Annotated in this window: 45 protein-coding genes and 1 riboswitch (1 of these 46 only partly in view); of the genes, 27 read left to right on the top strand and 18 right to left on the bottom strand. The window is 73.9% G+C overall.

Annotated features, from left to right (window positions below; genetic code table 11):
• A protein-coding gene (locus ACZ7LK_RS23890; protein ID WP_392276063.1) for a glycoside hydrolase family 6 protein crosses the window boundary here: on the top strand, nucleotides 1–873 show its 3' portion. It extends 264 nt beyond the left edge of the window; the window shows 873 of its 1,137 coding nt (coding positions 265–1,137); the start codon falls outside the window, past its left edge; its stop codon occupies nucleotides 871–873.
• On the opposite strand, the gene ACZ7LK_RS23895 is transcribed toward ACZ7LK_RS23890, so the two are convergent.
• From ACZ7LK_RS23895 to ACZ7LK_RS23905, 3 genes are all read right to left on the bottom strand, one after another.
• Entirely contained in the window at nucleotides 852–2,285 is a 1,434-nt protein-coding gene (locus ACZ7LK_RS23895) for a uracil-xanthine permease family protein (RefSeq protein WP_471143160.1), read from the bottom strand. The genes ACZ7LK_RS23890 and ACZ7LK_RS23895 overlap by 22 nt on opposite strands.
• Before the next feature lie 314 nt (nucleotides 2,286–2,599).
• Complete coding sequence (gene murJ / locus ACZ7LK_RS23900; RefSeq protein WP_471143162.1) at nucleotides 2,600–4,282, bottom strand: murein biosynthesis integral membrane protein MurJ; 1,683 nt, start codon at nucleotides 4,280–4,282, stop codon at nucleotides 2,600–2,602.
• A 136-nt stretch (nucleotides 4,283–4,418) separates the two neighbouring features.
• Nucleotides 4,419–5,615, bottom strand: a complete 1,197-nt coding sequence (locus ACZ7LK_RS23905) for an MFS transporter (protein WP_471143260.1) — start codon at nucleotides 5,613–5,615, stop codon at nucleotides 4,419–4,421.
• 122 nt (nucleotides 5,616–5,737) lie between these two features.
• On the opposite strand from ACZ7LK_RS23905, the gene ACZ7LK_RS23910 reads away from it, so the two are divergent.
• The gene (locus ACZ7LK_RS23910) at nucleotides 5,738–6,913 is read left to right on the top strand and encodes an ROK family transcriptional regulator (RefSeq protein WP_471143165.1); all 1,176 of its coding nucleotides are present in this window, start codon (nucleotides 5,738–5,740) and stop codon (nucleotides 6,911–6,913) included.
• 274 nt (nucleotides 6,914–7,187) lie between these two features.
• Here ACZ7LK_RS23910 and ACZ7LK_RS23915 read toward each other — a convergent pair whose 3' ends face one another.
• Nucleotides 7,188–9,530, bottom strand: a complete 2,343-nt coding sequence (locus tag ACZ7LK_RS23915; RefSeq protein WP_471143167.1) for a chitinase C-terminal domain-containing protein — start codon at nucleotides 9,528–9,530, stop codon at nucleotides 7,188–7,190.
• Nucleotides 9,531–9,797: 267 nt separating this feature from the next.
• Nucleotides 9,798–9,928, top strand: a riboswitch (FMN riboswitch).
• Between the two features lie 208 nt (nucleotides 9,929–10,136).
• On the opposite strand from ACZ7LK_RS23915, the gene ribD reads away from it, so the two are divergent.
• The 10 genes from ribD to ACZ7LK_RS23965 all read left to right on the top strand — a co-directional run bounded on the left by ribD (nucleotide 10,137) and on the right by ACZ7LK_RS23965 (nucleotide 18,903).
• Nucleotides 10,137–11,198, top strand: coding sequence for a bifunctional diaminohydroxyphosphoribosylaminopyrimidine deaminase/5-amino-6-(5-phosphoribosylamino)uracil reductase RibD (ribD, locus tag ACZ7LK_RS23920; protein ID WP_469462400.1), 1,062 nt, complete (start codon nucleotides 10,137–10,139; stop codon nucleotides 11,196–11,198).
• Nucleotides 11,199–11,200: 2 nt separating this feature from the next.
• Nucleotides 11,201–11,809 (top strand): riboflavin synthase, encoded by a 609-nt coding sequence (locus ACZ7LK_RS23925; protein ID WP_392275999.1) that lies wholly within the window; start codon nucleotides 11,201–11,203, stop codon nucleotides 11,807–11,809.
• The gene (locus ACZ7LK_RS23930) at nucleotides 11,806–12,447 is read left to right on the top strand and encodes a nicotinamide mononucleotide transporter family protein (RefSeq protein WP_392276000.1); all 642 of its coding nucleotides are present in this window, start codon (nucleotides 11,806–11,808) and stop codon (nucleotides 12,445–12,447) included. The genes ACZ7LK_RS23925 and ACZ7LK_RS23930 overlap by 4 nt, the downstream gene beginning before the upstream one ends.
• Entirely contained in the window at nucleotides 12,444–13,721 is a 1,278-nt protein-coding gene (locus tag ACZ7LK_RS23935; RefSeq protein WP_471143170.1) for a bifunctional 3,4-dihydroxy-2-butanone-4-phosphate synthase/GTP cyclohydrolase II, read from the top strand. Before ACZ7LK_RS23930 ends, ACZ7LK_RS23935 begins: the two co-directional genes overlap by 4 nt.
• Nucleotides 13,722–13,761: 40 nt before the next feature.
• Nucleotides 13,762–14,247 (top strand): 6,7-dimethyl-8-ribityllumazine synthase, encoded by a 486-nt coding sequence (ribH, locus tag ACZ7LK_RS23940; RefSeq protein ID WP_392276002.1) that lies wholly within the window; start codon nucleotides 13,762–13,764, stop codon nucleotides 14,245–14,247.
• 35 nt (nucleotides 14,248–14,282) lie between these two features.
• Nucleotides 14,283–14,564: a phosphoribosyl-ATP diphosphatase gene (locus ACZ7LK_RS23945; protein WP_126884800.1), complete on the top strand. Its 282-nt coding sequence runs from the start codon at nucleotides 14,283–14,285 to the stop codon at nucleotides 14,562–14,564.
• A gap of 53 nt (nucleotides 14,565–14,617) precedes the next feature.
• Nucleotides 14,618–15,493 carry an ATP phosphoribosyltransferase gene (gene hisG, locus ACZ7LK_RS23950; protein WP_471143173.1) on the top strand — a complete coding sequence of 292 codons (876 nt, stop codon included), beginning with the start codon at nucleotides 14,618–14,620 and terminating at the stop codon, nucleotides 15,491–15,493.
• A gap of 145 nt (nucleotides 15,494–15,638) precedes the next feature.
• Nucleotides 15,639–16,091, top strand: coding sequence for a PH domain-containing protein (locus ACZ7LK_RS23955; protein ID WP_469462380.1), 453 nt, complete (start codon nucleotides 15,639–15,641; stop codon nucleotides 16,089–16,091).
• A gap of 233 nt (nucleotides 16,092–16,324) precedes the next feature.
• Nucleotides 16,325–17,665 (top strand): hemolysin family protein, encoded by a 1,341-nt coding sequence (locus ACZ7LK_RS23960; RefSeq protein WP_392276005.1) that lies wholly within the window; start codon nucleotides 16,325–16,327, stop codon nucleotides 17,663–17,665.
• Entirely contained in the window at nucleotides 17,662–18,903 is a 1,242-nt protein-coding gene (locus tag ACZ7LK_RS23965) for a hemolysin family protein (protein WP_392276006.1), read from the top strand. Before ACZ7LK_RS23960 ends, ACZ7LK_RS23965 begins: the two co-directional genes overlap by 4 nt.
• A 26-nt stretch (nucleotides 18,904–18,929) precedes the next feature.
• Here ACZ7LK_RS23965 and ACZ7LK_RS23970 read toward each other — a convergent pair whose 3' ends face one another.
• Entirely contained in the window at nucleotides 18,930–20,867 is a 1,938-nt protein-coding gene (locus ACZ7LK_RS23970) for an AAA family ATPase (protein ID WP_392276007.1), read from the bottom strand.
• 410 nt (nucleotides 20,868–21,277) lie between these two features.
• The gene (locus ACZ7LK_RS23975) at nucleotides 21,278–21,880 is read right to left on the bottom strand and encodes a uridine kinase family protein (RefSeq protein ID WP_392276008.1); all 603 of its coding nucleotides are present in this window, start codon (nucleotides 21,878–21,880) and stop codon (nucleotides 21,278–21,280) included.
• 174 nt (nucleotides 21,881–22,054) lie between these two features.
• Here ACZ7LK_RS23975 and ACZ7LK_RS23980 point away from each other — a divergent pair, with 174 nt between their 5' ends.
• From ACZ7LK_RS23980 to ACZ7LK_RS23990, 3 genes are all read left to right on the top strand, one after another.
• Nucleotides 22,055–23,446: a C39 family peptidase gene (locus ACZ7LK_RS23980; protein ID WP_471143180.1), complete on the top strand. Its 1,392-nt coding sequence runs from the start codon at nucleotides 22,055–22,057 to the stop codon at nucleotides 23,444–23,446.
• A gap of 115 nt (nucleotides 23,447–23,561) precedes the next feature.
• Nucleotides 23,562–23,708, top strand: coding sequence for an SCO1431 family membrane protein (locus tag ACZ7LK_RS23985; protein ID WP_392276010.1), 147 nt, complete (start codon nucleotides 23,562–23,564; stop codon nucleotides 23,706–23,708).
• A gap of 336 nt (nucleotides 23,709–24,044) precedes the next feature.
• Nucleotides 24,045–25,217: an acyl-CoA dehydrogenase gene (locus ACZ7LK_RS23990; protein ID WP_392276011.1), complete on the top strand. Its 1,173-nt coding sequence runs from the start codon at nucleotides 24,045–24,047 to the stop codon at nucleotides 25,215–25,217.
• 511 nt (nucleotides 25,218–25,728) lie between these two features.
• Here the strand turns inward: ACZ7LK_RS23990 and ACZ7LK_RS23995 are convergent.
• The gene (locus ACZ7LK_RS23995) at nucleotides 25,729–26,127 is read right to left on the bottom strand and encodes a hypothetical protein (protein WP_392276012.1); all 399 of its coding nucleotides are present in this window, start codon (nucleotides 26,125–26,127) and stop codon (nucleotides 25,729–25,731) included.
• Nucleotides 26,128–26,331: 204 nt separating this feature from the next.
• Between ACZ7LK_RS23995 and ACZ7LK_RS24000 the strand changes: the two genes are divergently transcribed.
• From ACZ7LK_RS24000 to fxsA, 4 genes are all read left to right on the top strand, one after another.
• Complete coding sequence (locus tag ACZ7LK_RS24000; protein ID WP_392276013.1) at nucleotides 26,332–26,772, top strand: Lrp/AsnC family transcriptional regulator; 441 nt, start codon at nucleotides 26,332–26,334, stop codon at nucleotides 26,770–26,772.
• A 22-nt stretch (nucleotides 26,773–26,794) separates the two neighbouring features.
• Nucleotides 26,795–28,420, top strand: a complete 1,626-nt coding sequence (locus ACZ7LK_RS24005) for an amidohydrolase (RefSeq protein ID WP_469462388.1) — start codon at nucleotides 26,795–26,797, stop codon at nucleotides 28,418–28,420.
• A gap of 660 nt (nucleotides 28,421–29,080) precedes the next feature.
• On the top strand, nucleotides 29,081–29,995 hold the full coding sequence (locus ACZ7LK_RS24010; RefSeq protein WP_471143185.1) for a polyprenol monophosphomannose synthase: 915 nt from the start codon (nucleotides 29,081–29,083) through the stop codon (nucleotides 29,993–29,995).
• Nucleotides 29,996–30,051: 56 nt separating this feature from the next.
• On the top strand, nucleotides 30,052–30,651 hold the full coding sequence (gene fxsA, locus ACZ7LK_RS24015; RefSeq protein WP_471143188.1) for an FxsA family membrane protein: 600 nt from the start codon (nucleotides 30,052–30,054) through the stop codon (nucleotides 30,649–30,651).
• A gap of 180 nt (nucleotides 30,652–30,831) precedes the next feature.
• Here the strand turns inward: fxsA and ACZ7LK_RS24020 are convergent, their stop codons facing one another.
• From ACZ7LK_RS24020 to yczE, 4 genes are all read right to left on the bottom strand, one after another.
• Entirely contained in the window at nucleotides 30,832–31,206 is a 375-nt protein-coding gene (locus tag ACZ7LK_RS24020) for an RNA polymerase-binding protein RbpA (RefSeq protein ID WP_026278069.1), read from the bottom strand.
• Between the two features lie 255 nt (nucleotides 31,207–31,461).
• On the bottom strand, nucleotides 31,462–32,820 hold the full coding sequence (locus ACZ7LK_RS24025; RefSeq protein ID WP_471143191.1) for an MFS transporter: 1,359 nt from the start codon (nucleotides 32,818–32,820) through the stop codon (nucleotides 31,462–31,464).
• A 47-nt stretch (nucleotides 32,821–32,867) separates the two neighbouring features.
• Nucleotides 32,868–33,635: a glycerophosphodiester phosphodiesterase family protein gene (locus tag ACZ7LK_RS24030; protein ID WP_471143194.1), complete on the bottom strand. Its 768-nt coding sequence runs from the start codon at nucleotides 33,633–33,635 to the stop codon at nucleotides 32,868–32,870.
• Nucleotides 33,632–34,312 carry a membrane protein YczE gene (gene yczE, locus ACZ7LK_RS24035; RefSeq protein ID WP_471143197.1) on the bottom strand — a complete coding sequence of 227 codons (681 nt, stop codon included), beginning with the start codon at nucleotides 34,310–34,312 and terminating at the stop codon, nucleotides 33,632–33,634. The genes ACZ7LK_RS24030 and yczE overlap by 4 nt, the downstream gene beginning before the upstream one ends.
• 104 nt (nucleotides 34,313–34,416) lie before the next feature.
• On the opposite strand from yczE, the gene ACZ7LK_RS24040 reads away from it, so the two are divergent.
• Nucleotides 34,417–35,919 (top strand): SCO1417 family PLP biosynthesis transcription factor, encoded by a 1,503-nt coding sequence (locus tag ACZ7LK_RS24040; RefSeq protein WP_392276020.1) that lies wholly within the window; start codon nucleotides 34,417–34,419, stop codon nucleotides 35,917–35,919.
• Between the two features lie 102 nt (nucleotides 35,920–36,021).
• Here the strand turns inward: ACZ7LK_RS24040 and ACZ7LK_RS24045 are convergent, their stop codons facing one another.
• Nucleotides 36,022–37,974, bottom strand: coding sequence for a hypothetical protein (locus ACZ7LK_RS24045; RefSeq protein WP_471143200.1), 1,953 nt, complete (start codon nucleotides 37,972–37,974; stop codon nucleotides 36,022–36,024).
• 43 nt (nucleotides 37,975–38,017) lie between these two features.
• On the bottom strand, nucleotides 38,018–38,212 hold the full coding sequence (locus ACZ7LK_RS24050) for a hypothetical protein (RefSeq protein ID WP_017949565.1): 195 nt from the start codon (nucleotides 38,210–38,212) through the stop codon (nucleotides 38,018–38,020).
• Nucleotides 38,213–38,550: 338 nt separating this feature from the next.
• Between ACZ7LK_RS24050 and ACZ7LK_RS24055 the strand changes: the two genes are divergently transcribed.
• The 3 genes from ACZ7LK_RS24055 (at nucleotide 38,551) to ACZ7LK_RS24065 (ending at nucleotide 44,484) form a co-directional block, all read left to right on the top strand.
• Nucleotides 38,551–38,943: an ankyrin repeat domain-containing protein gene (locus tag ACZ7LK_RS24055; RefSeq protein ID WP_392276022.1), complete on the top strand. Its 393-nt coding sequence runs from the start codon at nucleotides 38,551–38,553 to the stop codon at nucleotides 38,941–38,943.
• 249 nt (nucleotides 38,944–39,192) lie between these two features.
• On the top strand, nucleotides 39,193–40,611 hold the full coding sequence (locus ACZ7LK_RS24060; protein WP_392276023.1) for a HEAT repeat domain-containing protein: 1,419 nt from the start codon (nucleotides 39,193–39,195) through the stop codon (nucleotides 40,609–40,611).
• 243 nt (nucleotides 40,612–40,854) lie between these two features.
• Nucleotides 40,855–44,484, top strand: a complete 3,630-nt coding sequence (locus ACZ7LK_RS24065; protein ID WP_471143204.1) for a hydantoinase B/oxoprolinase family protein — start codon at nucleotides 40,855–40,857, stop codon at nucleotides 44,482–44,484.
• Nucleotides 44,485–44,557: 73 nt separating this feature from the next.
• On the opposite strand, the gene ACZ7LK_RS24070 is transcribed toward ACZ7LK_RS24065, so the two are convergent.
• The 4 genes from ACZ7LK_RS24070 to ACZ7LK_RS24085 are packed head-to-tail and all read right to left on the bottom strand — an operon-like array spanning nucleotide 44,558 to nucleotide 48,143.
• Nucleotides 44,558–45,442 carry a 5-oxoprolinase subunit C family protein gene (locus ACZ7LK_RS24070; protein ID WP_471143206.1) on the bottom strand — a complete coding sequence of 295 codons (885 nt, stop codon included), beginning with the start codon at nucleotides 45,440–45,442 and terminating at the stop codon, nucleotides 44,558–44,560.
• The gene (locus ACZ7LK_RS24075; protein ID WP_469464837.1) at nucleotides 45,439–46,065 is read right to left on the bottom strand and encodes a 5-oxoprolinase subunit B family protein; all 627 of its coding nucleotides are present in this window, start codon (nucleotides 46,063–46,065) and stop codon (nucleotides 45,439–45,441) included. Before ACZ7LK_RS24075 ends, ACZ7LK_RS24070 begins: the two co-directional genes overlap by 4 nt.
• Complete coding sequence (locus tag ACZ7LK_RS24080) at nucleotides 46,062–46,826, bottom strand: LamB/YcsF family protein (RefSeq protein ID WP_392276027.1); 765 nt, start codon at nucleotides 46,824–46,826, stop codon at nucleotides 46,062–46,064. Before ACZ7LK_RS24080 ends, ACZ7LK_RS24075 begins: the two co-directional genes overlap by 4 nt.
• Before the next feature lie 21 nt (nucleotides 46,827–46,847).
• A complete protein-coding gene (locus ACZ7LK_RS24085) occupies nucleotides 46,848–48,143 on the bottom strand; it encodes an MFS transporter (protein WP_471143262.1) in 1,296 nt (431 codons plus the stop codon).
• A gap of 238 nt (nucleotides 48,144–48,381) precedes the next feature.
• On the opposite strand from ACZ7LK_RS24085, the gene ACZ7LK_RS24090 reads away from it, so the two are divergent.
• From ACZ7LK_RS24090 to ACZ7LK_RS24105, 4 genes are all read left to right on the top strand, one after another.
• Complete coding sequence (locus ACZ7LK_RS24090; RefSeq protein ID WP_471143210.1) at nucleotides 48,382–49,101, top strand: GntR family transcriptional regulator; 720 nt, start codon at nucleotides 48,382–48,384, stop codon at nucleotides 49,099–49,101.
• A gap of 92 nt (nucleotides 49,102–49,193) precedes the next feature.
• On the top strand, nucleotides 49,194–50,720 hold the full coding sequence (locus ACZ7LK_RS24095; protein WP_392276029.1) for a hypothetical protein: 1,527 nt from the start codon (nucleotides 49,194–49,196) through the stop codon (nucleotides 50,718–50,720).
• A 223-nt stretch (nucleotides 50,721–50,943) separates the two neighbouring features.
• Nucleotides 50,944–51,855 carry a hypothetical protein gene (locus ACZ7LK_RS24100; RefSeq protein WP_392276030.1) on the top strand — a complete coding sequence of 304 codons (912 nt, stop codon included), beginning with the start codon at nucleotides 50,944–50,946 and terminating at the stop codon, nucleotides 51,853–51,855.
• Between the two features lie 53 nt (nucleotides 51,856–51,908).
• On the top strand, nucleotides 51,909–56,648 hold the full coding sequence (locus tag ACZ7LK_RS24105) for a hypothetical protein (protein ID WP_471143214.1): 4,740 nt from the start codon (nucleotides 51,909–51,911) through the stop codon (nucleotides 56,646–56,648).
• Between the two features lie 93 nt (nucleotides 56,649–56,741).
• Here ACZ7LK_RS24105 and ACZ7LK_RS24110 read toward each other — a convergent pair whose 3' ends face one another.
• A complete protein-coding gene (locus tag ACZ7LK_RS24110) occupies nucleotides 56,742–57,152 on the bottom strand; it encodes a hypothetical protein (protein WP_471143216.1) in 411 nt (136 codons plus the stop codon).
• Between the last annotated feature and the right edge of the window lie 210 nt (nucleotides 57,153–57,362).

Raw genomic sequence — 57,362 nt, forward strand, 5'->3', positions numbered from 1 at the left:
CCGCGGACCGTGTCGGCGGCCCTGTACCGCCATCCGGAGTCGCAGGTCCTGGACTGGGTGCGTGCCAACCCCGGCGACCCGCGCCGGCCGGTCATCGAGTCCCGGATCGCCGACCAGCCGGCCGCGGTCTGGTTCGCCGAGTACGACCCGGGCGCCATCACCGGCCGGGTCCGCGCGGTCACCTCCGGGGCGGCCGCCGCCGGGCGCGTGCCCGTCCTCGTGCCGTACGCGATACCCGACCGGGACTGCGGCGGCGCCTCGCAGGGCGGCGCGCCGGACCTGGACGCCTACGACGGCTGGATACGGAACTTCGCGGACGGGCTCGGCAGCGGGCCGGTCATCGTCGTCCTGGAGCCGGACTCGATCGCGCTCGCCGACTGCCTCTCGGACGGGCAGCGGGCCGCCCGCTACGCCTCGCTCGCCCGCGCGGGCAAGGCGCTGCGGGCCGCCAACCCGCAGGCCAAGGTGTACTTCGACGCGGGCCACTCCGGCTGGCACTCGGCCGCGAAGATGGCCGGCGCCCTCCGCGAGGCGGGCGCCGCGACCAGCAGCGACGGCATCTTCACCAACGTCTCGAACTTCCACGGCACCGCCGACGAGGCCGCCTACGCGCGCCGGGTGCTCACCGCGCTCGGCGGACCGTCCCACCTGGGTGCCGTCATCGACACCAGCCGCAACGGCAACGGCGCCCCCGCGCCCGGTGAGTGGTGCGACCCGGCCGGCCGGGCACTCGGCCGGACCCCGACGACCCGGACCGGTGAGGCCCGGATCGACGCCTACCTGTGGATCAAGCTGCCGGGGGAGTCGGACGGCTGCTCCGGTGCGGCGGGGGAGTTCTCCGCCGACTACGCCTACGACTTGGCGACCGGCTGATCGCCGCCGGTGCCGTCTTGGTCTCCGGTGCCGTCTCCGTCTTCGGTGCCGTACGCGGAGGTGCCGGCGTCCAGCAGCGGTTCCTGCTGCTTGAGGTGGGCCGGGGCGAAGGCGCGCAGCACGTGGTAGCCGGTGATGACGACGATCGTGCCGAGCGCGATGCCGCCCAGCTCGAAGTTGTCGGTGATCTTCAGGCTGACGCCGCCGACGCCGATGATGATGCCCGCGGCGGCGGGGACGAGGTTGAGCGGATTGCGCAGGTCCACCCGGGCGTTGGTCCAGATCTGCGCGCCCAGCAGGCCGATCATTCCGTAGAGGATCACGGTGATCCCGCCCAGGACGCCGCCGGGGATGGCCGCGACGACCGCGCCGAACTTGGGGCACAGGCCGAAGAGCAGCGCGAAGCCGGCGGCGGCCCAGTAGGCGGCCGTCGAGTAGACGCGGGTGGCGGCCATGACGCCGATGTTCTCGGAGTATGTGGTGTTCGGCGGGCCGCCCACGGCGGTGGACAGGACCGAGGCGGCGCCGTCCGCGGCGATGGCGGTCCCGAGCTGGTCGTCCAGCGGGTCGCCGGTCATCTCGCCGACCGCCTTGACGTGCCCGGCGTTCTCCGCCACCAGCGCGATGACGACCGGCAGCGCGACGAGGATCGCCGACCACTCGAAGGCGGGGGCGTGGAAGGACGGCAGTCCGACCCAGTCGGCCTTGGCGACGCCGGACAGGTCCAGCCGCCAGTGGTCGACGGCCTTGGGGCCGCCGAGCGGGGAGTGGATCCGGCCGAAGACCAGGTCGAACAGCCAGGACACGGCGTAACCGAAGACCAGCCCCAGGAAGATGGCCACCCGCGACCAGAAGCCGCGCAGACAGACGACGGCGAGACCGGTGAACAGCATCACCAGCAGCGCGGTCCACTGGTCCTGGGGCCAGTACGTCGAGGCCGTCACCGGCGCCAGGTTGAAGCCGATCAGCATGACGACGGCGCCCGTCACGATCGGCGGCATCGCCGCGTGGATGATCCGGGCGCCGAAGCGCCGTACCGCGAGGCCCGCCAGGAACAGCACGGCGCCGACCACGAGGACCGCCCCGGTGACGGTGGCGCTGTCGCCGCCCGACGCCCGGATGGTCGCCGCCACGCCCACGAAGGACAGGGAGCAGCCGAGGTAGCTGGGCACCCTGCCGCGGGTGGCGAGCAGGAAGATCACCGTGGCGACGCCGGACATCATGATCGCCAGGTTGGGGTCGAGCCCCATGAGCACGGGTGCCACGAACGAGGCACCGAACATGGCCACCACGTGCTGTGCGCCGAGCCCGACCGTACGGGGCCACGACAGCCGTTCGTCGGGACGGACCACGGCTCCGGGAGCGGGTGTCCGTCCGTCGCCGTGCAGGGTCCAGCGCACGCCGAGGTTCATGGGTGGTGACTCCACTTCTCCGGTTCGGGCGACCGCGCGACCGGATCCCGGCCGGGTGCGGCCGAAAAAGACCAGCCGCCATGGTAATCCCGGCCCTCCACCACCCCGCCCCCACCGCCCGGCCGGCCCGGAACGTCACTGCGGGCCCGGTCCGGGTCGGTGACGCTCGACGTGTGCACCGAGACCGCCGGGCCCGGATCTCCTACCGCCGCACGTCGCCGAGCGCGACCCCGCCGCACGTCGCCGGACGTGACACCCATGGTGGCAGCTGGTGCCGGCGTTCCTCCTCGCCCCCTTCCATCGTTTGCCCGGACTCAACGCATCCCGGGCAGACGACGGAGCTCGTCGACCTTCAGCAACCGGGCAAGAAGGAGATACGCCAGGGCTGTCGCGAGGGCCCCGGCGGCCAAGGCGACAGCGGTAGGCCACGTCCCTTCTCCCAGGCCGGCGCACGCACGCGCCGCGGCCCAGCCCAGCCCGGCAGCCGGGCACGCGGCGCACAGCAGCTTCACGTAGGTGCGGCGCAGACCTCCGTCGTCGATCCGGCCCCCCATCTTGTTGCGCAGCAGGCAGGCGGTAAGCGCGAGACCGGCCACATAGGAGAGGGTGTAGGCGCCGGCCATGCCGACCACCGACCAGCGGGCGGGCAGGGCCACATGGCAGGCCGTGGCCAGGGCGATGTTCACGCCTGCGATCCAGGCCGCCATGAAGAACGGGGTGCGGGTGTCCTCGAAGGCGTAGAAGCCGCGCAGCAGCAGGTACTGGGCGGAGAACGGGATGAGCCCGAGCCCGAACGCCTGCAGCATGTAGCCCAGTGGGCGGGCTGAGGCGGCATCGGCTGCTCCGTGGGCGAACAGCAGCGAAGAGATCTGGGGCCCCAGGGCGAGGAAGAGGAAGGCGGCGGGCACGATGACCACGCCGCTGATCCGCAGCGCCCGGGACAGGTCCGCGCGCAGGTCCGGGATGCGGCCCTCGGCGACGGCCCGGCTCATGCGCGGCAGCAGCGCCGTCACCAGGGACACGGTCACGATCGACTGCGGCAGCATCCAGATCGTCTGCGCGTAGGTGTAGGCGGAGTAGCCCGCGCCGGCCTGCGGCAGCTCCTGGTCGGCGGCATTGGCGTAGTTCGTGACCACCGTCAGGGAGACCTGATTGGCCAGGACGAACAGCAGCGTCCACTTCGCCGCGTGCACGCTCTTGCCCAAGCCGGTGCCCCGCCAGTCGAACCGCGGCCGGAACCGGAAACCGGCCGCCCGGGCGAACGGGATAAGAGCCAGGGCCTGGACGGCGATGCCCGCGGTCGTCCCGATCCCCAGCAGCCGCACCTGGGCGGCGGTGATGTCCTCCACCCGGTCGGGCACCGTCATCAGCCCCAGATAGGCGGCGAACATGCCGACCAGCACGACGTTGTTCAGCACCGGGGTCCACATCATCGCGCCGAACTTCTCACGCGCGTTCAGCACCTGCCCGTAGATGCTGAACAGCCCATAGAAGAAGATCTGCGGCAGCAGAAACCGCGCGAACGTCACCGTCAGCTCGAACGCCTCGTGATTGTCCGGGGTGTCCCGCATGTACAGGCCCACGATCCGCGGCGCCGCCCATACCGCCAGCGCCGTCCCCACGCCCAACACGCACACCACGAGCGTGACCAGCCGCTGCTCGTACGCCCGCCCGCCATCGGGCTCCGTGGCCCGGGCCCGCACCAGTTGCGGCACCAGCACAGCATTGAGCGCGCCGCCGATCAGCAGCGTGTACAGGCTCGTCGGCACGGTGTTCGCCGTGTTGTACGTACTGGCCAGCAGGCCCGTTCCCAGCGCCGCGGCCTGCAGCACCTGACGGATCAGCCCCGTCGCCCGCGACACCACCGTGCCGACAGCCATCAACAAGGACGAACGAGCCAGCCCGCCTTTGTCCTTGTTCCGCCGGGCGGCATGCCGCCCCCTTGTCCGCTGCTCCTGCGGCATGGTCTGCGCCGCGGAGTTCGCCCCCTCCACCATGCCGTCAACCTATGCCGCAAGATCCCACGCTCCCAATTCGCGCGCCTCACTGCTCCCGCGGTCCCGGCACAAGGAGCGGGGGTGCGGCAGGACTGAGCCGGAGGACCTTCAAGGCCGGGCCGGGCGGGCCCGCGCGTCAGTGGGGGGTTCGTGCGGTCTTCGCCGTGCTCGCCGGGTCGGACGTCCGGCCGGCGGTGCGCAGAACGCCCGCGCCCAGCACCAGCCCGAAGGTCAGCAGGGTGACCAGCCCGAACGACACGGTGAGGGACGTCGCGTCGGCCACTCCGCCGATCGCCGAGGGGGCGATGAGGCCCGAGGTGTACGTGATCGTGGCGACGCCCGCGATCGCCTGGCTCGGGTTCGGGCCGCTGCGCCCGGCTGCCGCGAAGGCCAGCGGGACGACGACGGCCACGCCCAGTCCGATGAGCCCGAACCCGGCCATGGCGACCGCCGGGTGCGGCGCGGACACCACCAGCAGGCCGCCCGCCGTCGCCGCGGCGCCCCCGGCCCGTACCGTGCGCACCGCCCCGAAGCGGTCCACGACCCGGTCGCCCACCAGCCGCGCCACCGCCATGGTCAGGGCGAACGCGGTGGTCGACGCGGCCGCGAGACCCGCCGACGCGTCCAGCTCGTCCCGGAGGTACACCGCCGACCAGTCCAGGCTCGCGCCCTCCGCGAACACCCCGCAGAAGCCGATCGCCCCGATCACCAGGGCCGACCTGGGCGGCAGCGCGAACCGGGGCGGCGGTTCCTCGTCCGGCGCGCTGCGCAGGTCCAGGACGCCCTGGCAGAAGACCAGGCCCAGGGCCGTGAGCACCAGCGCCGCGACGAGGTGGTGCACCCGGGCGTCCACGCCCAGGTGCGCGGCGAGCGTGCCGCAGGCGGAGCCGATCAGGGCGCCGGCGCTCCACATGCCGTGCAGGCCGGACATGATCGACTTGTCGAGGCGGTTCTCGACCTCGACGCCCAGCGCGTTCATGGCCACGTCGGACATGCCCGAGGTCGCCCCGTACACGAACAGCGTGCCGCACAGCGTGTACACGCCGGGCGCCAGGGCGGGCAGGACCAGCGAGAGGGTCCACAGCGCCAACAGGCCGCGCAGGGCCGCCCGGGCGCCGAAGCGGTGGCTGACCGCGCCCGCCAGCGGCATCGCGGCCGAGGCGCCCAGCGCGGGGAAGGCGAGCGCCAGGCCGAGCTGGCCGGCGCTGACGCCCGCGTGGTCCTGGATCCACGGGATGCGGGTGGCGAAACTGCCGGTCACGGCGCCGTGCACACAGAACACGGCGGCCACCGCGAACCGCGCCCGCCTCAGCCGTTCCTTGCCGAACACCATGTCGTGCGACGCCACGGGCCCTCCCCGTCCTGCTCCTTCTCCGGCCTCTCCGGCGGGACGTAAATTATCAGGAACCCTGCCTGATAGTAAGCTGGTACGACGAGGTCTGAGAGGATCACGGCATGCCCGCATCGCCCAGCACCGCCCGGGCCATCAACGACCGGCTCGCCCTGCGACTCCTCCAGGACCAGGGGCCGTTGACGGCCGGTCAGCTCAAGAACCTCACCGGGCTCTCCCGCCCCACCGTCGCCGATCTCGTCGAACGGCTCCAGGGCTCCGGGCTCATCGGGGTCGTCGGGGAATCGGGCGCCGAACGGCGGGGCCCCAACGCCCGGTTGTACGGGATCGTCGCCGACCGGGCGCACCTCGCCGCCCTCGACGTCCGCACCACCAGCGTCTCCGTGGTCGTCACGGACCTGCTGGGCGCCACGCTCGCCGAGGCGTCCCTGCCCATGACCGGCCACAGCGACGAGCCCGCCGTGCAGCGCGCGGTCGGCCTGCTGGAGCGAACGGTGGCCGAGGCGGGGGTGCGGCGGCTGCACAGCGTCGGCATCGGGGCGCCCGGCCTGATCGACCCGGCCACGGGCGAGCTGCGCGACTCGACCGGCCTGCCGGCCTGGCACCGCCGGCTCGTCGGCGCCCTCCAGGAACGGCTGCCCGCCACCGTCGTCGTCGAGAACGAGACCAACCTCGCGGCGGTGGCGGAGCAGCGCGAGGGTGCCGCCCCCGACCGGGACACCTTCGTCCTGCTGTGGCTCGGCCACGGCGTCGGCGCGGCCGTCGTGCTGGACGGCGCGCTGCGGCGCGGCGCCTCCGGAGGCGCGGGCGAGATCGGCTTCCTGCCCGTGCCGGGGACCGGGGGCCTGCCGTCGGCCACCGGCTGCGGCGGCGGCTTCCACGCGCTGGCCGGTTCGGCGGCGATCCGCTCACTGGCGGCCGAGCACGGTGTCGTGTCCGGCGACGACCGGGGCGAGGAGCCGGCCGGTGCCGTGGCCGTGCGGACCGCCCTGGCCGCCGGTGCGGACGACTTCCTCGACGCCCTCGCCGACCGGCTGGCCCTGGGCGCGGCCGCCGTCAGCGCCGTGCTCGACCCCGGCTGCGTCGTCCTGGGCGGTGAGACCGGCCACGCGGGCGGCCCCGCGCTGGCGGCCCGCGTCGAGGACCGGCTGGCCGCCCTGTCCCCGCTGCGCACGGAGGTACGGGCGAGCGCCCTGGGCGGCGCGGCGGTACTGCGGGGCGCGCTGCTGACGGTCCGGGACGCGGCCCAGGACGAGCTCTTCGCCCCCACGACCCCCTGACCTCCGGGCCGGCCGGCCCACCGCGTCCCGTCCGTCCCCGAGCGGCACGCGGGACCCTGAGCGGCACGCGGGACCCCGCGCCGCCGCCCCCGGCGTCGCACGTCACGCCGTAAGGCCCCGGCGCCACGGCGAAAGCCGCCCCCGGCGGCACGCGGTACGCCGAAAGGGCGGCTCCCCGGAGGCATGGCAAAGGGCGGCTCCCCGGAGCACGGCGAAGGGCCCCGGCGGCGGCAAGGGCCGTCTCTCCGCCGCCGGGGCCCGTCCCGTCACCGGGTCAGCAGGCGCCGAGGTCCTGCCAGACACCCCATTGGCCGGTGGTGCCGGGCTCCTCGCCCTTGGTCCACCACTTCGCCTTCCAGGTGCGGGACGCGTGGGACACCGTGGCGCCGGAGCCGTACTCGGCCGCCGAGCTCCACGCGGGCGCGGTGCACGCGCCGGGAGTGGGCGTGGGGGTCGGCGTCGGGTTCGTCGGGTCCGGCGAGGGACCGGTGCCGGAGCCCGGCTCCACCACCGTCGCCCCGCGCGCCAGGTCGCCGGCGAGCGCGTACGAGGTCCCGCCGATGTTCACGGTCCAGTTCCACGGGGTGGACACCGGCAGGTAGTAGTTGAAGGACAGCTCCACCGACGCGCCCGGCGCCAGCGTCTGCCAGGCCGGCAGCTTCAGCGAGACGCGGTGGAAGTCGCCCTTGAGCCCGCCGACGTTGTTGCCGGTGTGATCGCTGCTGATCACCTTGGTGCCGAAGCCGGACTGGTCGGAGGCGTTGCCCGGGGCGGCCGTGGAGTAGTCGAACTGGAACTCCGTGCCGCCCGGCAGCGTGGTCCTCGTCCCGTTGGTGATCTTCACCTTGGGGGTGAGGGGGTAGTTGGAGTCGCCGAGCTTGAACTCGCCGAACTCGACCCCGATGTTCACCGCCTTGGCGGGCAGCGTCTTGTCGGAGACCTTCGCGCCGTAGGGGGTGGCCGCCCTGAACTTGTCGTACATCAGCGAGGTCAGCGCGGACCCCGGCTCGTACTGCCCCTTGGCGGCGTTCCAGCCGTAGTCACCGGCCAGCTCCCAGACCATGGTGCCGCCGATGCCCTTGTCGACCACGTAGTCGGCCTTGCGGGCGACCGACTGCTCGTCCTCGGTCGACAGGAACACCTTCTTCTCCGCGTTCCACAGCCACGGCGCGACCAGCGTGGAGTCGTACTTGCGGGCGTAGGTGCCGGTCAGCCTGGTGTCCGCGCCGAAGCCGTACTTCGGCAGGTAGTCGCCGAGAACGCCCTTCTCCAGGTTCTTGGCGTGCCACATCGGGTTGGAGCCGGCCGGCGACTCCTTGCCGCTGTCGTCCTTGTCGTGCCACAGGTTGTCGATGCCCACCGCGCCGTCACCGCACTTGGTGAGGCCGGACCCGGCCGGACAGGTGGTCGTGGCCGCCCTGCCCCACAGGCCGTCGGTGCCGCCCTGGACGTTCTTGAAGCCGCGGGTGTAGTACGGCAGGCCGATGTTGATGCGGCCGGCCGGCATGGAGCCGCGGAAGTAGTGGTACGCCCAGTCGGTGTTGAGGTAGCCGATGCCCCCGTACTGCGCGCTGCCGTAGACGTTCGCCGCCGCCAGCTCCGCGTCCTTGCCGTCGTCGAAGAGCGAGGCGTTGGGGCCGACGTACTCGTTCCAGGCGCCGTGCAGGTCGTACGACATGATGTTGACGTAGTCCAGGTACTTCTGGACCTGGAAGGTCTCCATGCCGCGCAGCAGGTATCCGGAGGAGGGGGCCGCGACGGTCAGCATGTAGTGCTTGCCGTCGGCCGCGCCCGCCCGGTCCAGCTTCTCGCGCAGGGTCTTCATCAGGGCGGCGTAGCCCTTGACGAGACCGGCCCGGCGGGCGTTGGAGATCGCGTGGTCGAGCGGGTTGCCCGCGTCCTTCATGGAGGTGGGGTACTCGTAGTCGATGTCGACGCCGTTGAACCCGTACTTCTTGATGAAGGCGACCGCCGAGTCGGAGAAGGTGTCGATGCCCGCCTGGTTGACCGAGCCGTCGGCGTTGGTGGCCATCGAGTAGAAGCCGCCGGAGCCGACGCGCTTGCCGCCGTCGTCGAAGTAGCCGCCGGTCTCGGCCCAGCCGCCCACCGAGATCAGCGTCTTGACGTCCGGGTGCTGCTTCTTGAACTTGTTCAGCAGGTTGAAGTGGCCCTTGTAGGCGTACGCGGGATCCATCTCGGCGCCCGCGACCCCCGGCCAGGTCATACCGGTCGCGGCGTTGTCCGGGCCGTCGGCGCCGACGGACAGCTTGTTGCCCGAGTCGATGTGGCCGAAGGCGTAGTTGATGTGGGTGACCTTGTCCCACGGGATGTTCGGCGCGAGGTAGGCGGGCGTGCCGTCCTTGCCGGTGCGCCAGCCGGTGAAGTAGCCGATGACCCGCCGCTGGTGGTCGGCGCCCATCTTCTCGCGACCGTCGGTGTCGTACACCGAGCAGTAGGGGACGTCGACGCCGGACGTCCGGTGGAGACCGTCGGGGCGACAGGACTCGTGGTCGGTGGCGGCGTGGGAGACGCCACCGGAGAGCGAGCCGAGCAGCAGTCCGGCCGCGGCGGCGCCGGACGCCAGCAGAGTGGCTCGTCTGCGGGTGGGGGACAGCACGGTGGGTTTCCTCCCGTGGAGGCTGAGGGGCACACAACTGACAGGCGGATGGGTCGCGTTGGGCCCTGGCGTGCGCACACCCGGCGGGCCGTCTCCGTGGAGGTGACGCAGACATTAAGAGGACTAGACCAGCCGGTCAATAGGTCTGGACCAATAGGTCCGGACCGTTTGGCATCCCGGAGGGGTCCCGGCGGTCTGTGAGGCAGCCCACAGCCTTCGCCCGCATGGGTGACGAGCGGGCGTGGCACACTGGCCCTGTATCAGCAGCAGCGCACTCCGGGGTCGGTGTAATTCCGAACCGGCGGTTACAGTCCGCGACCCGGCCGCATCCAGTGGCCGGTTGACCAGGTGAAATTCCTGGACCGACGGTGAAAGTCCGGATGGGAGGCAGTGCGCGGCGGGTGACCCCCCCTGGGGCGACCGGCCGTACGTCCGCTGGTCGCCGGTGTCCGGCGACCGGTGTTCCGGCCACGCGTCCCCTGTGCGGTGGTGTCCTACCCGCTCCCTGTCGTCCTCGGCAGGCCCCGGAGTCCGCGCCCGAAGAGGCAGGAGGACCCGGTGGCCACCGCAGTGGACCAGCCCGCGGACACGGCCGACGTCGCCGCCATGCGCCGAGCCGTCGCGCTCGCCGCCCGGGGCCTCGGCTCCACCAGCCCCAACCCCGTCGTCGGATGCGTGATCCACGACGCCTCCGGCCACGAGGTCGGCGCCGGCTGGCACCAGCGCGCCGGCGGCCCGCACGCCGAGGTCCACGCCCTGCGCCAGGCCGGCGTCCTCGCCCGTGGCGGCACCGCGTACGTCACCCTCGAACCCTGCGACCACACCGGCCGCACCGGCCCCTGCTCCCAGGCCCTCGTCGAGGCCGGCATCGCCCGCGTGGTCTACGCGGTCGGCGACCCGGACCCGCGGGCCACCGGAGGCGCCGACACCCTGCGCGCGGCCGGCGTCGAGGTCGTCGGCGGCCTGCTGGAGGCCGAGGCCGAGGCCGGCAACGCCGCCTGGCTCACCTCCGTACGCCTCGGCCGCCCCTACGTCCTGTGGAAGTACGCCGCCACCCTCGACGGCCGCGTCGCCGCCCAGGACGGCACCAGCCGCTGGATCAGCTCGCCCGCGTCCCGCGCCGACGTCCACCGGCTGCGCGCCGAGGCCGACGCCGTGGTCGTCGGCTCCGGCACCGCCCGCGCCGACGACCCCCACCTGGCGGTACGCGGCGTCGAGGGCGCCGTCCAGCCGCTGCGGGTGGTCGTCGACACCGAGGCCACCGCCGTCCGGGCGGGCGCCCGCGTCCTGGACGACGCCGCCCCGACCCTGATCGCGGTCGCCCAGGACGCCGCCACGGACCGGCTCCCCGCCGCCGACGTCGTACGCCTCCCCAGGGACGGCCGCGGCCTGTCGGTACCCGCCCTGCTGGCGGCCCTCTACGAGCGGGGCGTCCGCTCCGTCCTCCTGGAGGGCGGCCCGACGCTCGCCGGCTCCTTCGTCGCCGCCGGAGCCGTCGACCGGGTCGTCGGCTACCTGGCCCCGGTCCTCCTCGGCGCCGGGCCCACCGCCCTCACCGGCGCCGGCATCACCACCCTCACCGAGGCCCTGCGGCTCGACGTCACCGAGACCGTGCCCCTCGGCCCCGACCTTCGTATCACCGCCACCGTCACACCCAAGGAGCGCTGAGCGTGTTCACCGGAATCGTCGAAGAGCTGGGCGAGGTCACCGCCGTCGAGAACCTCGGCGACTCCTCCCGCTTCCGCCTGCGCGGCCCCCTCGTCACCGGGGACGCCAAGCACGGCGACTCGATCGCCGTCAACGGCGTCTGCCTCACCGTCGTGGACACCGCCGACGGCGAGTTCACCGCCGACGTCATGGCCGAGACGCTGAACCGCTCCAGCCTCGGGGCCCTCACCCCCGGCTCCCGGGTCAACCTGGAGCGCCCCATGGCCGTCGGCGACCGGCTCGGCGGCCACATCGTGCAGGGTCACGTCGACGGCACCGGCACCATCCTGGAACGCACCCCCTCCGACAACTGGGAGATCGTCAAGGTCTCCCTCCCGGCCGCGCTCCGCCGGTACGTCGTCGAGAAGGGCTCCATCACCGTCGACGGCGTCAGCCTCACCGTCGTCGACGCCGGGGCCGACCACTTCACCATCAGCCTCATCCCGACGACCCTCGCCCTCACCACGCTGGGCATCAAGGAGCCGGGCGACCCGGTCAACCTCGAGGTCGACGTCATCGCCAAGTACGTCGAGCGGCTCGTCGGCACCACCTACGGGGGGAACACCCAGTGAACTGGCTCAACTCAGAGGCCTTCACCGCCTTCGGCCAGCACATCCTCTGGTCGGACATGATCGGCAACACCATCGGCCTGGTCGCCCTCGCGCTCGGCTGGCGGCGCTCCGTGCTGACCTGGCCCGCCCAGTTCCTGTCCGGCGCCATTCTCTTCGCCGCCTTCGCGGGCCACCTCACCGGCAGCGCCGGCAAGCAGGTCGTGGTCATGGTCGTCGCCGCCTGGGGCTGGTGGCAGTGGACCCGTGGCCGGCAGCGCGACCAGGACGGCTCCATCGCCGTGCGCTTCGCCACCTGGCGTGAACGCGGCCTCATGGCGGGCGGCGCCCTCCTCGGCACCCTCGCCGTCGGCGGCCTGTTCACCGCCTACCCGGCGCTGTCCTGGGACCCGTGGCCCGACGCGTACATCTTCGTCGGCACGCTGGTCGCCATGTACGCCCAGGCTCGCGGCATGGTCGAGTTCTGGTTCGCCTGGCTGCTGGTCGACCTCGTCGGCGTACCGCTGAACTTCGTCAACGGCTACGCCTTCTCCGGCTTCGTCTACGTCATCTACGGCGCGCTCGTCCTGTGGGGCCTGCGCGACTGGTGGCTGCGCTCCCGAGCGAGCGAGTCCGCCTCCCTGGAAGGAGCACCCGCATGAGCAGCCTCCCCCTCTGGGACGCCACGGACCTCGCCCTCGACCCCGTCGAGCAGGCCATCCGCGACATCGCCGCAGGCCGCCCCGTCGTGGTCGTCGACGACGAGGACCGCGAGAACGAGGGCGACCTCGTCATCGCCGCCGAGAAGGCCACCCCCGAGATCGTCGCCTTCATGATGAGCGAGTGCCGCGGCCTGATCTGCGCCCCCATGGAGGGCGACGAACTGGACCGCCTCCAGCTCCCGCAGATGGTCGGCGACAACACCGAGTCCATGAAGACGGCCTTCACCGTCTCCGTCGACGCCGCCCCCGTCCACGGCGTGACCACCGGCATCTCCGCCGCCGACCGCGCCACCACCCTCCAGCTCCTCGCGAGCGGCGTGGCCGCCCCGGCCGACTTCGTCCGGCCCGGCCACGTCTTCCCGCTGCGCGCCCAGCCCGGCGGCGTCCTCGTCCGCAACGGCCACACCGAGGCCGCCGTCGACCTGGCCCGGCTCGCCGGACTGCGCCCCGCCGGGGCGATCGTGGAGATCGCCGGCGAGGACGGCGTGATGCTCCGGCTGCCCGAACTGGTCCCCTTCGCCCGCAAGCACGGCCTGACGATCATCTCGATCGAGGACCTCATCGCCTACCGCCGCAGCAGCGAGCCCACCGTCCGCCGCGAGGCGGAGGTACTGCTGCCGACCGCGCACGGCGCGTACACCGCGTACGGCTACCGCTCCACCGTCGACGGCGTCGAGCACATCGCCCTCGTCCACGGCGACATCGGCGACGGCGAGGACGTCCTCGTCCGCCTCCACTCCGAATGCCTCACCGGCGACATCTTCCACTCGCTGCGCTGCGACTGCGGACCCCAGCTCCAGGCCTCCATGGACCGCGTCACCGAGGCCGGCCGCGGTGTCGTCGTCTACCTGCGCGGCCACGAGGGACGCGGCATCGGCCTGCTGTCCAAGCTGCGCGCCTACGAACTCCAGGAACGCGGCCACGACACCCTCGACGCCAACCTGGAGCTCGGCCTTCCCGCCGACGCCCGCGACTACGCCGCCGGCGCCCAGATGCTCGCCGACCTCGGCGTACGCAGCCTCCGGCTGATGACCAACAACCCCGACAAGGTCGACGCCCTCGTCCGCCACGGACTGACGGTCAACGGCCGCGAGCCCATGCCTGTCCAGGCCGGGGAGCACAACCTCCGCTACCTGCGCACCAAGCGCGACCGGATGGGCCACGACCTGCCGTGGCTCGACGCCTCCGGCGCGTCCCCCTGCAACAACCAGTAACCAGCACGGTCCAGCACCAGAGCACGAGGAGAGTACGTACGTGAGCGGCAAGGGCGCACCCGAACTGAGCGTGAAGAACTGCGGCGACCTCCGGGTCGCCGTGATCGCGGCGCAGTGGCACGAGAAGATCATGGACGGCCTCGTCGGCGGCGCCCTGCGCGCCCTGCACGAGCTCGGCATCGACGAGCCGACCCTGCTGCGGGTCCCCGGCAGCTTCGAACTGCCGGTCGTCGCCAAGGTCCTCGCCGGCCGCGGCTACGACGCGATCGTCGCGCTCGGCGTCGTCATCCGCGGCGGCACCCCCCACTTCGAGTACGTGTGCCAGGGCGTCACCCAGGGCCTGGTGCAGGTCTCCGTCGACACCGGCGTCCCCGTCGGTTTCGGCGTACTGACCTGCGACACCGAGGAGCAGGCCCTGGACCGGGCCGGCCTGGAGGGCTCGAACGAGGACAAGGGGCACGAGGCGGTCACCGCCGCCGTCTCCACCGCCACCACACTGCGCACGGTCAGCGAACCCTGGCGCTGAGTGGGCATGTCCCACCCCGTACTCTTAGGACCATCATGGCGAACAGAACCCGTAAAAGCTTCGAAGAGCTCTTCGCCGAGCTGGAGCTCAAGGCCAAGACCGGCGATCCCGCCACCTCCCGCACCGCCGAGCTGGTGGACAAGGGCGTCCATGCCATCGGCAAGAAGGTCGTCGAGGAGGCCGCCGAGGTCTGGATGGCCGCCGAGTACGAGGGCAAGGAAGCCGCCGCCGAGGAGATCTCGCAGCTGCTGTACCACGTCCAGGTGATGATGGTCGCCCGCGGGATCTCGCTCGACGACGTCTACGCCCACCTCTGAGCAAGCACCCCGCTCCCCAGAACTCCTTTTCACACAGTTAGGAAGCCCACCCCATGCTGCGCATCGCCGTCCCCAACAAGGGTTCACTCTCCGGACCTGCGTCGGCGATGCTCCATGAGGCCGGCTACCAGCAGCGCAAGGAGTCCAAGGAACTGGTGCTGGTGGACCCGGAGAACGAGGTCGAGTTCTTCTACCTCCGCCCCCGCGACATCGCCATCTACGTCAGCTCCGGCAAGCTCGACATCGGCATCACCGGCCGCGACCTCCTGCTGGACTCCGGCGCCGACGCCGAGGAGATCCTCCAGCTCGGCTTCGCCCGCTCCACCTTCCGGTACGCCACCAAGCCCGGCACCGCGAGCGGCCCCGCCGACTTCGGCGGCATGACGATCGCCACCTCCTACGAGGGCATCGTCGCCAAGCACCTCGCCGACCAGGGCATCGACGCCTCCGTGGTGCACCTCGACGGCGCGGTCGAGACCGCGATCGAGCTCGGTGTCGCCCAGATCATCGCCGACGTCGTGGAGACCGGCACCTCGCTGCGCAACGCGGGCCTGGAGGTCATCGGCGAGCCGATCCTCAGGTCCGAGGCCGTCGTCATCCTCCCCCGGACTCCGTCCGGGGGCGCCGCCGGCACCGGCGCCCCCGCCGACGACCCACGAGTGCAGCAGTTCCTGCGCCGCCTCCAGGGCGTCCTGGTGGCCCGGTCGTACGTGATGATGGACTACGACTGCCGCGCCGAGCACCTGGAGCAGGCCGTCGCCCTCACCCCCGGCCTGGAGTCCCCGACGGTCTCCCCGCTGCACAACGAGGGCTGGGTCGCCGTCCGCGCCATGGTCCCCGCCCGTGAGGCGCAGCGGATCATGGACGACCTGTACGCCCTGGGCGCCCGCGCCATCCTCACCACCGAGATCCACGCCTGCCGCCTCTGAGGCGCGGCCCGGCGAAACCGCCTCCGGCGCCCGGCCCCCGGGCCCGCGCCGGACGCGGTCTTTCCCGGGCCGGCCCAGGGGCCGCCCCGGAGCCACCCCCGCTGCGCCGCCCCCTCCGAGGCCCGACCCAGAACCGGTACGTCACATGTCCGACCCCCGCCTCCCCGTCCTCCCGGTCACCTTCCGGCCGACCCGCACCCGGGCCGTCCTGCTGACCGTGGGCACGGTGATGTTCGCGACCATCACGGCCGTCGCCCTGATGCTGGACAAGCTCGGCCCGGGGGAGCGCGCCAGCTTCGTCTTCACGGCGGCGCTCTTCTTCGGCGTGCTCGCCCTCCTCAGCCGCCCCAAGGTCGTCGCGGACGACGAGGGCGTCACCGTGGTCAACCTCACGCGGCGGCGCCGGCTCGCCTGGGCGGAGATCCTCCAGGTCAACCTGCGCGAGGGCGACCCCTGGGTGTTCCTGGACCTCAGCGACGGCACCAGCATGCCCGCGCTCGGCATCCAGCCGGGGATCGGCAAGCGGCAGGCCATCCGCGACGCCCAGGCCCTGCGCGCCCTCGCCGAGACCCGCGGCACCGGCACCGACGCCGCCTGAACGCGCCCCCGCCGCCCGCCGGTCGCCCGGATGGGCGCCGACCCTCTGCCCCACCGGGGCCCCGCGTGATTACTCTTGTGGCGGTGGCGCCGACCGCGCCACCGCCCCGCACACACGGCAGCACCACGCACCACACGGCCGGCGGGGCCCCAGCGACCCGAGGAGTGATTCCCTCCAGCAATGGACGGATCGTCCGGTAGTACCTGCGCCGCCCCCTCCGAGGAGTCGGCGGCATGACCATCCCCCTCCTGCTGCTCGCCGCGGCATTCCTTCTGATCCTCGCCAACGGCTTCTTCGTGGCGGCCGAGTTCGGCCTCGTCACCGTGGAACGGGCGGACGCCGAACGCGCCGCCGCCGAGGGCGACCGGCGGGCCCGCACGGTCGTGACGTCCCTGCGGGAGCTGTCCTTCCAGCTGTCCGGCACGCAGCTCGGCATCACCATCACCTCGCTCGTCGTCGGCATGCTCGCCGAACCGGCGCTCGCGCGGCTCCTCGACGGGCCGCTGACCGCCACGGGACTGCCCGCGGGGGCCGTCTCCGGCGCCGCGGTGGTGATCGGCATGCTGGGCGCGTCCGCCGTCCAGATGGTGATCGGCGAGCTGGTCCCGAAGAACTGGGCCGTCTCCCGGCCCCTGCACGTGGCACGCTTCGTCGCCGGCCCGCAGGCGCTGTTCTCGTCCGCCTTCCGGCCGGTCATCACCCTGCTCAACGCCGCCGCCAACCGCCTCGTGCGGCTGCTGGGCGTCGAGCCCACCGAGGAGCTCGCCTCCGCCCGTACCCCCGGCGAGCTGGTCTCGCTCGCCCGGCACTCGGCACGGGCCGGCGCCCTCGAACAGGACACGGCCGACCTCTTCGTACGCACCCTCTCGCTGGGCGGGCTCACCGCGCAGCACCTGATGACCCCGCGCGTGAAGGTCAACGCCCTGCGCACCGACGCCACGGCCGCGGACGTCGTCAACCTCACCCGGGCCACCGGCCTGTCGCGCTTCCCGGTCTACCGGGACCGCATCGACGAGATCGTCGGCATGGTCCACCTCAAGGACGCGCTCGCCGTGCCCGGACACGAGCGGCTGCGCACCCCGGTGGGCCGGGTCGCCGTCCCTCCGCTGCTGGTCCCCGAGACCCTGCCCGCCCAGGCACTGCTGGAGCGGCTGCGCAGTGAGCAGCCGATCGCCGTCGTCGTCGACGAGTACGGCGGCACCGCCGGCGTCGTCACCCTGGAGGACATCGTCGAGGAACTCGTCGGCGAGGTCCGCGACGAGCACGACGCCGAGGCCGACGACCTGCCCGAACTCGCCGCCGTCGCGGCCGAGGACGGCCATGCCGCGTGGGAGGCCGACGGCAGTTGCCGCGTCCACACCCTGAAGCGGATAGGCCTCGACGTCCCCGACGGGCCGTACGAGACCGTCGCCGGGCTCGTGGCCGACCTGCTCGGCCGCATCCCCGCCCCCGGCGACCGCGCCGAACTGCCCGGCTGGCGCCTCTCCGTGCGCCAGGTGGACCGGTACCGCGCCGAACGCGTGCGGCTGGTCCGCACGGCGGACGCCGGTGTCATGACGGAGGCGGTCCGATGAGCGTCCTCCAGCTCCTCTTCGCCGGCCTGCTCGTGCTCGCGAACGGCTTCTTCGTCGGTGCCGAGTTCGCCCTCGTCTCGGTACGCCGCAGCCAGATCGAGCCCCTCGGCCCCGGCTCCAAGCGGGCCCGGCAGGTCCTGTACGGCCTGGAGAACCTGCCGCGGATGATGGCCGCCGCGCAGTTCGGCATCACCGTCTGCTCGCTCACCCTGGGCGCGGTCGCCGAACCGACGGTGGCGCACCTGCTGGAGCCGGTCTTCCACGCGGTACGGCTGCCCGAGGGCCTGGTCCATCCACTGGGCTACGTCATCGCGCTCGCCGTGGTGGTCTTCCTGCACCTCGTCATCGGCGAGATGCTGCCGAAGAACCTGGCCATGGCGGCGCCCGAGAGGACCGCGCTGTGGCTCAGCCCCGGGCTGGTCGGCTTCGCCCGGCTGTGCCGTCCGGTGACGGCGGCGCTGGGCGCGTGCTCCCGGCTGGTGCTGAAGGCCTTCCGGGTGGAGCCCAAGGACGAGGTGGAGGCGGTCTTCACCCGTGCCCAGCTCGGCCGGCTCGTCGAGGACGCCGGCCAGGCCGGGCTGCTCGACCCGGCCGAACAGGAACGCCTGGAGGACGCCCTGGAACTGGGCAGCCGCCCGGTGTCCGACGTCCTCATCCCGCGTCCGTCCCTGGTGACGGTCACCCCGTCGGTCACACCCGCCGAGGTCGAGGAGCTCACCGTCCGCACCGGGTACTCCCGGTTCCCGGTGTGCGCGGAGGGCGGGGGAGGGGGCTTCATGGGGTTCGTGCACGTCAAGGACGTGCTGGACCTGGAGGACGCCGGCCGCGCCGTACCGCAGCACGTCTGGCGGCCGATGGCCACGCTGCGGGCGGAGCTGCCGCTCGACGACGCCCTCACCGTGATGCGCCGCGCGGCCACGCACCTGGCGCAGGTCGCCGACGCGTCGGGCCGCATCCTGGGCCTGGTCGCCCTGGAGGACGTCCTGGAAATGCTGGTCGGCGAGGTACGCGACCCGGCACACCGCTCGGCCGCGCCACCGGTCCCGATGGTCGCCCCCGCGCCCCCGGCCGGCTCCCCGGACGACGACCGCGACCGGGACCTGGACCGGGGGACGGGGCCGGGCACGGCAACGGGCGGGAACCAGGAGCCGGGTCCGGACCGGAACCAGGAGCCGCTCGCCGGAGCGCCGTCGGAGCAGCCCTCCGGCTCCGCCAGCAAGGGCGTCCTGACCGCCTGATCCGCCCGGGGCGCACCCCGCCCGGGTCAGTAGCCGCCCGGCGGGTCCTGGGGGCCGCGGTTCGAGGGACCGCGGCCCGACAGGACCTCGCCGTACGCCTGCATCAGGTCCGGCAGGCGCAGCGTGGCGAGGTCCTCGCGGGTGGGCGTCACGGTGTAGCCGGACAGCCGCAGGTCCCGGTAGGCGCACGACTTCTCGTACAGCGTGCGCAGGAACCGGCCGTTGCCCAGCTCGTCGATCCAGCCCTGCTCGACGACGTGGCCGCTGATGGAGCGCAGCTCGTCGAGGGCCTCCTCGTCCCAGACGTCGTCGTTCGCCGCGGCCAGCACCTGGCCGATGGCGGTCAGCTCGGCGGGCCGGTACGAGGGGAAGTCGACCCGGGTGGTGAAGCGGGACGACAGACCGGGGTTGGCGGCGAGCAGCCGGTCCATGCCCTCCGGGTAGCCGGCGAGGATGACCACCAGGTGGTCGCGGTTGTCCTCGGCGCGCTTGAGCAGCACCTGGAGCGCCTCGTCGCCGTAGGCGTCGCCCTTGCTGTAGCCGGAGTTCGACAGCGAGTACGCCTCGTCGACGAACAGCACCCCGCCCAGCGCCGAGTCGATCAGCTCGTTGGCCTTCACGGCGGTCTGCCCCAGGAACTCCCCGACCAGGTCGGACCGCTGGGCCTCCACGAGGTGGTCGCCGCCGAGCAGCCCGAGCGCGTAGAAGACCCGGCCGAGGATCCTGGCGACGGTGGTCTTCCCGGTGCCGGAGGGACCGGAGAAGACAAAGTGACGTTTCGGCGGCTGGACCGGAAGCCCCTGCTCGGCCCGCAGCCTCGCCATCTCGAGCTGCGCCGACAGCGCCTTCACCTGCCGCTTGACCGGCTCCATGCCCACCATGCGCTCCAGCTCGGCGAGCGCCTCCGCCAGCAGCGCCGGATCGGTGGGGCTCGCCGGGAACGCCGGGGTCCGCGGCCGGCCGGGACCGGGCGCCTGCTCCCGTACGCCGTGGGCGGGGGCGGGCGGCTGGGCAGGTGCCTGGCCCGGCGGCTGCCCCCCGCCCTGCGCCTGCCCCGGCGGCTGCTGCGGGTCGCCGCCCAGACGGAGCCCGTCGCCGGGCGGGGCGTCCGGGACGTCGGGGAGGTCCGCCGCGTCCTGCCCGAAGCCGGCCAGGGAGACGGCGGCCAGGTCGGCCACCGGGTCGTCGGTCCCGTCGAACCCGTCGTACTCGGCGATCGCGGCGAGCCGCGCGGCCGTGTCCATGAAGGCCGGGTCGATCCGGTGCACCGCCCGGTACAGGGGGAGGGCGGCGGCGCTGCGGCCGGTGCCCTCGCGCGCGCGGGCGAGCCAGTAGCGCAGCTCCTTGCGCTGCGGCTGCTCGCTGCGGCAGCGCATCAGGGCGGCGGCCAGCAGCGGCTCCGCCTGCCCGTACATCTCCAGGCGCACCCGGGCCATGCCGCCGAACAGCCCGGCCTCGATGCCGAGCAGCGGATCGCCCACCAGCGGTTCGGTGTGGCGCACGAGCTGGTCCCAGTCCTTGACCAGGTAGGCCCGGCAGGCGTGCAGGAAGCGCACCTGCGGGTCGGCGTCCACGGGCGGCAGCCCCGCCAGCGCCCGGTCCAGCTCCGGCACGTGGCGGCCGTCGAGCCAGTGGGAGGCGTGGGCGAGCAGCAGGTCGCGCGGGGACTCCAGCACGGGCTGGACCCACCAGCCCAGCCAGTACCAGGAGTTCAGCGTCCGGCGGTAGCGGGCCCGCTGCTCACCGAACCGGTCCCGGTTGCGGTACATCCGCAGCAGCGCGGTGGTCGTGTCGACGCGCAGCGCGTGCAGTCCGAGCCAGCCGTCGGCCATGCCGGGATCGATCCGGACCGCCGCCCGGAACTCCTCCTCCGCCTGCGGATACGCACCCATGGTGTAGGCGTCCACGCCACGCAGCCAGGCGAGGTCGGCCGGGGCGTGCGTGCCCTGCGTGCCGATGTCCATCGGGTCCCCCACAAACCGTGTCCCCGTACCTGTCCGCCGGGCGGCCGCCCGCCGGAAGCGTTCCCAATCGCCCTCTCATCAACGGGATTTGACCGCACCGAGGGGCATCGTACCTGCACGGGGAGTGTTCGTTTAAGAGCGCGAAGGGGCCCGCGAGCTTCCCGGGAATGGTGACCGACGGTGAGCGTCGGGTGCTCGAGCGGCGCCGGAATCGGCGGGGTGGGGGCAGAACGAAGCCCCCGATCACGGGGGAACAACCGGGGGCTTCGCGTCCGTGTCGGCTCCGAAAAGCCGCACATTGAGAACGTAAGACCTGTAAGCCCCGTCGGTCAAGCGAAGTTGGGGCACTCTGGAGGCTGATTTCCGACTGCTCAGTACGGTGGACCGGACGGGGGCCGGAGCCGGTTACGTCACGTGACGATGTGGTCCGGGCTCGCTGTCACAGACGGCCCCGGCAGCCACTCGTATCCCACGGTGCACTCGCGTACCAGGACGTCGGCGAAGGGCCGGGACGGGTCCGTCGCGAAATGCCGGGTCTCGGCCGCCGTCCATCCGTCCCAGAACGCCGATTGGGCCGGTCCGTCCCGGTGCCGGCCCCGCTCCCAGGACTCCACCGGGCCCCGTTCCATCCACAGCAGCCGGGCCAGAACGGGCCGCAGCGCCCGGCGTCCGGCGCCCACGCCCTCGACGAGGACGACCGGGGCCGGCGGGAGCGGCCGGGGCGGACCGAACCGCCGCAGATTCCAGTCGTACGGGTGAACGCGGGCGACCTCGCCACGGGTCAGCGGTTCGAGCACCTGCTCCCGGAGCCGGTCCGTCCAGGCGAACGGTTCCTCGTGGGTGGCGATGTCGTCCAGGTGGAGGACGGGAGCGCCGCCGAGCGCCGCCGCCAGCCGGCCGGCGAACGTGGACTTGCCCGAGCCGGCGTGTCCGTCGACCGCGACCAGCCGGACGGGGCCGCACGAAGGCGGCAGCGCGCGAAGCGCGGCGGCGTGGCGGTCGAGGGCGTCCATGCGGCCACCCTACAAAGCCACAGGTGGAGACCAATATTCGTGGGGCGACGCGTGCCGCGGCGCTGGCCGATCCGCCGCCGGAACCGGGATAGTGGGCGGACCCGCCGTACGCACCTGTCGTACGCGCCGCCCTGACGTACCCGTCGAACATCCCGACCGACCGGGGGTCTCGCCATGACCAGTTCCCCGCCGCCCGAAGCGCCGTCGGCCGCCCGCAGGACCGTGCTGGCGGCCGCGCTCGCCGTGGCCGGCACCGCCGCGGCCTCCTCGGCGCCCGTCTCCGCCCTGACCGCCGGCGGCACCACCGGGGCCGCGGCCGGCCCCCGGGCGTCGTCCGGCTTCGTCGACAACCGCTTCTGGACCTCGTACACGGACTGGCGCACCGGCATCCGCGCCGGGACCCGCGCCGTCCTCTCCCAGCGCCCCGCGCTGGTGATCGACACCCCCGCCGGCCGCACCGACTACACCGATCCGCACACCGGCACGAAGGGCACCTGGGAATACGCGACCTGGACCTCGCCCGAGCACATCCCCACCGCCCCCGCGACCGAGGTCATCGCCTCCTGGAACGCCGCCACCCCGGCCGGGACCTGGATCGCGGTCGAGCTGAAAGGCCGGTACCCGGACGGCTCCGAGACACCCTGGTACGTGATGGGCCGCTGGGCGGCCGGCGACGGCGACATCCGGCGCACCTCGGTGGACGGCCAGACGGACGGCAGGAGCAGCGTCTGGACCGACACCCTCGCCGTCGACGACACGGCGAGCGGGCTGCGCCTGGTCTCCTACCGGCTGCGGCTCACGCTCCACCGCCGGCCCGGCACCCGGCTCACCCCGGCCGTGTGGCGGGTGGGCGCCATGGCGTCCGACGTCCCGGACCGGTTCACGGTGCCCGCCTCCGAGCCGGGCGTGGCGCGCGAGCTGGTCGTCCCGCGCTACTCCCAGAACCTCCACATCGGGCAGTACCCGGAGTACGACAACGGCGGCGAGGCCTGGTGCAGCCCCACCTCCTCGCAGATGATCGTCGAGTACTGGGGCCGCCGGCCGACCGCGGAGGACCTGGCCTGGGTGGACCCCGCCTACGCCGACCCCCAGGTGTGCCACGCGGCCCGCTCCACCTTCGACCACCAGTACGACGGCTGCGGCAACTGGCCCTTCAACGCCGCCTACGCCGCCACCTACGACGGCCTGAGCGCCGTCGTCACGCGGCTGCGGTCGCTGACCGACCTGGAGACGCTGGTCCGGGCGGGTGTCCCGGCGATCACCTCGCAGTCCTTCCGGGCCGAGGAGCTGACGGGCGCCGGCTACGGCACGGCGGGCCACCTGATGACCGTGATCGGCTTCACCGAGGGCGGCGACGTGATCGCCAACGACCCCGCGTCCCCGAGCAACGAGGCCGTACGCCGGGTCTACCGGCGCCGCGAGTGGGAGAACATCTGGCTGCGGACCAAGCGCTACAACGCCACCGGAAAGGTGGTCTCCGGCACGGGCGGCGTCTGCTACCTGTACTGGCCCGCCCGTCCGACGACCGCGCAGCGCCGGGCCCTGGCGGCGGTCGGCGTCCGCTGAGCGGGGCCGGACAGCGGCGGACGGCCCCGGGACCGTGATGAACGTCTCTACCCCGGGGCCCGTCCGCGCTGGCACTGTGGAGGGCGTCCCCCAACGGTCGACAGAGCGGGAAACCATGACCACCAACGCCGCTGCCCTCGCCGCCCCCAGGGCCCGTACCGGCGGGCCGAAGGACGACGGCCCCGAGCTGCTGGAGCACATCCTGGGCTGGGTGCTCGTCGTCGTCCTCGCCATGCTGGTCACGCGGCTCGGCCTGATCTGACGGCCCCGGCGGTCCGGGCGGCGGGTCCGCTCCCGGACGGAGCGGATCAGCTCCCCGTTCGCGGTGCCGCCCGGGGCCGTGGAAGCCCATGCCGAGCAGCGGTTTTCACGCCGGCACCCCCAGGCCCTCGAGCTTCCGGACCGTCGCGTCCCCGTGGCATCCCGGCCCACCGGTGACGGGAGCCACTCGATCGGGCATACTCAACCCGCCACAGCCGCTGGTCAGCCGGTTCCGTGATCCGGGAAGGCAGCATCGGCGAAGCAGTGAGACCCGGCGGCGCCGCCCTACCCTTCGCGCGCGCCCGCCGCAGCGCCCGATAGGGAGGAGAGCGCCCCCATGTCCGACCGCGCCCCGCAGCCGGTGGAACGACAGCTGCCCACCGAGGAATCCAGGGACCTCGTCGCCCTGGTTCGTGACATCGTCCAGCGGGAGATCGCACCGCGCGCGGCGGAGGAAGAGGACGCCGGACGCTTCCCGCGCGAGGTCTTCACCCTGCTCTCCGAAGCCGGTCTGCTCGGCCTGCCGTACGACTCCGCCTTCGGCGGCGGCGACCAGCCGTACGAGGTCTACCTCCAGGTCCTCGAAGAGCTCGCCGCCGCCCGGCTCACCGTGGGCCTCGGGGTGAGCGTCCACTCCCTCGCCTGCCACGCCCTCGCGGGCTACGGCACCAAGGAGCAGCGGACCGAGCACCTGGCGGCCATGCTGGGCGGCGGGCTCCTCGGCGCCTACTGCCTGTCCGAGCCCTCCTCCGGCTCGGACGCCGCCTCGCTGCGCACCAAGGCCGTCCGCGAGGGCGACGACTGGGTCATCACCGGCACCAAGGCGTGGATCACCCACGGCGGCGTCGCCGACTTCTACACGGTCCTGGCCCGCACGGGCGTCGAAGGACCGCGCGGCATCACCGCCTTCCTGGTCCCCGGCGACGCGGACGGCCTCTCGGCCGCCGCGCCGGAGAAGAAGATGGGCATGAAGGGCTCACCCACCGCCCAGCTCCACTTCGACGGCGTGCGCGTCCCCGACGCGCGCCGCATCGGCGACGAGGGCCAGGGTTTCGCCATCGCCCTGTCGGCACTGGACTCGGGCCGGCTCGGCATCGCCGCGTGCGCCATCGGCGTCGCCCAGGCGGCGCTGGACGAAGCGCTCACCTACGCCACCGGCCGGAAGCAGTTCGGCCGCCCCATCGCCGACTTCCAGGGCCTGCGCTTCATGCTGGCCGACATGGCCACCCAGGTCGAGGCGGGACGCGCGCTGTACCTGTCCGCGGCCCGGCTGCGCGACGCCGGCCTGCCGTTCTCCCGGGAGGCGGCCATGGCCAAGCTCTTCTGCACGGACGCGGCGATGAAGGTCACCACCGACGCGGTGCAGGTACTGGGCGGCTACGGCTACACCGCCGACTTCCCCGTCGAGCGCTACATGCGTGAGGCCAAGGTGCTCCAGATCGTCGAGGGCACCAACCAGATCCAGCGGATGGTCATCGCCCGTCACGTCGTGGGCCCCGAGAGCCGCTGATCTCCCCGGGCAGCGCCCACACCGGGGCCGCCGTGAGCCGGGACCACTCCTGGTCGCGGCGGCCCGGCAGCGTCTTGCCGCTGCCGGCCCACTGACGGACCAGCGCCCGGTAGATGGGCGGGTCGGAGGACTGCGGAACCGATTCTTCCGTACCCGGGACCATGCGGCTCGCACCGTAGCCGCTCGTCGGGTACGTCGGGTACGTCGAGTGCAGCGAGGTCATGCCCGGCCAACGCCGGGCGGTCCCGCCTGGTCACCCCCCGGCGCATTCGGGCGCCAGTTCACCCCCGACCGCCGAGCCCGTACGGGGAGGTCGCCCCCATCGCGCACCGGTGCGCCGGACCCGGTTGACGCACCGTCACATCCCTGTGGGGTCAACAGCCATGAGAGCGGCGGACGGTGAGGTCCCGCGCCCCCGCCGTGCTCAGGGCGAGGACGCGGGACCGTCACCAAGTGATCCGGGTGGAGCCGGAGCGGCCGGCACGCGGGCCGGGCGCCGGGGCCGGACCCGTCAGGCCGCGCGCCCCATCCGCGGCATCCGGCGCTGCGTCGGGCGCGGCACCTTGATGGGCCGCGAACCGGGGCCGCCCACGTGCGAGAACGGCTGTGTGCGCCAGTCCAGCCCCTGCGGGAGGGTCAGCAGCAGGGCCGTGTCCTGCTCCTGGAGCTCCAGGGACTCGTCGGCCGGCCGCGCCTCCGACGCGGCCCGTCCCGTGCCCGTGCACACCGTCAGGACGAACGGGTTCCACGGCGTCGGGCACAGGGCGTGCTCCGGCAGCTCGTCCTCGTCCGCCAGCAGTGCGATGGGCTGCGAGCAGTCCGGGCAAATGACCCGGACCATTTCGAAAGTGTCGTACGCGTCGAGTTCGTCGTCCTCGTGGGATGCGACCGAATCAACAGGCTCCTGCATGGAGAATCTCCCCCTCGGGTGGGCCGACCAGGCTCTTGCGGCCTCGACCACAGCAACCAATTCCCTTCCACGCGCGCGAATAACCATCCGGTCACGAAGGACGCCTGCCACAAACCTGTGGCCTTCGTCACATGCCGCCCGCAGGTGCCCTTCCGGGGCGCCTCCGACTGTGCCGCGGGGCACCCGGGGCAATAGGTTGACCGCATGGAGGAGCTGGATCGTCAGATCGTCGAGTTGCTCGTCAAGGACGGGCGCATGAGCTACACCGATCTGGGCAAGGCCACGGGCCTGTCCACCTCGGCGGTGCATCAGCGCGTCCGACGCCTCGAGCAGCGCGGAGTCATCCGCGGTTACGCCGCCGTCGTCGACCCCGAGGCGGTGGGCCTGCCGCTGACCGCGTTCATCTCGGTCAAACCGTTCGACCCCAGCGCCCCCGACGACATCGCGGACCGGCTCGCCGACATCGCCGAGATCGAGGCCTGCCACAGCGTGGCCGGCGACGAGAACTACATCCTCAAGGTGCGGGTCTCCACCCCGCTCGAGCTGGAGCACCTGCTCACCAGGATCCGTTCGCAGTCCGGCGTCTCCACCCGTACCACCGTGGTCCTGTCCACTCCGTACGAGGCCCGGCCCCCGCGCGTCTGACCAGGTATCTAGGCTGGTCGTCATGACCGAGAGCGCACACCGCACCGTGCTCCTGCGCGGCGGAGACGTCCACAGCCCCGCCGACCCCTTCGCCACCGCGATGGTCGTCGAACGCGGCCATGTCGCCTGGGTGGGGTCCGAGGGCGCCGCCGACGCCTTCGCCTCCGGCGTGGACGAGGTGATCGACCTCGAAGGCGCCCTGGTGACCCCCGCCTTCACCGACGCGCACGTCCACACCACGGCTACCGGGCTCGCCCTCACCGGCCTCGACCTGTCGGGCGCCCGCACGCTCGCCGAGGCTCTGGAGCGCGTACGGGCGCACAGCGCCGCGCGCCCCACCGACCGGGTCCTCCTCGGCCACGGGTGGGACGCCGCCCGCTGGCCCGAACAGCGCCCCCCGTCCCGTACCGAACTCGACGAGGCCACCGGCGGGCGCCCGCTCTACCTGCCGCGCGTCGACGTCCACTCCGCGGTCGTCACCACCGCCCTGCTGGACCTCGTCCCCGGCGTGACCGACCTGCCCGGACACCACCCGGACCAGCCGCTCACCGGCGCCGCCCACCACGCCGTACGGGCCGCCGCGCACGCCGCCGTCACCCCCGCCCAGCGCGCCGGCGCCCAGCGTGCCGCACTGGCCCGCGCCGCCTCCCTGGGCATCGGCACCGTCCACGAGTGCGCGGGCCCGGAGATCTCCGACGAGGACGACTTCACCGCTCTGCTGGCGCTGGCGGCCGAGGAGCCCGGCCTCCGGGTCGTCGGCTACTGGGCCGAGGCGGTGACCGGCGAGAAGGACGCCCGCCGCGTCCGCGAACTGGGCGCGGTCGGAGCGGCCGGGGACCTCTTCGTCGACGGCTCCCTCGGCTCGCACACCGCCTGCCTGCACCAGCCGTACGCCGACGCCGGGCACACCGGCACCGCCCACCTGGACGCCGCCGCCGTCGCCGCCCATGTCACCGCCTGCACCGAGGCCGGGCTCCAGGCGGGCTTCCACGCCATCGGGGACGCCGCCGTCAGCGCCGTCGTCGACGGCGTACGGGCGGCCGCCGAGGCGGTCGGCCTGGCACGCGTGCGTGCCGCCCGCCACCGCGTCGAGCACGCCGAGATGCTCACCCCGGAGACCATCGCCGCCTTCGCCGAGCTCGGCCTCACCGCCTCGGTACAGCCCGCCTTCGACGCCGCCTGGGGCGGGGAGGACGGGATGTACGCGCGGCGGCTGGGCGCCGAGCGGGCGCGCACGCTCAACCCGTACGCCGCGATGCTGCGCGCCGGCGTCCCCCTGGCCTTCGGCTCCGACAGCCCCGTCACCCCGCTGGACCCCTGGGGCACCGTCCGGGCCGCCGCCTTCCACCGCACGCCGGAGCACCGCATCTCGGTGCGGGCCGGCTTCACCGCCCACACCCGGGGCGGCTGGCGGGCCACCGGCCGGGACGACGCCGGCGTCCTGGTGCCGGGCGCGCCCGCCGACTACGCGGTCTGGCGTGCCGACGAACTGGTCGTCCAGGCACCCGACGACCGGGTCGCCCGCTGGTCCACCGACCCCCGTTCCGGAACGCCCGGCCTGCCCGACCTGACCCCGGGCGTGGACCTCCCCGTCTGCCTGCGGACCGTCGTCGGCGGACGCACCGTCTTCCTGCGACCGAACGAGTGACGTGACGGGGCCGCACGGTCCGGCCGGCTTCCCGCAGGGTCCCCCGCGACCTGCGGATCTTCCCCTCTGACCTGCTGTTTCTGTCAATCACCCCAGGTGGAACGACTGTTGACAGCGAGCGGTCGGCGGCGGGTAGGTTCGGCCGCGTCCACCACAGGACGTCCGACCGGCCGACCTCCACGCAGTCCTCGAACGCCGCTGGGCCATGGGGTGGTGCGCCGCACCGGCACACCACCACTGGGAGCCAGGTCCAGCGCCCGCGTGCCGGGGGCGAAGGGAGGCACCCGCCGGCCGGAGGTCCCCCCTGCTCCCCGGAGCCCGGGGAGGTGCGACCCGGGTGGGGCCCGGACGTTCAGTAGACAACGGCTCTCGGTCGACCCGCAGCCAGCGGGCCCCAGGTCGGCCCGAAGGACGTCGGGCCCCCATCCGCGCCCCGCCCGGCGCCCTCCCCACGCCCTCCGGCGCCCTTCCGTGCCGGCTCCGCGCCGCCCGCGGCACCGCCCGCCGCACGGGCCGTCGCGGCCGGTCCGGCCGCTTTGCGCACCGCGCCGCGACGGGCCGCGCCCCGGGCTCGCTATGGTGGTGATCCGTGTACGGACGTAAGGGGCAGCAGTGAACGACGGTGGCCAGAGGCGGTACGGCCCGCTCGGCAGAGCCTTGGTGATCATCCCGACCTACAACGAGGCCGAGAACATCAAGCCGATCGTGTCCCGGGTGCGCGCCGCCGTGCCGGACGTCGACGTCCTGGTCGCCGACGACAACAGCCCGGACGGCACCGGCAAGCTGGCCGACGAACTGGCCGCCGAGGACGCGCACGTCCACGTCCTGCACCGCAAGGGCAAGGAAGGCCTCGGGGCCGCCTACCTGGCGGGCTTCCGCTGGGGCATCGAGCGCGACTACGGCGTCCTCGTCGAGATGGACGCCGACGGCTCCCACCAGCCCGAGGAACTGCCCCGGCTGCTGACGGCCCTCAAGGGCGCCGATCTCGTGCTGGGCTCGCGCTGGGTCCCCGGCGGCCGGGTCGTGAACTGGCCCAAGTCCCGCGAGTTCCTCTCCCGCGGCGGCAGCACCTATTCCCGCCTGCTCCTCGACGTGCCCATCCGGGACGTCACCGGCGGATTCCGGGCTTTCCGCAAGGAGACCCTGGAGGGCCTGGGGCTCGACGAGGTCGCCTCCCAGGGCTACTGCTTCCAGGTCGACCTTGCGCGCCGCGCGGTGGCCGCCGGGTACCACGTCGTCGAGGTGCCCATCACCTTCGTGGAGCGGGAGCTCGGCGACTCCAAGATGAGCCGGGACATCGTCGTCGAGGCGCTGTGGCGGGTCACCGCGTGGGGCGTCGGGTCCCGCGCCGACCGCCTGCTCGGCCGCAAGCCGTCCGGCCCCGCCGCGGCCCCCCGCCCGGCCGCGCCGGCCGGCGGTGCCACCGGCTCCCCGGCCGGTGGCCCGGCGGAGACGGCGGCCTCCGGGAGCGCCGGTTCCGCCGGTTCCGCCGGTTCCGCCGGGACCGACACGACCCGCGGGACCGACGGGGCTCAGGAGGCTCCTGGGGCCGACGGCGCCGCCGGCCGTGCCTGACGGTCACTGATCGTTCCTTTACGCCGTCCCGGCGGGCTCCCGGGCACACTGGGGGCATGACGACCGGCACCACGCCTCCTCCCGCCCGTACGCCGCGCTCACGCGCCCGCACCCTGGCCCCGCTCGGCCTCGCCGCCTGGCTGGTGCTCGAGATCTGGTTGCTGACCCTGGTGGCCGGCGCGGCGGGCGGCCTGACCGTGCTGCTCCTGCTCGTCGCCGGGGGCGTGCTCGGCGGTGCGGTGATCAAGCGGGCGGGGCGGCGGGCGTTCCGTACGCTGACCGAAACGCTCCAGCGGCAACAGGGCGGCGCGCCCGTGTCGGGCGCCGGTGCCGACCGGACCGGCACCGGGAACGGGTTCCTGATGCTCGGCGGGCTGCTGCTGATGCTGCCGGGCCTGATCTCGGACGTGGCCGGTCTGCTGCTGCTGGTTCCGGCCGTGCGGACGATCGCGGGCCGGTACGCGGAGAAGGCCCTGGAGCGGCGGATGCGAGCCGTCGCCGTGCCCGGTTACGGCTCCCTCGGTGACGCCTTCCAGCAGACGCGTACGCACCACGCCGGCGGCAAGGTCGTGCAGGGCGAGGTCATCCGCGACGAGGCGTCCCGGCAGCCGGGCGCCCACGGCGACGACGGGCCCCGCCCGCCGCTGACCCGCTGACCGCCGCCGGGTGTCGCCGTTCGCTGCCGCCGGCCGGACGGGACAACACGTCCTAGGGGCGGGCGGCAGCGCCCGGGACGCGGACGCGCGAACGCCGCGGGGCGGCGGTACACCAGGTGTACCGCCGCCCCGCGGCTGTTGCTCATGACGCCCGCTGTCGCGGACGCTGCTGTTGTGCGCCTACGCGGACTTCCGGCTGTCGCGCGGATGCACGGCGATGTTCATGGCGCCGGAGCGCAGGACCGCCAGCCTTTCGGCCAGCACCTCCTCGAGCTCCTCGCGGGTGCGCCGCTCCATGAGCATGTCCCAGTGCGTACGCGCCGGCTTGCCCTTCTTCTCCTCGGGGCCGTCCCCGTCAACGAGGAGTGCCTGGCTTCCGCAGACCTTGCACTCCCACTCCGGCGGAATTTCCGCCTCGACCGAGAACGGCATCTCGAAACGATGCCCCTTCTCGCATGCGTACTCCACCGCCTGGCGCGGGGCCAGATCGATGCCGCGGTCGGTCTCGTAGCTGGTCACCACGAGGCGCGTGCCGCGAAGAGCTCGCTCACTCATGAATCGTGCCTCCCGGGCTTGTCGCCCACAGGACAGGTGTCGCTGTCGTCGTCATCCGGTCAACGTCCGGTCGGCGGTAAAGATTCCCGTTGCGGGTCATGCGTCGCCCGTCGTGCCGCCCCTTGTTGTACCCACCAGTGCCCGGTTTGTCACATCTGGCAGCAGATGTCACCCAGCGTCTTTGCTTTCAGAGCACGCAGTAACGGTCCGCCTGGCAGGCCAAAGGCGTACACTACCGGCCTTTCACTTCCGCGTCTAAATCCGGTCCGGCACGGGGTTCCCCGCGGCGGCCACCGCCTGCCGTACGGGTACCCGCGCGAGGAGGATGAATCCGAGGACGAAGAAGATCACCAACGAGATGATGGCATCCCGGTAGCTGCCCGAGAGCTGGTAGGCGAGCCCGAACACCAGTGGCCCCAGCCAGCTGAGTCCCCGGTCGCTCATCTCGTACGCCGAGAAGTACTCGGCCTCCTTGCCGCGTGGCACCAGGTGGGAGAAGAGCGAACGCGACAGCGCCTGGCTGCCGCCCAGCACCAGCCCGATCGCCGCCGCCAGGACGTAGAAGAACACCGGCGCCCCCGACGGCAGGAAATAACCGGCCCCCAGGATCAGCGTCCACACGGCCAGCGAACCGAGGATCGTGCGCTTGGCGCCGTACGTGTGCGCCAGCCGCCCCATGCCCAGTGCTCCCACCACGGCCAGCACCTGTACCAGCAGTACGGCCGTGATCAGCGTCGTCTGGTCCAGCCCCAGTTCCTCGGAGCCGTAGACGGAAGCCTGTGAAATCACCGTCTGCACACCGTCGTTGTAGACGAGGTACGCGAGGAGGAAGGAGAGCGTCAGCGGATGCCGGCGCATGTCGCGCAGCGTGGACAGCAACTGCCGCCAGCCCGAACCGACCGCCCCGTCCCCGCCGGCCACCACGGCCCGGTCGCGCAGCCGCCGCAGCGGTACGAGGGTGAAGGCGCCCCACCACAGGCCGGCCGAGGCCAGGCAGATCCGCACCGCCTCCGGCTCCGAGAGCCCGAAGGATGTGTGGCCCGTGTACAGGACCAGGTCCAGGGCGAGCACCAGGGCGCCCGACGTGTAACCGAAGGCCCACCCGCGCGAGGACACGGCGTCGCGCTCGGCGGGCTCCGCGATCTGCGGCAGGTAGGCGTTGTACAGCACCATCGACACCGCGAGTGAGGCGTTCGCCACGATCAGGAGGAAGGCGCCCAGCAGGTAGCGGTCCCCGTCCAGGAAGAACAGGCCCGCCGTGGCGGCCGCCCCCAGGTAGGCGGCGGCCGCCAGGAGCGGCTTCTTGCGGCCCGTACGGTCGGCCGCCGCACCCGCCAGCGGCATCACCAGGACCGCGAGGACCACCGACACCGAGACGGCGTACGGGAAGACGGAGCCCGCGCGGACCGGGATGCCGAGCGGGTGGACGAAACCGTCCGCGTCCGCCGCCGCCCTGGTGACCGACGTCAGGTAGGGGCCGACGAAGACCGTCAGCACACTCGTCGAATAGACGGAGCACGCGAAGTCGTAGAAATACCAGCCGCGTTGCTCCCGCCGGCGGTCGGAGGGCCCGGTCTCACCGGCGGCCCGGTCGTCTGTCGCGGCGTCGCTCATGCCCGCCCCCCTTGTTCGTCCCCGAGACGGGAGACATAGGACAGGCCCTAGACCCAGACACCCCGGTCTGTCAGTACCGTGCGCAACGTCTCCAGATGATCGGTCATGATGCCATCCACCCCGAGGTCCAGCAGAGCGGTCATCCGCACCGGATCGTTCACGGTCCACACGTGCACCTGGAGACCCCGTTCATGGGCGGCCCGCACGAACCGCCGGTCCACCACCCGGATCCCGTTCTGCGTCTCCGGCACCTGGGCCGCGACGGCACCCGCCCGCAGCGCCGCCGGGATTCCGTACGACCGCAGCCGCAGCCCCAGCACGCCCCGCACCCCGTACGAGGTGGCCAGCCGCGGCCCCGCCAGCCGCAGCGCCCTGGCGACCCGCCCCTCGTCGAACGAGCCGACGCACACCCGGTCCCAGGCGCCCGCCTTGCGCACCACCTCGATCAGCGGCTCCAGGGCGGGCTCCGCCTTGACGTCCACGTTCCAGCGGGCGTCCGGGAACTCCTCCAGCAGCTCCTCGAAGAGCGGGAGCGGCTCCTTGCCCGCCACGCGCGCGTGCCGCACGGCGCTCCAGGGCAGGTCCCGGATCCGGCCGTGGGTGTCCGTCACCCGGTCCAGGGTGGCGTCGTGGAACGCCACCAGCCGGCCGTCCGCGGTCGTGTGCACGTCCGTCTCGAAGTAGCGGTAGCCCGTCGCTGCGGCGCGCCGGAAGGCCGCCGCCGTGTTCTCCAGTCCGTCCGCCGCCCCGCCGCGATGGGCGAAGGGTATGGGGGTGGAGGGGTGGTCCAGATAGGGATGGCGTAGGCGAGTCACGGCCGCAGTATGGCCTGCCGGGGCTCCCCGGAGGCGACCACGGTGCTCACCGTGCCGCCGGGGACGGCGAAGACCCGCAGGAAGAACTGTGCCAGCGGGCCGATGGCCAGGGCGTACAGGACCGTACCGATCCCGAGGGAGCCGCCGAGCAGGAACCCGGTCACGACGACGGTGACCTCGATCGTCGTGCGGATCAGCCGGATGGAACGGCCGGTGAGCCGGTGCAGACCCGTCATCAGGCCGTCGCGCGGGCCGGGGCCGAAGCGGGCGGCGATGTAGAGGCCGGTGGCCACCCCGTTGAGGACGATGCCGGCGGTCATCACCGGGATCTGCGCCACCGGCCCGTGGGCGTCCGGGACCAGCCACAGGGCCCCGTCCATGGCGACGCCGATGACCAGCACGTTGGAGACGGTGCCCAGGCCCGGCCGCTGGCGCAGCGGGATCCACAGGAGGAGGACCAGGGCGCCGACGACGGTCAGCACGGCGCCCATCGTCAGGCCGGTGCGTTCGGCGAGCCCCTGGTGCAGGACGTTCCACGGCTCCAGGCCGAGGCCGCTGCGGACCAGCAGGGCCGAACTGACCCCGTACAGGGTGAGGCCGGCGTAGAGCTGGAACAGCCGGCGGGTGAGGTGTGCGGGCGTGGGGCCGGGATCCGGTGAGCCGGATGTCGTCGACATGGGTTGTGCCCCCCGATGTGATGGTGGTGGACTGACTCATGCCACCCTGTGGCAGGGCTTTGGAGGCCAACCAGGTCCAATTCGAGGAAGGTGGACTGAATTCCATGGCTGAGTGGACTTCGGCGGTGGGCCCGGCCCAGCTCGCCCGGCAGCTCAACGCGCAGCAGCCGCGGCCGGCCGGCCCCGGCACCCGCAAGCCCCCCGCCTACCGGGCACTCGCCGACGGCATCCGCCTGCTGGTGCTGGAGGGGCGCGTCCCGGTCGCCGCCCGGCTCCCCGCCGAGCGGGAACTGGCCCTCGCCCTGTCCGTGAGCCGTACGACGGTCGCCGCCGCGTACGAGGCACTGCGCGCCGAGGGGTTCCTGGAGTCCCGTCGCGGGGCCGGGAGCTGGACGGCGGTGCCCGCCGGGAACCCGCTGCCCGCCCGGGGCCTGGAACCGCTCCCGCCGGAGTCGCTCGGTTCCATGATCGACCTGGGCTGCGCCTCGCTGCCCGCCCCCGAGCCGTGGCTGACCCGCGGCTTCCAGGGCGCCCTGGAGGAGCTGCCGCCCTACGCCCACACCCATGGCGACTACCCGGCCGGCCTGCCCGCGCTGCGGCAGATGCTCGCCGACCGGTACACCGAGCGGGGCATCCCGACGATGCCTGAGCAGATCATGGTGACGACCGGCGCCATGGGGGCGATCGACGCCATCTGCCACCTGTTCGCCGGGCGCGGCGAGCGCATCGCCGTCGAGTCACCCTCCTACGCCAACATCCTCCAGCTCATGCGGGAGGCGGGCGCCCGGCTGGTGCCGGTCGCGATGGCCGAGGGCCTGGACGGCTGGGACGTGGCCCGGTGGCGCCAGGTGCTCCGGGACGCCGCCCCGAGGCTCGCCTACGTGGTGGCGGACTTCCACAACCCGACCGGGGCCCTGGCGGACGAGGACCGGCGGCGCGCTCTGGTCGACGCCTCCCGCTCGGCCGGGACGGTGCTCGTGGTCGACGAGACCATGACGGAGCTGCACCTGGAGGAGGGGCTCGACATGCCCCGGCCCGTGTGCGCCTTCGACCCGGCCGGGAGCACGGTGCTCACCGTCGGATCGGCCAGCAAGGCCTTCTGGGCGGGCATGCGCATCGGGTGGGTACGGGCGGCGCCCGACGTGATCCGCGCGCTGGTCGCCGCCCGCGCGTACGCCGACCTGGGTACCCCCGTACTGGAGCAGCTCGGCGTCAACTGGCTGATGCGGACCGGCGGCTGGGAGGAGGCGGTCGCCCTGCGCCGCGCCCAGGCGCGGGAGAACCGCGACGCGCTGGTCGCCGCCGTACGCCGGGAGCTGCCCGACTGGGAGTTCGAGGTGCCGCGCGGGGGTCTGACCCTCTGGGTCCGCACCGGTGGGCTGTCCGGCTCCCGGCTGGCCGAGGTGGGCGAGCGGGTGGGCGTACGGGTGCCCTCCGGTCCCCGCTTCGGCGTGGACGGCGCCTTCGAGGGGTACGTCCGGCTCCCGTTCACCGTCGCCGGTCCGGTCGCGGACGAGGCGGCGGTACGCCTCGCGGCGGCGGCCCGGCTGGTGAGGGCGGGCGCGAGCGCCGGTTCGGGCGACTCGCCGAGGACGTTCGTGGCCTGAGCGGGGTGGGACGGCCGGAGGGGTGCGGCGCTCGACGGGACCGGCGCCCCCGCCGGCCGGGCCGTGGGTGCGGGGGTGCTGGGTGTGGGTCCCGGTGCCGGGTCAGCCGCCGGTGGGGGCGGTCCGCGGGCCGCCGGGCAGCGGGTCCGGTACGGCGGGCGGTCCGGCCGCCGGCGGCGTGGCCGGGGCCGCGGTGAGGGGCGGGGAGGCCTGGGGCGGCGCGGGCTGGGGGGCCTGGGGGAGGGGCCCGGGCGCCTGCGGTGCCGGCGGGGCGGTTCCGGGCGCGGCGTGGAGGGCGTCGGTGAGGACCGGCGGTACGGACTGGAGCGCCTGGGGTACGGGCTGGACGGCCCGCGGCACCGGCTGGACGTCCTGCGGTACCGGCTGGAGCGGTGCCTGGTCGGTGACCGGCGCGGCGGCCCGTGGCTCGGCCTCCGGGGGGCCGGCCCCGACGGGGTCCGCCATCCGGGGAGCCGCCTTCGGGGGGCCGGCCGGCATGGGGGGCGCGGCCGGTGCCGGGGCGGGCTGGCGCGGCGGGAGGAGGTCCAGGACGGCCTGCCGGTGCGTCTCCGTCGTGGCGTCGTCGTACGGGTCCGGCGTCGCGGGGACCTGGAGCCGGAGAACCGGTCCCGTACCGAGCCGGGCGTAGCCCCGCCCCGGCGGCACGTGCGGGGTCGGCGTGGTGTGCGGAGTGGCGTCCAGGACGCAGCGCACCTGCTCGGCGGAGGCGGGTCCGAGCACGACCCGGGCACGGGTGTGGGCCCAGACGGGTTCGCCGAGCGTGTCCAGGCAGTCGAACTGCTCCGCCACGACCACCGTCACATGGGCCGCCCGGCCGTGCCGCAGGGGGACCTGGAGCAGCGACTGGGGGTCCGTCCGGCCGTCCGCGGCCGCCAGGTGGCCGAGCACGCTCGGCCGGTCCAGCAGGATCCACAGCGGCCGTCTGGTGTCCTCGGGCGCCGGGTGACCGGCCTGGCGCGCCCGGTTGGCAGCGATCAGCCGCCGCTCCGTCTCGTGCGCCGCCCATTCCAGGCTGGCCAGCGCGCCGGACAGTCCGCACTCGACGGCCAGGACGCCCTCGCGCCCGACGAGGCAGGCGTACTCGCCGGTTCCGGCGCCCTCGACGACGAGCACGTCTCCGTGCTGGAGCGCCTGGAGCGCGACGGACCGCAGCAGGGTGGTGGTGCCGCTGCCCGGCTGCCCGACGGCCAGCAGGTGCGGCTCGGTGGAGCGGGGACCCGTGCGCCACACCACGGGCGGCGCGTCCCGGGTCTCGTCACCGTCCAGCACGGGCACGGTCCGCTGGACGGCGTCGGGGTCGGTGAACCCGAGCACGGTCTCGCCCGGGACGGTGACGAAGCGCTGGGCGGCCACTGTCGTGGAGAGCGCGGGGAGCACCCGCATGAGGAGCTGGTTGCCCTCTTCGTCCCAGTCGAAGAGGTACTCCCGGCCCCGGCCGGACTTGGCGAACAGCAGTTGCTCGATCCGCGCGCGGGACTCGGCCTCGCCGTCCGTGAAGTAGGCGGGGTAGGTGATCCGCAGCCGGGTGGGCCGCCCGTCACCGTCGAACTCGGCGTCGCCGAAGGCCTTCGACCAGTCGCCGCCGTGGGCGAACAGCGGGCTCGGGTCCTCGGGGACGGAGAAGTACGGCACCAGGGCCTCGTACAGCGCCCGGAGCCGTTCCGTCTCGGCCTCGTCGGGACCCGTCCTGACGACCGGGCGCTCGCGCCCCTGCCACGCCGCCGCGCCCATGACCGAGACGAGGGCCAGCAGCGGCCCGTACGGGACGAGCGCGACGGCCATGACGCAGGCCGCGACCACGAACAGCGCGGGACCGCGCCGTTCCCTGGGCGTCGCGGCCCACTTGGCGCGACCGGCCCCCACCAGCTTCCGCAGACCACGACTGATCGTGATCAGTGGATGGAGGACGTCCGTGGCGCCGTCGGCGGCCGTTCGGGCGATCTCCCGGCCGCGGGCGATCCGGGCGGTGGCGCCGCTCGGCATGCTCGGGAGGCTCGGGAGGTGCGGGATGCGCGGAAGGGGGCGCCGTGCCACGTCGTACTCCTGGTCCTGGGGTCGTGGAAGGGGCCGCGGGGCGTCAGAACTTGATCCCGCCCAGCAGGCTGGCCAGGCTCGCGCCGCCCGCCGTGATGCTGGGTGCGATCGCGGTGCCCGCGAGGTAGAAGCCGAAGAGCGCGCAGACCAGGGCGTGGGAGGCCTTGAGCCCGTCCTTCTTGAAGAAGAGGAAGACGATGATGCCGAGCAGTACCACGCCTGAGATGGACAGGATCATGAGGGGATCTCCTGGGTGAGGGGACAGTCACCTTCAGTTCTTCCAGCCTCACAGAAAGTATCTATGTGATAAAAGGTGCAAATGGGTGAAATTATGTGCTTTTCACTTGACTGGCGGACGGAATGCCCGGGTTGTGACCCCTTCGCTCCGCTGCTCATCCCTTGCCAATGCCGGACCGGGTCATGTCCGCGCCCGGGCAGTACCCTGTCGGTTCACTCGTACGGCGCTCCCGCCGTGCGTACCGGTCCGACCGGGTCCATGCAGGTCAACGCGGCTGTCGTAGCCGCACGCGTCCATGGCGGCATGACGCGTCAACGAGGTGAGAGGCGGTACGTCCGATGAGTGAAACCCCGGACCCCGAGGTGATCGAGCTGGCGTCCAAGGTCTTCGATCTGGCACGGCAGGGCGACGCCGAGGCGCTCGCCGCCTACGTCGACGCGGGCGTGCCCGCGAACCTCACCAACGACAAGGGCGACTCCCTGGTCATGCTCGCGGCCTACCACGGCCACGAGGCCGCGGTGGCCGCCCTGCTGGAGCGCGGCGCCGACCCCGACCGAGTCAACGACCGGGGCCAGACGCCGATCGCCGGCGCCGTCTTCAAGGGCGAGGACACCATCGTCCGTGCCCTCCTCGCCGCGGGCGCCGATCCGGAAGCAGGAACTCCGTCCGCCGTGGATACCGCCAGGATGTTTGGGAAGGCACACCTCCTGGAGCTGTTCGGCTCCCGGTGAACGGGTGCTGAACGCCAGGTGAGAGCGGTGCCGTAAATGTGGTCGCGGTGGCGAAATGGCTGGGTCATCATGACGTCGGGCCCGTACGGGGCCACCGACGAGAGGCAGAGGAAGATGGTCAACACCAAGCGGAAGACGACGGGCGGCTCCACATGTTGCTGCGCGGCCTAGGTCATCACCGTTCCCCGGTCACCCCGGGATCCCCGGTGTCCTCCGGGTGCGTCGACAGCTTGATGTGAGGCATTTTCCATGTTCGATCCAGTCATAGCGCCGAGCGGTACGCTGCTCGGCCTGCTGCAGAGGGGTCGCGGCGACGGCACGCTGCACGCGTTGGCCGCGCCACGGGCGGAAGCCCTCGCGGCCCTCAACCACTGTGTTCTCCACGACCCGCGCAAGGACTGGCAGGTCGAGAACCGCTCCCTCTACTACGCACGGCTCTACCTGGATCTGCACGGCGGGCTCGACGAGATCGAGGCCCACCTGTTCGGTGCCGAGGACCACCTCGACACCGAGGAGGCCCGCACCGGGCTCCCGCTGGCCGTCCTGGGCCACCTCGCCGCGTACGGCCGCGGGGACGCCCTGGTACTGCTGCGCCGGTACGCGGCGACCGGGGCCAACTGGTCCTGGGCGCTCGACGAGCTGGCCCTGCGCGACGACGACGCCGGGCTGCGCGGTCTCGCCGGCCCGATCCTCGCCAGGTTCCCGGCCACCCCCGAGGGCGACGCCGAGCTCGCCACCGCCGTGCGCGACGCCTTCGAGCCGCGCCCGTGGCGGCTGTGGGCCGAGGACCCCCGAGAAGCGGTCGGCGCCCGCGTCCGGGCCGCCCGGGAACAGGGCTCCTTCGACCGCTGGCAGCGCCAGATGCGCCCCACGGGGCCCCGGCCCGGCTGGAGCGTCCAGGCGGTCTTCGAGTGGGCCCAGGAGGGCCTGGAGCGCGGCTCCGTGCTCCATGTGCCCGCCGCCCGCTGCCTGACCGCCGTCGCCGGCCCCGGCGACCGGCCGCTGATCCTCGAAGCGGCCCGCGCCGGCCAGGACGGCGCCCGCTGCGCCGCCCTGCACTACCTCGCCGAAGCGCGGGACCCCGCCGTGCTCGACCTCATCGAGGCCGCGGCCGCCAGTGACTCCCGTACCGTCGCCGAAGCCGCCGTCGCGGCGTTCGAGCGCATGTGCGGCGACGCGGCCGTCGACCGGGCCCGGGGCTGGGTGCACCGGCCCGACCCGCTCGGCGCCTCCGCGGCCGGGGTGCTCGCCTGCCGGGGCGACGCCCGGGACGCCACGCTCGTCCTCGGGGCGCTGCGCGAGGCGGTACGGGCCGACGGCCCCGACGCCCCCTCGCTCTACGCGCTCGTCGACGGCACGGGCAGGCTGGGCGTCGCCTGCGCCGCGCCCGTACTGCGCCACATCTACCGCGAGACCGCCTCCTCCCAGCTACGCGGGCGCACCGCACGCGCCCTGGCCGCCACGGACCCCTCCTTCGCGACCGGCTTCGCCGTCGAGTGCCTGTGGGACTGCGAGGAGACGACGAGGGAGATCGCCGCCCTGCACGCCGAGACCGGTGACGTACGCGTGGCCGAACGGCTGCGCCGGCTCGCCGCCGATCCCGCCGAGGAGGACGAGGTCCAGGACGCCGTCCGCAGCCGCATCGGCCCCGACCTCCCCAAGGTCTGACCCGCCCGGCCGCTCGCCCGGCGCGCCGGCCGGGCGAGCGAGCCGAAGGGGCGCCGGCGGGGCGAGTGAGCCGAAGGGGCGCCGGCGGTGCCGAAAGGGAGAACGCGCGGAGGTTCCGAGGAACGAGGAACCGAGCACGATCGACCGTCGGCGCCGACTGAAGGCGCCCCGGAGGCGAACCGAGCCTTCAAAAGAGGGGGGCGCCCAGGAGGCGGACCGAGCCGTCCGAGAGAAAATGGGGGGATGGCAGGGCGCTGGGAGTTCTGGATCGACCGGGGCGGCACCTTCACCGACGTCGTCGCCCGGCGGCCCGACGGTCGCCTGGTCACCCGCAAGCTGCTCTCCCACGACCCCGCCCGGTACCGGGACGCCGCCGTCGCCGGCATCCGGCTCCTCCTGGGGCTCGCTCCGGACGAGCCCGTACCGGCCGACCGGATCGCCTCGGTGAAGATGGGCACCACCGTCGCCACCAACGCCCTCCTGGAGCGGCGCGGGGAGCCGACCGTGCTGGTCGTCACCGAGGGCTTCCGTGACGCGCTGCGCATCGCCTACCAGAACCGGCCCCGGATCTTCGACCGGCGCATCCTGTTGCCCGAGGCGGTGTACGACCGGGTCGTCGAGGTTCCCGAACGCGTCGACGCCCGCGGAACCGTCGTCCGGCCGCTCGACCTGCCCGCCGTCACCGGCCGGCTGGCAGCCGCCCACGGTGACGGCTTCCGCAGCGCCGCGATCGTCCTCATGCACGGCTACCGCCACCCCGAGCACGAGCTGCGCGTCGCCGAGGCGGCCCGCGAGGCCGGATTCACCCAGGTCAGCTGTTCGCACGAGGTCAGTCCGCTGATCAAACTGGTGCCGCGCGGCGACACCACGGTCGTCGACGCGTACCTCTCCCCGATCCTGCGGCGGTACGTCGACGAGGTCGCGGGCGAACTCGCCGGCGTCAGGCTGATGTTCATGCAGTCCAACGGCGGGCTGCGCGAGGCCGCCCACTTCCGCGGCAAGGACGCCGTGCTGTCCGGCCCGGCGGGCGGGGTCGTCGGCATGGCCCGCACGTCGGAGCAGGCGGGGTACGGGCGGGTGATCGGCTTCGACATGGGCGGCACGTCCACCGACGTGTCGCACTACGCGGGCGCGTTCGAACGGGAGCTGGGCACCCAGGTGGCGGGGGTGCGGATGCGGGCCCCGATGATGAACATCCACACCGTCGCGGCGGGCGGCGGCTCGGTCCTCCACTTCGACGGGCAGCGCTACCGCGTGGGCCCCGACTCCGCCGGGGCGGACCCGGGGCCCGCCTGCTACCGGCGCGGCGGACCGCTGACCGTGACCGACGCCAACGTGATGCTCGGCCGCGTCCAGCCGGACCACTTCCCGGCCGTCTTCGGCCCCCGGGGCGACCAGCCGCTCGACCCGGACGTCGTCCGCGACCGCTTCACCGCCCTCGCGGAGGAGGTGCGGCGGCACACCGGAACCGCCCCCACCCCGGAGGAAGTGGCGGCCGGGTTCCTGGAGATCGCCGTCCTCAACATGGCGAACGCCGTCAAGAAGATCTCCGTGCAGCGCGGCCACGACATCACCCGCTACGCCCTGACCAGCTTCGGCGGCGCCGGCGGCCAGCACGCGTGCGCGGTCGCCGACGCCCTCGGGGTCGACACCGTCCTGGTGCCGCCCCTGGCCGGGGTCCTCTCCGCGTACGGCATCGGGCTCGCCGACGCCACCGCGATGCGCGAACGGTCCGTCGAGGCGGAACTGGACGGCGACGCCGTGCACGCGCGCGTGCGGGACCTCTGCGACCGGCTCGCCGCGCGCACCGCCGAGGAACTGCGGGCCGACGGGCTGCCCGGCGGCGCGATCAGCACCCACGCGCGCGTACTGCTCCGTTACGCCGGAACGGACGCCGGCCTGGCCGTACCGTTCGGCCCGGCCGAGGCCATGGCGGAGGCGTTCACGGCGGCGCACCGGGCGCGGTACGGCTTCATCATGGACAAGCCCCTGGTGGTGGAGGCCGTGTCGGTCGAGGCGGTGGGCCGGGCCGGCGCCCACGGCCCGGCCACGCCGGAACGGCCCGCCCGGCGGGGCGCGCCACGGCCGCGTGCGACGGTGGCGATGTTCACCGGCGGCAAGTGCACGGACACCCCGCTGTACCGGAGGGAGGACCTCCGCCCGGGCGACGGCGTGCCGGGACCGGCCCTCGTCGCCGAGGCCGACGCCACGACGGTCGTGGACGACGGATGGCGGGCCGTCGCGGCGGACACCGGCCACCTGTTGCTGACCCGGGCCCGCCCCCGGCCGCGCCGCAGCGCCGTCGGCACCGAGGTCGACCCGGTCCTCCTGGAGGTGTTCAACAACCTCTTCATGGCGATCGCCGAACAGATGGGCGTGCGGCTGGAGAACACCGCCCACTCGGTCAACATCAAGGAACGGCTCGACTTCTCCTGCGCCCTGTTCGACGCGGACGGCAACCTGATCGCGAACGCGCCCCACATCCCCGTCCACCTCGGCTCCATGGGGGAGTCCATCAAGGAGGTGTTGCGCCGCAACCGGGGGACCATGCACCCCGGAGACGTGTACGCCATCAACGACCCGTACCACGGGGGCACGCACCTGCCCGACGTGACGGTCGTGACGCCCGTCTTCGGACCGTCCGGCGGACTCCGCTTCCTCGTCGCCTCCCGCGGGCACCACGCCGAGATCGGCGGGATCACGCCCGGCTCCATGCCGGCCTTCAGCCGCAGCATCCACGAGGAGGGCGTCCTCTTCGACAACTGGCTCCTGGTACGGGACGGGAAGCTGCGCGAGGCCGAGACGAGGAGGCTGCTCACCGACGCCCCGTACCCCTCCCGGGACCCGGACACCAACCTCGCCGACCTGCGGGCCCAGATCGCCGCCAACGAGAAGGGCATCGAGGAACTGGACCGCATGGTGGAGCAGTTCGGCCTGGACGTCGTCCACGCCTACATGCGGCACGTACGGCACAACGCCGAGGAGTCGGTGCGCCGGATCGTCGCCACCCTCGAGAACGGCTCCTACCGCTACGAGACGGACGGCGGGGCGGTCATCCAGGTGGCCGTCCGCGTCGACCGCGAGCACCGCGCTGCCGTCCTGGACTTCAGCGGCACGTCACCGCAGCAGCCGGGGAACACCAACGCGCCGACGGCCGTGGTCATGGCGGCCGTGCTGTACGTGTTCCGCACGCTCGTCGACGACGACATCCCCCTCAACAGCGGCTGCCTGGAGCCGCTGGACGTGCGGGTGCCGGCCGGCTCGATGCTCGCCCCCGTCCACCCGGCGGCGACGGTCGCGGGCAACGTCGAGACCTCGCAGGCGGTGACCGGCGCCCTCTACGCCGCGCTGGGGGTCCAGGCCGAGGGCTCGGGGACCATGAACAACGTGACCTTCGGCAACGACCGGGTGCAGTACTACGAGACGGTGGCGAGCGGTTCGGGCGCCGGGGACGGCTTCGACGGCGCGGACGCCGTCCAGACCCACATGACCAACTCGCGGCTCACCGACCCCGAGGTCCTGGAGTGGCGCTACCCGGTCCGGGTGGAGGCCTTCGGGGTGCGGGAGGGCAGCGGGGGCCGAGGCCGCCGGCGGGGCGGTGACGGCGTGGTCCGGCGCATCCGGTTCCTGGAGCCCATGACGGTGGCGCTCCTGACCGGGCACCGGAGGGTCCCCCCGTACGGGATGGCGGGCGGCGCTCCGGGCGCGCTCGGCGAGAACGCGGTGGAGCGGGCGGACGGCACCGGACGCCGGCTGGCGGGGGTGGACGTGGTGGACGTCGAGCCGGGGGACGTCCTGGTCGTCGCCACCCCCGGGGGCGGCGGGTACGGCCCCCCGGCCGGCCCGCCGGACCCGCCGGCCGCCACCCCGTGACCCCGGATCCGCCGGCCGCCACCCCGTGACCCCGGTCCGGTTCCCCGGGCCCGGCCCGGTCCCCGGGCGCCGGTCACGGGCCGGTGGGCACGAACCGGACGGTCGTCCCGGGCACGGCCTGGGCGGCCGCCGCCAGGTCCCGCTCCCGGACGACGGCCACCACCGGGTAGCCGCCCGTCGTGGGATGGTCCGCGAGGAACACCACCGGGCGCCCGTCCGGGGGCACCTGGACGGCGCCCAGGACCATGCCCTCGCTCGGCAGCTCACCCGCCACCGCACGCTCCAGGGGCGGTCCTTCGGTGCGCAGCCCGATGCGGTTGCTCGCGGGCGACACCCGGTACGCGTGCGTGGCGAAGGTGCTGAGCGCCCGCCGGGTGAACCAGTCGTCGCGCGGGCCGAGCCGGACGCCCAGCACCAGTTCCCGGGGCGGCCCCGGCCAGGGCACGACGCCGGGCGCCGGCGCGGGCGGAGCCCCGGGCGCGGACGACGGGGCCGGGCCCAGCGGCAGCACGGCACCGTCGCGCAGCGGGGCCGGGCCGAGCCCCGAGAGCAGGTCCGTGGACCGGCTGCCGAGCACCGGGTCGGGGGCGACGCCCCCGGCGAACGCCACGTAGCAGCGCAGGCCGCGCACCGCCGTGCCCACCTCCAGGACGGCGCCCGCCGGGACGCGCACGGCGGTGCCCCAGCCGGCCGGGCGCCCGTCGACCGTGACGGGGCATGGCGCCCCGCCCACCGCGACGGTCACGGCACAGCGGGGCCGCACCGCGCAGCCGTCGACGGTGGTCTCCAGCACGGCCGCGTCCGCCGGGTTGCCGACCAGCCGGTTGACGAGGCCGCTCGCGTACGGATCGAGGGCACCCGAACGCGGAACGCCCAGGTGGGCGTGGCCGGGACGCCCCAGGTCCTGCACGGTGGTCAGCGCCCCGGCCCGTACGACGGCGAAGGCCCGGTCGGTCATCGGCCCCCCACGTCCCGCGGCACGAAGCGGACCCGGGTGCCCGGCGACAGCAGCGCCGCGGGCTCCCGGGCCGGGTCCCACAGCACGGTGTCGGTCGTCCCGATGAGCTGCCAGCCGCCGGGCGACGCGCGCGGGTACACCCCCGTGTACGGGCCGGCCAACGCCACCGAGCCGGCCGGGACGGCGGTGCGCGGGGTGGCCCGCCTGGGCACCTCGTACACCGCCGGCAGCCCCGTGAGGTACCCGAACCCCGGGGCGAACCCGCAGAACGCCACCCGGAACTCGGCCGCCGCGTGGATCCGGGCCGCCTCGCCGGGCGGCACACCCCACAGGGCCGCCACGTCCGCCAGGTCGGGCCCGTCGTACCGGACAGGTATCTCGACGACCGGTTCCACGCGCGCGTGCGTCGGGCCGGTCTCCCAGCCGGCGACCAGGGCGGCGAGCCGCCCGGGATCCGCCACCCCGTCCAGCAGCACCGTCCGCGCCGCCGGGACGATCTCCGTCACGGCGGGGAGCGCGCCGGCCGCCCGGCGGCGCAGCAGCTCGGCGTGGAAGGCCTCGGCCTCCTCGCCGCTGTCGAGCTCGACCAGCAGGGCCCGCTCGCCGACCGGGAGGGTCCTCATACGAAGGCCTCCACGCGCACGCCCGAGGACTCCAGCTCGGCCCGGACCCGGCGGGCCAGGCCCACCGCCCCCGGAGTGTCGCCGTGCAGGCACAGCGACCGGGCGCGAACCGGTACCGGGCGTCCGCACCGGGAGGTGACCACACCGAACCGGGCCATGGACACCGACCGTTCCACGACGGCCGCCGGGTCGGTGACGACGGCGCCGTCCTCGGTCCGCGGCACCAGGGTGCCGGCCGCGGTGTAGGCGCGGTCGGCGAACGCCTCGGCGACGACCGGCAGTCCGGCCTTCTCCGCCACCTCGTGCACGCGTGAGCCGGGCAGGCCCAGGAGCGGGAGCCGCTCGCCGGTCAGCAGCACGCCGTCGACCACCGCCTGCGCCTGGCCCTCGTCGTGGACGACGCGGTTGTACAGCGCCCCGTGCGGTTTCACGTACGACACCCGCGCACCGGCCGCCCGGGCGAACACCTGCAAGGCGCCGATCTGGTAGGCCACTTCGGCGGCCAGCTCGTCGTACGGCACGTCCATGGAGCGCCGTCCGAAGCCGGCCAGGTCGCGGTAGGAGACCTGGGCGCCGATCCGCACCCCGCGCTCGGCGGCCAGCGCGCAGACGCGCCGCATGGTGGCCGCGTCTCCGGCGTGGAAGCCGCAGGCCACGTTGGCGCTGGTGACGACCGACAGGAGCTGTTCGTCGTCGGTCAGCCGCCAGCGGCCGAAGCCCTCCCCGAGGTCGGCGTTGAGGTCGATCGATGCCCAGGTCATGGTGGTGACTCCGTCCCCGTGTCAGACGAGCTCGCGCCCGCGCGTCTCGGGCAGGCCGAGCAGGGCGAGCACGGCGATGCCGTACCCGACCGCGCCGAAGACCAGCGCTCCTCCCACGCCCCAGCTCTCGGCGAGGAAGCCGACCAGGGTGGGGAAGAACGCGCCGACCGCCCGTCCGGTGTTGTACGTGAAGCCCTGGCCCGTGCCGCGCACCGCCGTCGGGTAGAGCTCGGCGAGGAACGAGCCGAAGCCGCTGAAGATGGCCGACATGCAGAAGCCGAGGGGGAAGCCCAGGACGAGGACGAGACCGTTCGCCCCGGAGGGGATGTTCGTGTAGGCGAGGATGCACACCGCCGAGAGGAACGCGAAGACGACGATGTTGCGCTTCCGCCCCAGCCGGTCGGTGAGGTAACCACCCGTCAGGTACCCGAGGAACGCGCCGGATATCAGGAACGCCAGGTAGCCGCCCGTACCGACGACGGTCAGCCCGCGGTCGCTCTTGAGGTACGTCGGTACCCAGGTGGCCAGCGTGTAGTAGCCGCCCTGGACGCCGGTGGAGAGCAGCGTCGCGCACACCGTCGTCCGCAGCAGACCCGGCCGGAAGACGGCCGTGAAGGAGCCGCGCTCGGCGCTCGACGCGCGTACCGCGGCGGCGTCCGGCGCGTCCTCGACGTTCCGGCGCACCCAGATCACCAGCAGGGCGGGCAGGGCGCCCGTCCAGAACATCACGCGCCAGGCGGTGTCCGGGTCGGCGAAGTGGAAGACCAGCGTGTAGACGACGACCGCGAGGGCCCAGCCCGCCGCCCAGGCGCTCTGGACGCCGCCGAGGGTCCGGCCGCGGTGCTTGGCGGAGGCGTACTCGGCCACCAGGATCGCCCCGACCGCCCACTCGCCGCCGAATCCGACGCCCTGGAGGGCGCGGAAGACGAGCAGCGTCTCGTAGTTGGGCGCGAAGCCGCACAGGACGGTGAACAGCGCGTAGGTGATCACCGTGATCATCAGCGCCCGCACCCGGCCGATCCGGTCGGCGAGGATCCCGGCGAGGACGCCGCCGACTGCCGACACGACCAGCGTGACGGTGGTGAGCAGGCCGGTCCGGCCGCTGCTCAGACCGAAGTAGGCGGAGATCGCCACCATGCTCAGCGGCAGCGTGAAGAAGTCGTAGGAGTCCAGGGCGTAGCCACCGAACGCGCCGCCGAAGGCGCGGCGGCCGCGCGGCCCGAGGGCGCGCAGCCAGGCGAACGCGCCGTCGTCGGGCTGTTCGCCCTTGGTCGTCGGGGTCGTCGGGGTCGTCGGAGTCGTCCGGGGCGTACTCATCTGCACCTCGTAGCTGGGGGAGGCGTGCCGGAGCGGTACGGGGTCGAGCGGGAGCGGTGCGGTGTCCCCAAGGTAGGGATCGTTGAACGATCCGACAAGAGGTTCGTCCCCTCGTTCTCGCACCTCGCCCTTCCTTCTACGATGAGGGGGGCACGCGCCGCCGACGGGTGAGGCGGACGGGACGCACAAAGACGAACAAGTCGTGCGAGTCGGATGAGACGGATGAGAAGAGGGCGCTGTGGGGACGACGGGCTCAGGGAGCGGCGGGCTCGCGGACGACCGCGTGCTCCTCGGCCGTACGAGCACCGCGGAACGGGTCGCGGACATCCTGCGCACCCGGATCGCCGAGGGGTTCTTCCCGCCCGGCACCCGCCTGTCGGAGGAGAGCATCGGGGGCGCGCTCGGGGTGTCGCGCAACACCCTGCGCGAGGCGTTCCGGCTGCTCACGCACGAGCGGCTGCTCGTCCACGAGCTGAACCGGGGGGTCTTCGTGCGCGTCCTCGCCGTCGAGGACGTCGTCGACATCTACCGCACCCGGCGGCTCGTCGAATGCGCCGTCCTGCACGACCTGGGTGAGCCCCCGTACGCCCTCGACGGCCTGGTCCTCGCGGTGACCGGGGGTGAGCGCGACGCCCGGGACGGCGACTGGAAGGGCGTGTCCACCGCCAACATCCACTTCCACCGGGAGCTGGTCGCCCTCGCGGGCAGCGACCGCACGGACGAGCTGATGCGCGGGGTGCTCGCCGAACTCCGGCTCGCCTTCCACTCGGTGGCCGATCCCCGGGCGCTCCATGAGCCGTATCTCATGCGAAACCGGGAGATACTGGACGCTCTTCAGGCGGGGGAACCGACCCGTGCCGAACGGCTGCTCATGGACTACCTCGACGATTCCCGTGAGCAGTTGGTCCGGGTCTATTCCGATGTGGTCGCGGCGGACCCGCCGCCCGGCACCGGCTGACGGCCGCCGCGCGCACCGGCCGGCCCACGGGCCCGCGCGGGCCGTCTGCGCCGTTTCGACCGTTGTCGGTGCGAGGACCTAATCTGTGCAGCGTGACTTCGCCTGCCTCGACGGAATCGGTTCCGCCCCAGCTCAGCGCGGGGCCGCGGCCCGCGCAGGGCCCGGCCGCCGACGAAGGGCTCGCGCGGCGGCTGCGCGCGCTCGCGTGCACCGCGCCCCTGCACGACCTGGACGCGCGCAAGGCGAACCTGGCGGGGGAGTACTCGACGTACGCCATGGCCGAGGTCGCCCTCGCCGCGATCGACCTCGTCACGCTCAACATGGACTTCGACACCGGCGCCGACCACGAGCAGATCGTCGCCCGGCTGCTGCCCAGGGTCGCCGCCCAGGCCCCGCGGCGGCCCGCCGCCGAGCACGAGCGCGTCGCCCGCTGGGTCCTGGAGAACCTGATCAACGTCGGCAGCGTCGACCGGGGCTTCCGCGCCGTGTACGGCACCTTCGGCGCCGACGGCGTCTACGTACGCCGCGACTACGACTTCAAGCTCATCGAGGAGGTCCCCGGGTACGGGGGCAGCGTCTACCTCCGCACCACCGACGAGGCGGTCAACGTCCTCGTCGGCGCCCTCGACACCGACGTCACCAGCGCGCAGATCGCCGCGGAGGTCAAGCTGGAGGTGCTGATCAGCCGCGGCAGGCTCGCCGACGCCCAGCTCGCCGCCGAACAGGCGCGGTACCGCACCGTGCAGTACGCGGAGACCCTCCGCAAGACCCTGGAGGCCACCCGGCGCAACGTCCGGGCCGTCGACTGGCTCAGCGCCGTACCCGACATGATCGACGAGGCGCTCGACCACGTCGCCGACCGGTACCGCCACGAGAACGCCATCCTCACCAACATCCGCAAGGCGCGCGACGAGGCCGAGGACCAGGAGCACAAGCGGCGCGCCGCCGAGCTCGTCGACATCGTCAAGGACTGCATCCGCCGCCACACCCAGCTCCAGTCCCGGCTCCTGGAGGCCGGGCCGCTGTTCCGCGCCGAACAGGACCGACAGGCCTTCACCCAGCCCACCGCCCGCGCCGGACTCGACCTCTACGGTCAGCTCGTCGCCCCCCTCCTCCCCCTGCCGGTGGAGCGGGCCACCAAGGTCACCGACGCGTACTTCGCCCACGGCACAGGTCTGCGCGCCCCCGGCGCCGTACGGATGGGCGACCTGGTCGAGCTGCTGCTGACGCCCCCCGTGGAGCGGGAGCACCTGGGCGCCGAGATGCCCGAGCCCGACCTCATCGCCACCCCCGACGACAGCCGCTTCAGCGAGGCGCAGCTTGCCACCGCCATGGAACTGCTCGACCTGGAGCACGACGCGCCGCGCAGGCTCTCCGGACTTCTCGCCGAAGCCCGCCGCCGCGACCCCGAACTGCCCTACCTGGTCGCCCTGCTGGCCGTACACGCGGCCAGCCCCCCGGTCGGCACCGCCTACCGGCAGGGCGAGGAACGCCTGCTGTTCGCCGTCGACGACGGCACCGAGCTGGACGACCCGGAGTTCGGCGGCGCCGACCTGATAGTCGGCACCGCGCTGCTCGACGCGGTGGGCATGGCCGCCGACCGCAAGGACACCGCGTGAACGGCCCCGCCACCGCCCCCGTCCACCGCCCGGCGGGGCGGTGGACGCCGAGCCCGGCCGTGGCCGGGAGCGCCGCACCCCGCCGCACGTCCCGGCCCCGGACCCTGTCCCTGGCCCGGTCCGCGGCCCGGCTCCGGCTCCGGCCCCGGCCCCGGCCCCGGCTCCAGCCTCCGTCCCCGTGCCCGTCCCGACCACGATCCACCCGTACCGAGGAGCCCCAGCCGTGAGCGACCACCACGCCGAGCACACCGACGCGTGGAGCGAGCCGGACGCCCCCGAGGCGGCCCAGCCCGGCACGCCCACCGGCGGCTCCGCCGTCACACCGGCCGACGCCGCCGACGCCGCCCGCCTGGTCTCCTTCGGGCTCCAGCCCAAGCTGCTCCCCGCCCGGGACGCCGAGTACGCCGACCTGCTCCGCCGCTACCGCGAGGAGCCCGCCTTCGCGCGGGTCGCCGACGCCGTGGCCACCGGCCTCGGCCTCATCGTGCTGGAGGTGTCCCCCCGCGCCGGCATGGCCGTCACCGCCGCCGAGGACTCCGTCTTCGCCGTCCGCATGGGCGACTACGCCCGCCGCGCCTCCACCGACTCGGGCGACCGCTTCCTGCACGGCCTGGCCCACCTCGCCGTCGCCGCCATGGCCTTCCCCCGCCCCGAGGACCTCGCCGACGACGGCTACATCGGCCGCCTCACCGTCAACGGCGTCGACGCCTTCGTACGCCAGGCCTGCCGCCGCCTGGAGGAGCGCGCCGAGGAACAGGGCGAGAACACCGACCCGGCCAGCGACGCCCCCGGCCTGGAGGCCGCCTGGCGCATCTACGCCCGGCGCAGCGCCACCGGCGCCACCAAGGACGCCCGCCGGCTCGCCGGCTCCACCACCGGCATCATCGGCAAGGCCGTCGCCTTCCTCACCGACTCCGGCTTCCTCCAGCGCACCGGTGACGAGGGCGGCGGCTCCTACCGCACCACCGCCCGCTACCAGCTCCAGGTCCGCGACATGGCGGGCAGCGCCGCCATGGCAGAGCTCCTGGACCTGGGCGTCGTCCCGGTCTCCGACGGCACCGCCACCCTCCTGCCGCCGCCCGAGGGCGACGACCTGGAGCTCGCGGCCGACGCCGGCCTGCCCTTCCACGCCTGACACGCGCCCTCCGACACGCGCACCACGACAGTAACGACTGAGAGTCCGCCGACATGTACGAGTTGTCCCGGGTCCGCCTCTACTCCATCGGGCCGGCCGGTGCGCGGTACGCCGACACCGTGCTGGACCTGCGCGGAGTGGGCGCGCCCGTGCCCAACCCCGCCCCCACCCAGGCGGAGTTCTTCGAGGACGAACCGGTCGGCCCGCCGCGCCGCCCCGCGCCCGCGGGCGTGCTCTTCCTGGAGAACGGCGGCGGCAAGTCCGTCCTGCTCAAGCTGATCTTCTCGGTGATGCTGCCCGGCCACCGCAACACCCTCGGCGGCGCCAGCTCCGGCGTCCTGCGCAAGTTCCTGCTCGCCGACGACTGCGGCCACGTGGCCCTCGAATGGCAGCACACCCTCACCGGCGAGCTCGTCGTGGTCGGCAAGGTCAGCGAGTGGCGCGGCCGCCAGGTCTCCAACGACCCGCGCAAGTTCGCCGAGGCCTGGTACTCCTTCCGCCCCGGACCCGGTCTCGGCCTCGACTCCCTCCCGGTCGCGGAAGCCACCTCCGTACGCCCGCCCGCCGAGGGCATCTCCGGCGCGCAGGGCCGCCGCCGCACGATGAAGGGCTTCCGCGACGCCCTGACCGAAGCCGGCAAGGCGTACCCGCACCTGGAGGTGTACTGGGAGGAGATCCACGACCGCTGGAACGAACACCTCGGCGACCTCGGCCTGGACCCCGAACTGTTCCGCTACCAGCGCGAGATGAACGCGGACGAGGGCGAGGCCGCCGGCCTCTTCGCGGTCAAGAAGGACTCCGACTTCACCGACCTCCTGCTGCGCGCGGTCACCGACACCCGCGACACGGACGGCCTCGCCGACCTGGTCAGCGGTTTCGGCAACAAGCTGGGCCGCCGCGCCGAGCTCACCGCCGAACGGGACTTCACCGCCGGGTCCGTCGACCTCCTGGGACGGATCGTCGAAGCGGCCGGCACCCGCGCGCGTGCCCGCGACGTCCACGCCGGGGCCGAGCGCCGCACCCGCACGCTCGCCCACCGCCTCTCCGCCCGCGCCGCTCAGGAACGCGGCCGCGCCGCCGAGCTGGCCCGGCAGGTCACCGCCGCCGCCCACACCGTCACCGAGACGGAGGACGCCCGCGCCCGCAGCTCCCTGATCGCCGCCGAGCTGGCCTACCGCCACGCCTCCCTGGCCCTCACCGCCGCCGAGAAGGGCGCCGCCGCCCAGCGGCGCGAGCTGATGGACGCCCGCACCCTGCACGCCGCCTGGCAGGCCGCCGAGGCGGTCCTCAGGCACCGCGCCGCCGCCGACCGCTCCGCGCGCGTGGCCGCCGCCATCCGCGAGGCCGAGCGCGACGCCGCCCCCGCGCTCGCCGCCCGCGCCAAGGCCGCCGCCGACCTCGTACGCGCCCTGCACACCGCCGCCGAGGAGGGGGAACGGCAGGCGGCCGAGGAGGAGGAGCGCTCCGCCGCCCTCCAGGAGGCCGGGGAAACCGCCCACCGCGACGCCACCGCCGCCGCCACCGAGGCCCAGCGCGCCCGCAGCGAAGCGGGCCACCTGCGCCAGCGCCTCGCCGAGGTGGAGCAGGAGACGGCCGAAGCGGTACGCGCCGGCTGGCTCGACGACACCGCCCCCGACGCCGACCCGGCCCGCGCCGCGCTCGCCGCCAGCGACGCCGAGAAGACCACCGTCGCCGCCTGGGACACGGCCCGCGACGCCGCCCGCGCGGCGGCCGACCGGGCCCGCGAGGCGGCCGCCGCCGAGTCCCGCGCCGAACTGGCCGCCGCCCGCGCCGCCGACGCCGCCCAGGCGGCCGACCACGCCCACCAGGCCGAGCGCCGCGCCGCCGAGGCCATCGCCGCCGAGGAACGCCTCGCCGAGCTGCTGAGCCTGCCGTCGGCCACCGGCCCGTCCGCCGCCGAACCGCCCGGCACCGGCCCGGCCGGTCCCAGGGCCGCCGTCCCGGGCCCCCGCCAGGGCACGGACACCGGCCCGGGCGCCGGGGACGACGACGGCCACCCCGGCGGCCACGGCGGGACGCCCGCACCCGCGCGCACGGCCCAAGGCCCCCTCACCGTCGAGGAGTTCGACCGGTACGCGGACGACCTCCGCGAGCTGCTCGACCAGGGCATCGCCTCCGCCGAACGCAAGCTGTTCGAACTGCGCACCGCCGCCGCCGACGACTCCCGCATCCTCGGCGCCCTCGGCGACGGCGGGCTCCTGCCGCCCGGCCCCGACGTCCTCGCCACCGTCGAGTACCTCGGCGAACAGGGCATCCCCGCCCTGCCCGGCTGGCGCTACCTCGCCCAGGCCGTCGACCCCGCCGACCACGCCGCCGTGCTCGCCGCCCGGCCCGAGCTGGTCGACGGCGTGGTGATCACCGACCCGGTCTCGTACGCCCGGGCCCGCGAAGCCCTGGCCGGCGCCGCGCTGCTGCCGCGCTCCGCCGTGGCCGTCGGCACCGCCGCCGCCCTCCTCGCCCCCGTCCCCGGACAGACCGGCACGGACACCGACGTCTTCCTCGTCCCGCCCAACCCGGCCATGCACGACGAGCACGCCGCGGACGAGGAGCGCCAGGCGCTGCGCGCCCGTGCCACCGCCCGCGACGAGGAGATCCGCACCCTCGCCGCCCGCCTCACCGGCGACCGCTCGCTCGCCGCCCGCATCGGCTCCTGGCGCGCCGACTGCCCGCCCGGCATGCTCACCGAGCTGGCGGAGGCCGCCACCACCGCCCGCGCGGCCGCCGAGGCCGCCGAGGTGGCGCTCGCCGAAGCCCGTACGGCACGGGCCGAGGCCGACGAGGCGGCGGCCGACACCGCCCGGGTCCGCGACGAACGGCAGGAAGCCGCCCAGCGGGCCCGCCGGGTCGCCGACGCCCTCGCGGGACTGGCGTTCCGGCTGCGCGAGCGGGCCGGCTGGCAGGCGCGGCTGCGCGAACTGGCCGACGAGACCGCCGAGTACGAGGCCCGCGCCCAGACCTGCCTGGAGCGGGCCCGCGCCGCCGACGAGGACCGCCGCGCCGCCCAGCGCGCCGCCGACGACGCCCACCGCACCGCCCGCGCCCTGCGCGCCGAGCGGGCCGAGATCGCCGGCGCCCCCGAGACCCTGCCCGCGCAGGACGCCGACGCCCCGCGCGTACCGCTCGCCGCCCTCCGCGAGGCCTACCGCGCAGCCTCCCAGCTCTACGAGAAGGTCGGCGTCGGCGCCGACCTGCGCGCCGAGCAGGCCCGGGCCGAGAGCGACGAGAGCGCCGCCCTCGCCGAACTGGACCGGCTCACCAACAAGGTCCGCACCCGCGCCGCCCAGCTCCTGGAGAGCCCGGACGGCGCCGACGGCCCCTCCCGCCAGGCCGCCGCCGCTCGCGCCGAGTCCCTGGTGCAGATGCTGGAGACCCGGGCCTCCGAGGCCAGTGAGAAGCTCGGCAGGCTCCGCGGCGAGGCCGAACGCCTGGCCCCGGAGGACGGCGAGGCGCACACCGAGCTGCCCGGGGAGCTGGTGCCCGCCGACGCCGACCACGCCCAGTCCCTCCTCCGCACCGCCACCACCGAACTCGCCACCCGCACCGACGCCCTGGAGACCGCCCGGGCCACCCACGCCCGGCTCCTCCAGGCCCACCGGGCCGCCGAGGACGCGGCCGGCGGCTTCGACGAGACGGCCGCCCTCCTCCGCGACCTGCTCAGGGAGCACCCCGACGAGGACCAGGAGACGCCGGAGCCCTACCCGGGCAGCCCGGAGGAGGCGCGCCGGTCCGCCGCCGAGGCCCGGCGCTCCCTGCGTGGCTGCGCGGCCGACCTGTCCGCCGCCGACGCGGCCGTACGGGAGGCGTCCGACATCCTCGTACGGCACGCCAACTCCACCCGCTACGAGCAGGTCCGCACCCCCGCCCGCCAGCAGATCCGCGAACTGCCCGCCTCGGCCCTGCCCGAGCACGCCGCCAAGTGGGCCGACGCCTTCGCGCCCCGGCTGCGCGTCCTCACCGACGAGCTGGCGCAACTGGAGCGCAACCGCGAGTCGATCGTCGACCGGCTGCGCGGCCTGGTGGAGTCCGCCCTGGCCACGCTCCGCTCGGCGCAGCGCCTCTCCCGGCTCCCCGAGGGCCTGGGGGAGTGGTCGGGTCAGGAGTTCCTCCGCATCCGCTTCGAGGAGCCCGACCAGGCCACGCTCGTCGACCGGCTCGGCGAGGTCATCGACGAGGCGACCCGCGCGGCCGTCAGGAAGAACTCCGACCTGCGCCGGGACGGCATGTCCCTGCTGCTGCGCGGTGTCCAGGCCGCCCTCGAACCCAGGGGCGTGGCCGTGGAGATCCTCAAGCCGGACGCGGTGCTGCGCGCCGAGCGGGTCCCGGTCGGACAGATGGGCGACGTCTTCTCCGGCGGCCAGCTCCTCACCGCCGCCATCGCCCTCTACTGCACGATGGCCGCCCTGCGCAGCAACGACCGGGGCCGCGACAAGCACCGGCACGCCGGCACCCTGTTCCTCGACAACCCGATCGGCCGCGCCAACGCCACGTACCTGCTGGAGCTCCAGCGGGCGGTGTCGGACGCGCTCGGTGTTCAGCTTCTCTACACCACGGGCCTCTTCGACACCACCGCGCTGGCCGAGTTCCCGCTGGTCATCCGGCTGCGCAACGACGCGGACCTACGGGCGGGCCTGAAGTACATCAGCGTGGAGGAGCACCTCCGCCCCGGCCTGCCGCAGCCCCCGGCCGAGGGGGAGACGGTCGTGCACGGGGAGATCACCGCCACCCGCATGTACAAGCGCACCCCGGACCCGGTGCCGGCGACCACCGACTGACCCGGAGGCCACGGCCGGGCACCCGGCCCGGCGGCCCGGCACCCGGCCCGGCGTCAACCGGCCGGCCCGTCACCGTACGGGCCGGCCGGGCGGTCACGCCCTCGACAGCCGGTTGTCGCCCGCGCCCCGCCGCCCCCGTATGCGCGCCGTCGCCCGGGCCTCCGCACGGGCGACGCGCCGGGCCCGGCGCCGCTCACGGCGCAGCCTCCGCGCCGTACTGCTGGGGGTCGACACCACACCGTGCCGCTGGTTCCACACCTGCCGGGTCACCCACACGTCCAGCACGGCCCAGGTCGCGATCACCGTACTGGCGACACTGCTCAGCACCATCGGGAAGGCCAGCCAGGACGTGGTGACCGTGCAGAAGAACGCCACCATCGCCTGTATCAGCGTCAGCGCGACGACGAGCACGGCACGCACCGCCGCCGAACGCACCGCGTCCGGCAGCCTGGGCCTCCCCACCGGCTCTTCCACCCACAGTTCGCGCCGCGCTGCCGTCTCCATCCGAACCGCCACTCCCCACGACCGACCGTCTCAAAGGTGGCTGCCCCTCTTCGGCCGCTTTACGCCGAGGTTTCTCGCCTCCCCGCACAGGAGGACGAACGGCCGGCGGTGAAGATTCCCTCGGAACATGCAATTCCAGCCATCCCCCATCGAATCGGAAATGACGCTCCGCCAGGTGTCCTCCGACACACCCCATGGGTCACCGTGGCG

This window comes from Streptomyces sp. NPDC039423 (assembly GCF_055598725.1).

Coding starts and splice junctions, on each gene's coding strand:
- ACZ7LK_RS23895 (WP_471143160.1), bottom strand. CDS start 2,285: ATGAACCTCGGCGTGCGCTGGACCCTGCACGGCGACGGACGGACACCC.
- murJ (WP_471143162.1), bottom strand. CDS start 4,282: ATGGTGGAGGGGGCGAACTCCGCGGCGCAGACCATGCCGCAGGAGCAG.
- ACZ7LK_RS23905 (WP_471143260.1), bottom strand. CDS start 5,615: ATGGTGTTCGGCAAGGAACGGCTGAGGCGGGCGCGGTTCGCGGTGGCC.
- ACZ7LK_RS23910 (WP_471143165.1), top strand. CDS start 5,738: ATGCCCGCATCGCCCAGCACCGCCCGGGCCATCAACGACCGGCTCGCC.
- ribD (WP_469462400.1), top strand. CDS start 10,137: ATGCGCCGAGCCGTCGCGCTCGCCGCCCGGGGCCTCGGCTCCACCAGC.
- ACZ7LK_RS23935 (WP_471143170.1), top strand. CDS start 12,444: ATGAGCAGCCTCCCCCTCTGGGACGCCACGGACCTCGCCCTCGACCCC.
- ACZ7LK_RS23945 (WP_126884800.1), top strand. CDS start 14,283: ATGGCGAACAGAACCCGTAAAAGCTTCGAAGAGCTCTTCGCCGAGCTG.
- hisG (WP_471143173.1), top strand. CDS start 14,618: ATGCTGCGCATCGCCGTCCCCAACAAGGGTTCACTCTCCGGACCTGCG.
- ACZ7LK_RS23955 (WP_469462380.1), top strand. CDS start 15,639: ATGTCCGACCCCCGCCTCCCCGTCCTCCCGGTCACCTTCCGGCCGACC.
- ACZ7LK_RS23960 (WP_392276005.1), top strand. CDS start 16,325: ATGACCATCCCCCTCCTGCTGCTCGCCGCGGCATTCCTTCTGATCCTC.
- ACZ7LK_RS23965 (WP_392276006.1), top strand. CDS start 17,662: ATGAGCGTCCTCCAGCTCCTCTTCGCCGGCCTGCTCGTGCTCGCGAAC.
- ACZ7LK_RS23970 (WP_392276007.1), bottom strand. CDS start 20,867: ATGGACATCGGCACGCAGGGCACGCACGCCCCGGCCGACCTCGCCTGG.
- ACZ7LK_RS23975 (WP_392276008.1), bottom strand. CDS start 21,880: ATGGACGCCCTCGACCGCCACGCCGCCGCGCTTCGCGCGCTGCCGCCT.
- ACZ7LK_RS23980 (WP_471143180.1), top strand. CDS start 22,055: ATGACCAGTTCCCCGCCGCCCGAAGCGCCGTCGGCCGCCCGCAGGACC.
- ACZ7LK_RS23985 (WP_392276010.1), top strand. CDS start 23,562: ATGACCACCAACGCCGCTGCCCTCGCCGCCCCCAGGGCCCGTACCGGC.
- ACZ7LK_RS23990 (WP_392276011.1), top strand. CDS start 24,045: ATGTCCGACCGCGCCCCGCAGCCGGTGGAACGACAGCTGCCCACCGAG.
- ACZ7LK_RS23995 (WP_392276012.1), bottom strand. CDS start 26,127: ATGCAGGAGCCTGTTGATTCGGTCGCATCCCACGAGGACGACGAACTC.
- ACZ7LK_RS24000 (WP_392276013.1), top strand. CDS start 26,332: ATGGAGGAGCTGGATCGTCAGATCGTCGAGTTGCTCGTCAAGGACGGG.
- ACZ7LK_RS24005 (WP_469462388.1), top strand. CDS start 26,795: ATGACCGAGAGCGCACACCGCACCGTGCTCCTGCGCGGCGGAGACGTC.
- fxsA (WP_471143188.1), top strand. CDS start 30,052: ATGACGACCGGCACCACGCCTCCTCCCGCCCGTACGCCGCGCTCACGC.
- ACZ7LK_RS24020 (WP_026278069.1), bottom strand. CDS start 31,206: ATGAGTGAGCGAGCTCTTCGCGGCACGCGCCTCGTGGTGACCAGCTAC.
- ACZ7LK_RS24025 (WP_471143191.1), bottom strand. CDS start 32,820: ATGAGCGACGCCGCGACAGACGACCGGGCCGCCGGTGAGACCGGGCCC.
- yczE (WP_471143197.1), bottom strand. CDS start 34,312: ATGTCGACGACATCCGGCTCACCGGATCCCGGCCCCACGCCCGCACAC.
- ACZ7LK_RS24040 (WP_392276020.1), top strand. CDS start 34,417: ATGGCTGAGTGGACTTCGGCGGTGGGCCCGGCCCAGCTCGCCCGGCAG.
- ACZ7LK_RS24050 (WP_017949565.1), bottom strand. CDS start 38,212: ATGATCCTGTCCATCTCAGGCGTGGTACTGCTCGGCATCATCGTCTTC.
- ACZ7LK_RS24055 (WP_392276022.1), top strand. CDS start 38,551: ATGAGTGAAACCCCGGACCCCGAGGTGATCGAGCTGGCGTCCAAGGTC.
- ACZ7LK_RS24060 (WP_392276023.1), top strand. CDS start 39,193: ATGTTCGATCCAGTCATAGCGCCGAGCGGTACGCTGCTCGGCCTGCTG.
- ACZ7LK_RS24065 (WP_471143204.1), top strand. CDS start 40,855: ATGGCAGGGCGCTGGGAGTTCTGGATCGACCGGGGCGGCACCTTCACC.
- ACZ7LK_RS24070 (WP_471143206.1), bottom strand. CDS start 45,442: ATGACCGACCGGGCCTTCGCCGTCGTACGGGCCGGGGCGCTGACCACC.
- ACZ7LK_RS24075 (WP_469464837.1), bottom strand. CDS start 46,065: ATGAGGACCCTCCCGGTCGGCGAGCGGGCCCTGCTGGTCGAGCTCGAC.
- ACZ7LK_RS24080 (WP_392276027.1), bottom strand. CDS start 46,826: ATGACCTGGGCATCGATCGACCTCAACGCCGACCTCGGGGAGGGCTTC.
- ACZ7LK_RS24085 (WP_471143262.1), bottom strand. CDS start 48,143: ATGAGTACGCCCCGGACGACTCCGACGACCCCGACGACCCCGACGACC.
- ACZ7LK_RS24105 (WP_471143214.1), top strand. CDS start 51,909: ATGTACGAGTTGTCCCGGGTCCGCCTCTACTCCATCGGGCCGGCCGGT.
- ACZ7LK_RS24110 (WP_471143216.1), bottom strand. CDS start 57,152: ATGGAGACGGCAGCGCGGCGCGAACTGTGGGTGGAAGAGCCGGTGGGG.